Annotated in this window: 42 protein-coding genes and 1 tRNA gene (2 of these 43 cut by a window edge); 16 read left to right on the top strand and 27 right to left on the bottom strand. The window is 43.1% G+C overall.

The features are described from left to right. The 12 genes from IM792_RS01865 to IM792_RS01810 all read left to right on the top strand — a co-directional run. Window positions 1–1191 carry the final stretch of a DUF5686 and carboxypeptidase-like regulatory domain-containing protein gene (locus tag IM792_RS01865; RefSeq protein ID WP_194099976.1) on the top strand. The gene continues 1368 nt to the left of window position 1, outside the view, so the window shows 1191 of its 2559 coding nt (coding positions 1369–2559); its start codon lies off the left edge, out of view; it ends in the stop codon at window positions 1189–1191. 18 nt (window positions 1192–1209) lie between these two features. Next, window positions 1210–1944: a CDP-alcohol phosphatidyltransferase family protein gene (locus tag IM792_RS01860; RefSeq protein WP_194099975.1), complete on the top strand. Its 735-nt coding sequence runs from the start codon at window positions 1210–1212 to the stop codon at window positions 1942–1944. Between the two features lie 3 nt (window positions 1945–1947). Continuing rightward, on the top strand, window positions 1948–2514 hold the full coding sequence (locus tag IM792_RS01855; protein ID WP_194099974.1) for a DUF4833 domain-containing protein: 567 nt from the start codon (window positions 1948–1950) through the stop codon (window positions 2512–2514). Window positions 2515–2520: 6 nt separating this feature from the next. Beyond that, window positions 2521–3141 (top strand): sterol desaturase family protein, encoded by a 621-nt coding sequence (locus IM792_RS01850; protein ID WP_194099973.1) that lies wholly within the window; start codon window positions 2521–2523, stop codon window positions 3139–3141. A gap of 1 nt (window position 3142) precedes the next feature. Further along, window positions 3143–4081, top strand: a complete 939-nt coding sequence (locus IM792_RS01845) for a phosphatase PAP2 family protein (protein ID WP_194099972.1) — start codon at window positions 3143–3145, stop codon at window positions 4079–4081. Between the two features lie 126 nt (window positions 4082–4207). Further along, a complete protein-coding gene (locus IM792_RS01840) occupies window positions 4208–4939 on the top strand; it encodes a hypothetical protein (RefSeq protein ID WP_194099971.1) in 732 nt (243 codons plus the stop codon). Window positions 4940–4982: 43 nt separating this feature from the next. Next, window positions 4983–5540: a CAP domain-containing protein gene (locus IM792_RS01835; RefSeq protein WP_194099970.1), complete on the top strand. Its 558-nt coding sequence runs from the start codon at window positions 4983–4985 to the stop codon at window positions 5538–5540. 10 nt (window positions 5541–5550) lie between these two features. Next, window positions 5551–6075, top strand: a complete 525-nt coding sequence (gene hscB, locus IM792_RS01830) for a Fe-S protein assembly co-chaperone HscB (protein ID WP_194099969.1) — start codon at window positions 5551–5553, stop codon at window positions 6073–6075. 13 nt (window positions 6076–6088) lie between these two features. Next, window positions 6089–6172, top strand: a tRNA-Leu gene (locus tag IM792_RS01825). A gap of 292 nt (window positions 6173–6464) precedes the next feature. Then, a complete protein-coding gene (locus tag IM792_RS01820) occupies window positions 6465–7457 on the top strand; it encodes a DUF4011 domain-containing protein (RefSeq protein ID WP_194099968.1) in 993 nt (330 codons plus the stop codon). Next, window positions 7376–11146, top strand: a complete 3771-nt coding sequence (locus IM792_RS01815) for a DUF3320 domain-containing protein (RefSeq protein WP_194099967.1) — start codon at window positions 7376–7378, stop codon at window positions 11144–11146. Before IM792_RS01820 ends, IM792_RS01815 begins: the two co-directional genes overlap by 82 nt. A gap of 126 nt (window positions 11147–11272) precedes the next feature. After that, on the top strand, window positions 11273–11962 hold the full coding sequence (locus tag IM792_RS01810) for a hypothetical protein (RefSeq protein ID WP_194099966.1): 690 nt from the start codon (window positions 11273–11275) through the stop codon (window positions 11960–11962). 381 nt (window positions 11963–12343) lie between these two features. On the opposite strand, the gene IM792_RS01805 is transcribed toward IM792_RS01810, so the two are convergent. From IM792_RS01805 to IM792_RS01705, 21 genes are all read right to left on the bottom strand, one after another. Then, entirely contained in the window at window positions 12344–13321 is a 978-nt protein-coding gene (locus IM792_RS01805) for a metallophosphoesterase (RefSeq protein WP_194099965.1), read from the bottom strand. A gap of 89 nt (window positions 13322–13410) precedes the next feature. After that, complete coding sequence (locus IM792_RS01800; protein ID WP_194099964.1) at window positions 13411–15006, bottom strand: RagB/SusD family nutrient uptake outer membrane protein; 1596 nt, start codon at window positions 15004–15006, stop codon at window positions 13411–13413. A gap of 14 nt (window positions 15007–15020) precedes the next feature. Beyond that, the gene (locus tag IM792_RS01795; protein WP_194099963.1) at window positions 15021–18032 is read right to left on the bottom strand and encodes a SusC/RagA family TonB-linked outer membrane protein; all 3012 of its coding nucleotides are present in this window, start codon (window positions 18030–18032) and stop codon (window positions 15021–15023) included. Between the two features lie 29 nt (window positions 18033–18061). Next, complete coding sequence (locus IM792_RS01790) at window positions 18062–19120, bottom strand: FecR family protein (protein ID WP_194099962.1); 1059 nt, start codon at window positions 19118–19120, stop codon at window positions 18062–18064. 40 nt (window positions 19121–19160) lie between these two features. Beyond that, window positions 19161–19715: an RNA polymerase sigma-70 factor gene (locus IM792_RS01785; protein ID WP_194099961.1), complete on the bottom strand. Its 555-nt coding sequence runs from the start codon at window positions 19713–19715 to the stop codon at window positions 19161–19163. Window positions 19716–19908: 193 nt separating this feature from the next. Beyond that, entirely contained in the window at window positions 19909–21219 is a 1311-nt protein-coding gene (locus tag IM792_RS01780; protein ID WP_228084885.1) for an ectonucleotide pyrophosphatase/phosphodiesterase, read from the bottom strand. A gap of 182 nt (window positions 21220–21401) precedes the next feature. Continuing rightward, entirely contained in the window at window positions 21402–23021 is a 1620-nt protein-coding gene (locus IM792_RS01775) for a calcineurin-like phosphoesterase family protein (protein WP_194099959.1), read from the bottom strand. 11 nt (window positions 23022–23032) lie between these two features. Further along, the gene (locus tag IM792_RS01770; RefSeq protein WP_194099958.1) at window positions 23033–23785 is read right to left on the bottom strand and encodes a DUF3823 domain-containing protein; all 753 of its coding nucleotides are present in this window, start codon (window positions 23783–23785) and stop codon (window positions 23033–23035) included. Window positions 23786–23841: 56 nt separating this feature from the next. Continuing rightward, window positions 23842–25743: a RagB/SusD family nutrient uptake outer membrane protein gene (locus IM792_RS01765; RefSeq protein ID WP_194099957.1), complete on the bottom strand. Its 1902-nt coding sequence runs from the start codon at window positions 25741–25743 to the stop codon at window positions 23842–23844. A 9-nt stretch (window positions 25744–25752) separates the two neighbouring features. After that, window positions 25753–29067, bottom strand: coding sequence for a TonB-dependent receptor (locus IM792_RS01760; protein ID WP_194099956.1), 3315 nt, complete (start codon window positions 29065–29067; stop codon window positions 25753–25755). Between the two features lie 263 nt (window positions 29068–29330). Beyond that, window positions 29331–30458 (bottom strand): FecR family protein, encoded by a 1128-nt coding sequence (locus IM792_RS01755; RefSeq protein WP_194099955.1) that lies wholly within the window; start codon window positions 30456–30458, stop codon window positions 29331–29333. A 77-nt stretch (window positions 30459–30535) separates the two neighbouring features. Beyond that, the gene (locus IM792_RS01750; RefSeq protein ID WP_194099954.1) at window positions 30536–31114 is read right to left on the bottom strand and encodes an RNA polymerase sigma-70 factor; all 579 of its coding nucleotides are present in this window, start codon (window positions 31112–31114) and stop codon (window positions 30536–30538) included. A 141-nt stretch (window positions 31115–31255) separates the two neighbouring features. After that, window positions 31256–32269 (bottom strand): S41 family peptidase, encoded by a 1014-nt coding sequence (locus tag IM792_RS01745; protein ID WP_194099953.1) that lies wholly within the window; start codon window positions 32267–32269, stop codon window positions 31256–31258. After that, window positions 32266–32910, bottom strand: a complete 645-nt coding sequence (locus tag IM792_RS01740) for a hypothetical protein (RefSeq protein ID WP_194099952.1) — start codon at window positions 32908–32910, stop codon at window positions 32266–32268. The genes IM792_RS01745 and IM792_RS01740 overlap by 4 nt, the downstream gene beginning before the upstream one ends. Before the next feature lie 152 nt (window positions 32911–33062). Continuing rightward, a complete protein-coding gene (locus tag IM792_RS01735; RefSeq protein WP_194099951.1) occupies window positions 33063–34463 on the bottom strand; it encodes a hypothetical protein in 1401 nt (466 codons plus the stop codon). Between the two features lie 94 nt (window positions 34464–34557). Further along, window positions 34558–36042, bottom strand: a complete 1485-nt coding sequence (locus tag IM792_RS01730) for a T9SS C-terminal target domain-containing protein (protein ID WP_194099950.1) — start codon at window positions 36040–36042, stop codon at window positions 34558–34560. Window positions 36043–36217: 175 nt separating this feature from the next. Continuing rightward, window positions 36218–39475 carry a TonB-dependent receptor gene (locus tag IM792_RS01725; RefSeq protein ID WP_194099949.1) on the bottom strand — a complete coding sequence of 1086 codons (3258 nt, stop codon included), beginning with the start codon at window positions 39473–39475 and terminating at the stop codon, window positions 36218–36220. A 180-nt stretch (window positions 39476–39655) separates the two neighbouring features. Then, a complete protein-coding gene (locus tag IM792_RS01720) occupies window positions 39656–40633 on the bottom strand; it encodes a FecR family protein (protein WP_194099948.1) in 978 nt (325 codons plus the stop codon). Between the two features lie 105 nt (window positions 40634–40738). Beyond that, window positions 40739–41260 carry an RNA polymerase sigma-70 factor gene (locus tag IM792_RS01715; RefSeq protein WP_194099947.1) on the bottom strand — a complete coding sequence of 174 codons (522 nt, stop codon included), beginning with the start codon at window positions 41258–41260 and terminating at the stop codon, window positions 40739–40741. A 212-nt stretch (window positions 41261–41472) separates the two neighbouring features. Beyond that, on the bottom strand, window positions 41473–42729 hold the full coding sequence (locus IM792_RS01710; protein WP_228084884.1) for a hypothetical protein: 1257 nt from the start codon (window positions 42727–42729) through the stop codon (window positions 41473–41475). A 28-nt stretch (window positions 42730–42757) separates the two neighbouring features. After that, window positions 42758–45145, bottom strand: a complete 2388-nt coding sequence (locus IM792_RS01705; protein ID WP_194099946.1) for a TonB-dependent receptor plug domain-containing protein — start codon at window positions 45143–45145, stop codon at window positions 42758–42760. Window positions 45146–45260: 115 nt separating this feature from the next. On the opposite strand from IM792_RS01705, the gene IM792_RS01700 reads away from it, so the two are divergent. Then, window positions 45261–46253 (top strand): AraC family transcriptional regulator, encoded by a 993-nt coding sequence (locus IM792_RS01700; RefSeq protein ID WP_194099945.1) that lies wholly within the window; start codon window positions 45261–45263, stop codon window positions 46251–46253. Here the strand turns inward: IM792_RS01700 and IM792_RS01695 are convergent. Genes IM792_RS01695 through IM792_RS01675 form a run of 5 tightly spaced genes read right to left on the bottom strand, consistent with a single transcriptional unit; the run spans window position 46250 to window position 54666 of the window. Further along, a complete protein-coding gene (locus IM792_RS01695; protein WP_194099944.1) occupies window positions 46250–47800 on the bottom strand; it encodes an MFS transporter in 1551 nt (516 codons plus the stop codon). The two genes, IM792_RS01700 and IM792_RS01695, sit on opposite strands and share 4 nt — an antisense overlap. Window positions 47801–47852: 52 nt before the next feature. Continuing rightward, window positions 47853–49556 carry a beta-xylosidase gene (locus IM792_RS01690; protein WP_194099943.1) on the bottom strand — a complete coding sequence of 568 codons (1704 nt, stop codon included), beginning with the start codon at window positions 49554–49556 and terminating at the stop codon, window positions 47853–47855. Window positions 49557–49605: 49 nt separating this feature from the next. Then, entirely contained in the window at window positions 49606–50727 is a 1122-nt protein-coding gene (locus IM792_RS01685) for a Gfo/Idh/MocA family oxidoreductase (protein WP_194099942.1), read from the bottom strand. 12 nt (window positions 50728–50739) lie between these two features. Beyond that, complete coding sequence (locus IM792_RS01680; protein ID WP_194099941.1) at window positions 50740–51597, bottom strand: sugar phosphate isomerase/epimerase family protein; 858 nt, start codon at window positions 51595–51597, stop codon at window positions 50740–50742. 21 nt (window positions 51598–51618) lie between these two features. After that, window positions 51619–54666 carry a PVC-type heme-binding CxxCH protein gene (locus IM792_RS01675; RefSeq protein ID WP_194099940.1) on the bottom strand — a complete coding sequence of 1016 codons (3048 nt, stop codon included), beginning with the start codon at window positions 54664–54666 and terminating at the stop codon, window positions 51619–51621. A gap of 133 nt (window positions 54667–54799) precedes the next feature. On the opposite strand from IM792_RS01675, the gene IM792_RS01670 reads away from it, so the two are divergent. The 3 genes from IM792_RS01670 to IM792_RS01660 all read left to right on the top strand — a co-directional run bounded on the left by IM792_RS01670 (window position 54800) and on the right by IM792_RS01660 (window position 56851). Next, a complete protein-coding gene (locus IM792_RS01670; RefSeq protein WP_194099939.1) occupies window positions 54800–55690 on the top strand; it encodes an AraC family transcriptional regulator in 891 nt (296 codons plus the stop codon). A gap of 430 nt (window positions 55691–56120) precedes the next feature. Next, entirely contained in the window at window positions 56121–56489 is a 369-nt protein-coding gene (locus tag IM792_RS01665) for a hypothetical protein (protein ID WP_194099938.1), read from the top strand. A gap of 173 nt (window positions 56490–56662) precedes the next feature. Beyond that, window positions 56663–56851, top strand: coding sequence for a hypothetical protein (locus IM792_RS01660; RefSeq protein WP_194099937.1), 189 nt, complete (start codon window positions 56663–56665; stop codon window positions 56849–56851). 117 nt (window positions 56852–56968) lie between these two features. Here IM792_RS01660 and IM792_RS01655 read toward each other — a convergent pair whose 3' ends face one another. Further along, window positions 56969–57671, bottom strand: partial view of a hypothetical protein gene (locus IM792_RS01655; protein WP_194099936.1) — the 3' portion only. The gene runs 335 nt beyond the window's last position; the window shows 703 of its 1038 coding nt (coding positions 336–1038); its start codon lies beyond the right edge, outside the window; the stop codon is at window positions 56969–56971.

The following is a 57671-nucleotide window of genomic DNA, read 5'->3' as shown; positions in this document are numbered from 1 at the left end:
TACAAAGGTTTTGGCAAGTTTGAGGTTGGCCCGGCAAACTCATTTTACAGCTTTAACCCTGTTGAAGGTTTCAGGCTGAGGTTTGGAGGGCGTACCACTTACGATTTTAGTAACCGCATTTTCTTTGAAACATACGCCGCTTACGGTTTTAAGGATGAACGCTGGAAATACTTTTTGAGCAGTACCTACTCGCTCAACGCCAAATCTATCTACAAATTCCCGCAGCACTATGTAAGGGCCAGCTTTCAGCGCGATACCAAGATACCGGGGCTTAATCTTGATTTTGTGCGTGAGGATAACTTTTTGCTATCCTTTAAGCGTGGCAATAATGATAAGTATCTGTATAACGATTTTTATCGGTTTGATTATGTAAGGGAATTCGAGAACCATTTTTCGTACAAATTTAACTTTACCAAGTGGACGCAGGAGCCTGCGGGTTCGCTGTATTTTAACAGGCTTGTTAATGGCTCGCTCATCAGCGACCGTTATTTAACCACCAGCGAGTTATCACTCAACCTGCGTTACGCCCCTTACGAGCAGTTTTACCAGGGCAAAATGTTCCGTACACCTATCATCAGCAGGTACCCTATTTTTAACTTGTACTACACCAAAGGGGTAAAAGGTCTGTTTGGCGGACAGTACGGGTATGATAAATTGTTGGGCCGTGTAGATAAGCACTTCTACCTTTCGGTATTTGGCTACGCCGATGTATCGCTTGAGGCCGGGCATATATTTGGTAAGGTACCTTACCCACTGCTCAACATTCACAGGGCAAACCAAACCTATGCTTATGATGTTGACTCGTATAACCTGATGAACTTTTTGGAATTTGTGAGCGATGATTATCAAGCTATTAGCATCGATCAGCATTTTTATGGCTTCTTTTTTAACAAGCTGCCGTTATTCAAAAAACTGAAGTGGCGCGAGGTGGTATCGTTCAAGGCATTATACGGCGGTTTACGTAGTGAAAATGATCCGTCACGGCATCCTGATCTGTATCAATTCCCGGTTGATGAGTCCGGAAAACCCATCACTTATTCATTGGGAAGTAAACCTTACATTGAAGGGAGTGTTGGTATTGAAAATATTTTTAAATTTATACGCTTGGATTTAGTGAGGAGATTTAACTATCTCGATAACCCAAATGTATCCGAATGGGGCCTTAGAACAAGGATAACATTCGATTTTTAATTGACAGTAAAAAAGTAAATGGAACAAACCACTACCGCAACAACATCACCTAACCTGCGCACCAGTTTACAACTGGGCATATATAAAGTGATAGATCCTTTTGTAAAGGTGCTTATTAAACTTGGGCTTACCCCAAACGCGGTAACCTCAATAGGCTTTATACTTAACATTGGTGTGGCCGTAATATTTATTGCCGGCGCCGAAACCGGTGCACGCATCAACTTAAACTACGTAGGCTGGGCAGGCGGCCTCATATTATTCGCGGGCCTTTTTGATATGCTCGACGGGCAGGTAGCACGTCTGGGCAACATGAAATCAACCTTTGGTGCCCTGTACGATTCGGTGCTTGACCGCTATAGCGAGCTCATCATGTTTTTAGGTATATGCTATTATTTGGTAGCGCATCACTATTTTTTCAGTTCGATATTCGCCTTCATAGCCCTGATTGGCTCCATGATGGTAAGTTACGTACGCGCCCGTGCCGAAGGTTTGGGTGTTGAGTGCAAAGGCGGCCTGATGCAACGCCCGGAGCGTGTGGTAACCATTGGCCTGTGCGCTATTTTGTGCGGCGTAATGTCAAACTACATTGGCGGCGATTATAAATTGTATGTACCTGGCATTAAATATCATGTGTTTGAAACCATGTCGTTTTTTACATTGCCAATTACTATATTAGCTGTATTAACCAACATAACGGCTTTTAACAGGCTTCGCGAAGCCAAAAAGGCCCTTGAGGAAAAAGACCAGCAATAAAATATGCGTATACTGTTTACCTTGTTGCTTTTGGGGATGTATGTAATGCTTGCCAAAAGCAGCAAGGTAAACAAGCTTTGCACCACCACTGCCGATACGCTTAAGGTAGCCGAACTGCCTACCCCAACAGGCATTGAAATGCTGTTTTACCTACAGCGCGACCCCAATACCAATACCATAATTTACGAGCTTAACTGGAACAAGGACGGCACACTGGATACCGATGACCCTGTGCACCCCTATTGGAAGCTTTATGCCAAGCAGCAGCAATGTGTTGAACTGAGCATGATACAGCGTAAATTCGCATTTGGAGTAGACGCCAAACAGCTCGACGATGAAAAATATGATATCAGAATATTGTCATACAAAAAAATTCCGCTCACGCTGATGAAGGGAACTGACGGAAAATATCATATCTTCGTAACCATTTTAAACAAGCAGGCAATACTTAATCGCATTTTTGTTCGTATTGATGGAGGGGCCGTATGGTCGCCCAATGTAAAATACATGGAACTTAAAGGCACTGATATAGTTACCGGTAAAGTAATTGCAGAACGTTTAAAACCCTGAAAGGCCATGAAGAGGAACTTTATATCAAATTCACCGGAATCGGTAAGAATGTTCAAGAACGATATTCTGGAGAGCTTATCAAAAGTAAGCTTTTACGTACCTGTCATTATATTTTTGCCGGTTATAGGTGTTTGCACATATTACTCGTTATTTGTTGACGAACAACCATTTATCAACTTTTTCGGTTTATTTATAGGTGGTTTGTTTGTATGGACGTTTATTGAATACATTATGCACCGCTTTGTGTTCCATTTTGTACCAAAGGCTAAATGGGCGCTAAGGCTGCACTTTATATTTCATGGTGTGCATCACGATTACCCGAGCGATGCCAAGCGCCTGGTAATGCCGCCATCGGCAAGTATTCCATTGGCTACAGGTTTTTACTTTTTGTTTAAACTGGTTTTCCCTGCGCTGTATGTAAACGGATTGTTCTCCGGCTTTATATTGGGTTATTTGATGTACGATATTTCGCACTACGCCATACATCACTTTAACTTTAAAGGCAGTTTCTGGAAAAAAATAAAACAACACCACATGCTGCACCATTATCAGGACCCATCAAAGGGTTATGGTGTAAGTTCTCCGCTGTGGGACAAAATATTCCGTTCAGATTTTTTAAAGAAGTAACATGACCAAAGCTGCCGGCGCAGTTTTTCCGATCACCCCAAAATCGGTAATAACTGTTTCGCTGTTATCCATTGCGTATCTTATAATTTCGTGGCTGCTGTTGGGTTTTAAGAGCGATCAGTTAGTGCTGGTGTTCTTGTACAACCTGTTTTTTTATGCCACACCACTAAGCCGTAAGTTCATAGTAGGCTTTTCCATATTCATTGTATACTGGATAATTTACGATTACATGAAGGCTTTCCCGAACTATGCCTATACCAACGTTCATATCTCGGGACTGTACAAATTTGAAAAGAGTTTATTCGGTATACATTCAGGCGGTAAGATACTTACCCCTAACGAGTATCTGTGGATACATAACGTAACCTTTCTGAACATCATCTCAGGCATATTTTATTTGTGCTGGATACCGGTACCTATGGCTTTTGCCGTGTACCTGTTCTTTATCAACCGCAGGCAATTCATCAGCTTTTTGCTGACATTCTTTTTAGTGAACTTTCTTGGTTTTATAGTTTACTATACCTATCCTGCGGCACCGCCCTGGTATGTACACTTTTATGGGTTCAACTTTGTGCAAACCACCCCGGGTAATACGGCTGGCCTGGCTCGCTTTGACCAATACTTTGACGTAAACATATTTAAAACCATCTACGCCAAAGGATCGAACGTGTTTGCTGCCATGCCATCACTGCATTCGGCCTATCCGCTTATAGTGCTTTATTTTGGCCTTAAAAATAAACTGGGGCTTATCAATATATTCTTCGCTACGGTTATGGTGGGTATTTGGTTTGCCGCCGTTTACACCAGTCACCATTATGTGCTTGATGTTACCTTTGGCATTGTTACCGCCGCGTTGGGTATCAGTTTGTTTGAATGGTCGTTTTCGCGTATTGGTTTTCTTCGCCGGTTTTTAGACAGGTACGAGCAAACCATTAAGTAATTTAGCTACAAACTGTACCAAATAAGCTACTATCAATATTGATAGTAATGCCTGTTTTCGCCTGATAATACAGGTTTATACAAAAGGCACAGCATTTGAATAGCATTCAGCATACCGCGTTAGCTGATGAAAAAACTATTCACAATTTTTACCCTTGCTATTGTTTTTGCCTCGCAACTTGTTCATGCCGATGAACTTGATAGTTTGAGGAAACAACTTAAAAATACCACTATCGACTCGTTACGTGCACCACTCCATATAAAGCTGGTTAACTTTTATATGCGATATGATACCGTTAGCAATCCGTTAAAGAAATCGATGTATCAAAACGAGGCGCAGATCAACTGCTTCCAGGCATTGCATCTGTATTCTGGTATTGGCGACACCACCGGCATGCGCATTAGCTTTGATAAGCTTACCAATCTGTTTTACAAGCAAAAAAAATATAGCCAGGCCAAATGGTATGCCTTGCAATCAAACAATTTGTCGAGGATCAAAAATGATGTGCCGAACATTATCGCATCATTACAACAATTAGCAGCGATTAAAACCGACATCAAAGAATATAAACTTGCCGAAAAGGATTTGAAAGAGGCCTTGTATTGGTCTGAACAGGAGAAATCGACTACAGCTAAGACATCCATCAAAAAGGATTATGCTAAGCTTAATAAGAAGCTTAAACGTAAAGGCGCGCCTATGCTGGCATCTGCCAAAACTAAAAAGAGCAAACAACAGCGTGTAAAGCTTGCTACTACGCCGCTGATCGCTTCATCAGACAGTACTATCACACTGAGCCCTGCATCTACCGAAAACAAACCGGTTAAAGTTACCCCGGTTAAAAAATTAGCGGTTATATAACACGCTTAAACCTGTTTTGGCGTTTACGGTCATACTTAACGGTATGAAGATAATGATTTTGAAAGGCGCCGCATTAATGGCGCTCGGCCTGATGCTAACCAGAATGACCGGCACAACAGCCGACGATGATTTTAAAGAGGAGTTTTTAGAACGCATAAACGCTATACGCCGTAAGGGTTGTAATTGCGGCACCCAACGCATGGCCCCTGCCCCGCCCCTTGTTTGGAACGATCAGCTGGAGGATGCCGCCGAAGACCACGCCAAGGATATGGCCCGCAAGAAATACTTTAGTCACGAAAGCCGCGACGGGCGACATATTCAGGATAGGATAATGAATGCAGGTTATACTTACAAAGGCTACAGAAGCTTTGCCATTGCCGAGAATATTGCCTACGGCCAGCGCAGCATTGAAGAAGTGCAGAACGGTTGGTTTAAAAGCCCCGGCCACTGCAAAAACCTGATGAACCCCGATCTGAAAGAAGTTGGCGTTGCCGAAAAGAATATGTATTGGGTGCAGGATTTTGGCGGCCGAGAAAGTTTTACACCGCAACAACAGCAAATGATAAAGAAGGGTGCACGCATTATACAGAAAAGAGGGTAATTTTACAGCGATGAACTACTTTGAATTTTACAACATACCCGAATCGTTCCACCTGGATGAGGCTGCGCTGAAAAAGCAATTCTATCAGCTAAGCAAACAATATCATCCTGATTTTTATGCTACCGAGGATGATGAAAAACAGCAGGAAATATTGGAGCTATCAACCCTGAATAATAAGGCTTACCAAACCTTAGCTGACCCTGCAAAGCGCCTTGAATACGTTTTACGCAGCCATGATCTGCTCCAGGAAGGTGCAAAACCACAACTCCCGGGAGATTTTTTAATGGAGATGATGGATATTAACGAACGCCTGATGGAAGTTGACGATGCTGACCAGCTACGCGACATAACCGCCGAAGTACTTGCATTTGAGGGCGATATAAATGAGCAACTGAGCAAACTAACTACCGACTACCCTACCCTTGACGATACCGCGAAAGAAAGCAGACTGAACGAAATTCTAAATATTTACTATAAACAAAAATATCTGTTGCGTATTAAGGAGAGTTTAGATACATTTGCAGCCCGGTTCTGAAAGAACAATAGTTGCCCAGATGGCGGAATCGGTAGACGCGTTGGTCTCAAACACCAATGGCTGCAAGGCCGTGCCGGTTCGACCCCGGCTCTGGGTACAGCTCAAAATCACCCATTAAGGGTAAAGAGGGACTTTGAACACTTCAAAGTCCCTTGTTTTTTTATCAAAATCGTCGATTTAAGATACCCAAGTATTGTTCAAAACATTGCACCTATGGGTTATGGTTATGATGATATTGCATTAAGTAGCGAGGATTCCGACCTATACTGAAGATTACAAATACTGTAATTTATATTCCCTGAAAAGTTAAATTAACTCATTTGTTTTAATCCTGTTAATCGGTTAATTTGGCCGAACAGTCGACGGAACTATTTAACCTTGTTACAAAAATGCTTGAATCTATAAAAGCGAAGCTGGAAGCTTCACGTAAGGAATTACTGGATCTTGGTCTGAGAAACCCTTTGCTCAACTATAAAACCCCCAAAGGAAAAGGACTTAAAATAGTCCAGGAAAAATCTGAATTCATCTTCGATATTCTTGCCAGGCAGAATAAGGCCATGACTTTTTTGGGTATACCGGAAAAGAAAGGCAGCAAAATTAATCAAGAAGTTGTGGAAGATGACACCGAAGTGCCCGAGTTGGCTCAGCCAACGGAAGAATCTTATCAGGACACCAAATTACAAACGAGCGAAACAGAGCAGAAATTACAAACAAGACTACTAAATACCTATTATTTTGCGCGCACCAGCATTGAAGAGCAAGGTGTTAATATACTTTATCTGGCTCTCGGTATGCTCAAATGGTATGAGCAAGGCAATACAGAAACGTCGCGCTGTGCACCACTCCTGCTTATTCCGGTGGAGCTTGAACGTTCAAGCGCGCAAGAACGTTTCCGTTTAAAATATACAGGAAGCGAGATCGGTGCAAATTTATCATTGCAGGCCAAAATGAAGGCTGATTTTAATATATCAATTCCGGATATGCCAGATTCGGAGGAGATGAATGTTAACTCGTACTTTAGGTTGATAGAAGATCATATTGCCAAAGAAGAACTATGGTCTGTTGAGCATGATGAAATTGAACTCGGCTTTTTCTCTTTCGGTAAATTCATGATCTATAATGATCTTGATGTTGCTAAATGGCCAGATGCCCACCAGCCAGGATCACATGAAAACATATTAGCATTATTGAAACCGGGTTTCAATCAGACTATCAACCTGATGCTGAAGACAACAAAGACCTCGACGAAGAAACAAACGCAAATGCGTTATTTAAAGTTGTTGATGCTGATAGCTCACAGATGCAGGCCATCCTGGCAGTTAATGAAGGGCATGATCTGGTTATACAAGGCCCGCCAGGCACAGGGAAATCACAAACCATAACTAATATTATAGCTGATGCCATTGGCCAAGGTAAAAAGGTTTTGTTTGTTGCTGAGAAAATGGCGGCGCTGGAAGTTGTTAAGCGCAGATTGGACTCTGTTCAGCTTGGAGAAGCTTGTTTAGAGCTACATAGCCATAAAGCTAATAAACGTGACCTATTGGAGGAACTGAAACGGGTTATGGAACTTGGAAGACCCTCCGTTAACCAGTTAGAGCAAGAAGTTCAGCAACTGGCTGTTTCCCGCAATGAATTAAACAGTTATTGCAATGCAGTGAACACGGGTATCGCCGGTAGCGGTTTGAGTGCTAACCAAGTTATAGGATATTTACTACAAATTGATAAAGAGATCGGTCAGCAGCACTTACTAAAAATCCCCCTTCCTGATATTGACCATTGGAACGCTGATAAAACCCGCGAGGCATTAGCGATATGTGATCGTCTTCAAGCCAGGCTCAGAGATATAGGCACTCCTCAAAATCTATTATTTTGGGGAAGTGAAATTACCGTTTTATTACCGCACGAAAAAGGTCCGGTTCTGGAGCAAGTACGGCAGGCTGGTCAGGCGGTTACAGCTTTACGTGAATTATCAGAAAGAATACAAACATCTACCGGCCTTGGACTTGCCGACGACGGTAACTCATTGAACTTCTTAATTAGTGAATTAGAAGTAGCATCCAAAGCTCCTAACCTTGCGGGCCTTGATATTGTTAGTGATGTATGGTTACTAAAGAAACAGGATATTCGTGAGTTAATAGACGTAGGGCAAACACTTGACCTGCTCTACAAAGATTATAAAGACAAGCTTATGCCGGAGGCTTGGTCACAGGATATTCTTGACATCCGTCAGAATTTGGTAGCGCACGGTAACAAATGGTATAAGTTTCTGATAGGAAGTTATCGTAAGGCGAACCAGCGGCTGGCATCATTTTTAAAAGTTGGTCTGCCAGATGAAATTTCTGAAAGATTAAAGATAGTTGATACGATCTCTGAGGCCAGGCGTATGGAAAATGAGATGGCTGCATTAGAACCATTAGCGGCATCCCTATTTGGTAAACGTTGGTTAAAACAAAGATCGGAATGGACGTCGTTAAGTCGTGCGACTGAATATCTTGCCGACGTGCATCAGCAGTTTGCTGAAACCCGGGTTAGCCGTCAGTTATTTGAATTTTTAAAACACAATGATGCTGCCACCCTTGCTGCTGATTTTTTGAGTGAACTTAAGCAACATGAAAGCAATATAGGATCACAACGGCAAGCAACATTTGCCACGCTAAAAATCAATGAGTTGAGGGGCGTAAAGCAATCAGAAATAGCTGCAATGACATTCCGTGCACAGTCGGCATTCTGGTTAAAACGTGCCGAAAGATTTGCGGAGCTTCAATTGGTTATTGATTGGAATAATCTTGCTCAGGCAGCAAGCCATGCCGGGTTTGATTTTTTGGTTGATGTGTCAACCAGTTGGGAGTTTGCCCCGCAGTGGTTAAAAACCTCTTTATTGAAGACGTGGTATGAATATCTGATCGAGCAGGCTTTCAAACTGAACCCTGCGCTAACACAATTTGAACGAGTTAGCCATGAAAACGTTATCGATCAGTTTAAACGGCTTGACCAACTTAATTTAGTTTATAACCGCGCACGCGTTGCATTAAAACATTGGGAGAATATACCAAAACAACATGCCGGCGGCCAGGTAAACGTTTTGAGGACTGAATTTAACAAACGCGCCCGCCACATGGCTATACGAAAGTTGGTTGAAGAAGCAGGGGCTGCTATGCAGGCCATTAAGCCGGTGTGGATGATGAGCCCGATGTCAATCGCTAATTTTCTTCCGCCGGGAAATATACAGTTTGATCTTATCATTTTTGACGAGGCAAGCCAGGTGCGGCCTGTTGATGCGTTAGGTGCTATTATGCGCGGGAAGCAATTGGTGGTTGTTGGCGATACCAAACAACTACCGCCAACCAGCTTTTTTGACAAGCTGAATACTGACATGGAAGACGAAGACAATCAAACAGCTGACATGCAGAGCATTCTTGGCATGTGCGACGGGCAAGGCGCACCGAGCAGTATGTTGAAATGGCATTATCGCAGTCGCCATGAATCACTTATCACTTTATCAAACCATGAGTTTTATGAGAACAAATTAGTGATATTCCCAAGTCCGGGTTCACGCCAAAGCCTTGGATTACGTTTTCATCACCTTGCAGACTCCGTGTACGATCGTGGCAAAACACGTACTAACCCGGTAGAAGCAGAGAAAGTTGCTCAAGCGGTTATTGCCCATGCCAAGCAATTTCCTGAGCTAAGTTTAGGCGTTGTGGCATTCAGTACTTCGCAAATGCAGGCCATACAAGCAACATTAGAATTGCAACGCCGCCAGCATCCCGAAGTAGAAACATTTTTTAAAAGTCATCCACACGAGCCGTTCTTCATAAAAAATCTCGAGAACGTTCAGGGCGATGAGCGTGATGTGATTTATATAAGTATCGGCTACGGGCGAATAGACAACGGCACGGTACCCATGAGTTTTGGCCCTTTGAACAATGAGGGTGGCGAACGCCGTTTAAACGTACTGATAACGAGGGCAAAGATGCGTTGTGAGGTATTTACCAATATTACTTCGGCAGATATACGGGTTGCAGAAAATGCGAAATTTGGTATTCGCGCTTTAAAAAGTTTCTTGTATTTCGCGCAGTATGCAAAATTTGAGCAGAACAGCGAGCCGATAGTAACAGAAATAAGGCCTTTTGAAGATGAAGTAGCAAACCAGTTGGCGGCTTTGGGCTATATTGTGAGAAGTAAGATCGGATCAGCCGGCTTTTATCTTGACCTTGCTATTGTTGACGAACATAATCCCGGGCGTTATATTATTGGAATTGAATGTGACGGGCAGAATTACTCCAAAGCCCGATCAGCTACAGACCGTAACCGATTGCGGGAACAGGTGCTGGAAATGTTTGGCTGGAGCATCTATCGTGTTTGGAGTACGGATTGGTACAGAAATCCCGATCGTGAACTAAAACGCCTGATTGAAGCTATTGAACAAGCTAAAGCTGTAACGGCCAGCGTTGATCAGGAAACAAAAGTCTACGAAGAAGAACAACGTCTTTTAGAACGTGAACAGATTGAGGAAATAAGTACAAAGATTATTTACTATCAGCAAGCAACCCTGCCAGCTGCCATTGGCTATCAAGAAATGCATTTACACTCGTTCGGTAATTTAGCTGCGTGGATCACCGAAGTAGTGAAAGTTGAAAGTCCTGTGCATTTTGATGAAATGGCCCGGCGAATGGTTGAAGCGGCCGGTATATCAAAAGTAGGATCGCGTATAAAATATACACTCACACAAGCCTGCAATTTTAGCGAGCAGAATGGCTTGATCAAGATAAAAGGTGAGTTTCTTTGGCATAATGAAATGGAAGAACCTGTGGTTCGTGATCGCAGTCAACTACCGGCCTCTTCAAGAAGATTACAGATCATAGCACCTGAAGAGCTTCATTTGGCGATCAAGCAAGTTGTATCTGAGGCAATCGCCATTACCGACGAAGCTGCCGCAAATCTGGTTGCTAAACTGTTTGGGTTTAGCAGGGTGACAGAAGATATGAAACAACTGTTGCTTGAGCCTATACGAATTGCTGAGAACCATGGGATCATTAAAAGAGATAACGGTTACCTAAAATTAGCTTAATTAATTTTTGTTATAATATTGAACCTTAAAATTTTGGTAGTGATGCTGTCACAGCCATCCTGAATTTCCTTTTAATCAAACAAATACGGCTTTCCGGGAGTTGCTTATTAACTATTATTCTATGTTATGAGGAATTCTTTGAAAGCTTTTTTATTGTTATTAACTGCATCAGTATTAAACACCCGAGTGATGGCTCAGTACGATGGCTCAGCAAGCCTAAGCCTGGGTATGGGGCATGGATACACAGCGCTGAGCCAAAGCGTAATGAGTAATGCGTTTGCAGCAACCAAAGGCAATAAAACCTCGCCCAAGGCTAACAATGCAGATTATATATATCTTGGGTTTAGTCATTACCGTGGTTTTGAACAAAAAGTATTTAACCAGGTATTACAGAACGATAAAAATACCGACAAGGGAAAACTCAGAAGCTTTTTGACCAGTGCCCGTACAATGTACCATTTTGCTACACGTGCACAGGAGGTTGGTTTAAAGGATACTTATATATCAGATATTATGGCAATAGGTATAGCCTGGAATTGGGAAATGTATCATGAAAAAAAAGCCAGTAGGCAGAAGGTTGTAGCACTGCGCAACGCCATACGTGACAATATAGACAAATCATCCATCAAAGCCCAGCTTGCCAAACTATCTGATGAAGACAAGCGCGACTGGATATTGAGCTTTATGTACAACAATAGTATGCTTGCTCAAATCATTAAAAACACCGGCAAGGTTTCATCCCTTCAAAAACAACAGTTATTAAAAACAGCACAACAAGCCGGCGTGCCTGATATTGCATCCGTTACCTTAAATTAACCATTAGCTCTTTTAAACAGATCGCATTTCTTCATTCTGACGGCTAATATCATACTCTCCAATAAACTCTACCGGAGATTCACCTGTTATTCCTAATATCTTAATGTACAAGGCGCCCCGGCTCATGCCAAAATACTTACTCATATCCTCAACAGAAAACTTCGGGTTGTTGAGATTTTGTTCAATGTAGATGGCGATGTTCTTTAAAAATTTCTCGTCGCTTGAGGCTATTTCAACATCAGGAGAGGTAACCTTTATTTGCTTTGAATAGGTATTTTTAAACGTTGCATTCAGTAACAGCAGGTTTTTGATCTTTACGTTGAGTATATCAAAACTAAATGATTTGATGAGGTAATCAGATGCGCCTGATCCCCCAAAAGATTACTTAGTCAGTTGAGTTGAGTACAGCACTTTATCGGTAACGCTTACCGCTTTCACATTCAGCTTTTTTTCGTCTATTGAAAAATACATAAAACCGTTTTCTGAGGCCTGGAAACGGCTGTAATCGATACCCGCTGTAACATGAGTAAGTTCAGATCCTGCGCCGGATATAAATTGATGTGTATACCCTTTGGGTTTGAGATGCTGCATAGAATGTTCATGGCCCGATAGATACACATCAACTTTGTGTTTTTCTAAAATAGGGTTAAGTGCCTTGCGAATTGCCAATGTATCGTAGTTGCTAATACGGGGCCCTACGGTATATGATGGATGATGACCAACCACGATCTTCCATTTCACTTCGGCCGAAGCCTGTTTTAGTGTTTGATCTATCCAGGCGAGTTGTTTTTCAGGATGCTGATCCTCATAATTTTGAACGATGGCCTGACTGTCTATCATCACAAAAAGCACCTTGCCTTTACCCTCACCCAAAGATACCTCCTTGGTATAATATCTTGCCGGCATATGCCAGCGACGGCTTATTTTGCTATAACGGATCTGCGCATCAGGTTCAGCATAATAATCATGATTACCGAGGATAGCAAACCAATCGCCCTGTAAGGAATGTGCTGTATAAATGCTCTCGAACGAATAATGCCAAAGTGGATCGTGCTCACTTACCACGCCTTTGGGGTAAAAGTTGTCGCCAAGGGCCAAAACAAAATCGGTGGGGTTTACGCGTGCCCAGTCGCCCATCTGTTTAGCGGTTTCCAATTGGAGGCACTCCCCGTTACGCCCCCAATCTCCCATTGCTATAAAATTGATTGGGAAGCCATTGCTATCCGGACCTGCAACCGACGAAAGGTCATCACTTTCTAAATAGGTTACTGAAGGTTCAGCCATTGAAGCTATTGGTGCTACAATTGATGCACCCAACGCTGACAAAGCTGTATTCTTAACAAAATCTCTGCGTTTCATGTATATCTTGAAGTTTTAATCTGGATGAAAATAAATCTGTGCTAAAAGCGCTGCCCGGTTAAGCCGGGCAGCGCATAAAAATCAAAAGCCTAATAACCCGGGTTTTGTGTCAGGTTAGGGTTCAGCGCCTTTTCGCTGGTTGGCACAGGGTAAATACGCTTGTTTACATCGGTATTTGTTTTAAAGCCCCAGGCACCCTCAAACTTACCAAAGCGTATCAGGTCATTACGGCGCCAGCCTTCCCATGCAAACTCGCGGCCACGTTCGTCAAGCAATTGATCGAGCGTTATGCCGGTTACCAACGGCGCATGCGCGCGGGTACGTATCTTGTTCACTAAAACATCAGCGGTCTGCAATTCTCCGTTAACGGTAGTAGCGGTAGCGCCGCGCAAAATAGCTTCGGCTTTCATCATCATTACATCGGCCAGCCTTAACACCGGCATATCATTACCCTGGTAACGGGTGCTTGTATTTGCGTTCGGGTCAGGGTAAAACTTGATAGAACGTACACCACGGGCTTTGCCCAGCTCATCATTACCTACATCCATTGTAGCAGCTCTTACCAAAGGCATTTCGGGTGTAAAATCTAAATGATAATCAACCGCTGCCGAACCATCACTGCCGATATAGCTGGCATCAACACCTTTTTTGGTTGATTTGATAATCACCGGCGAGCCATTGTTTTCATACTGCTTACCGGCCAGCCAGGTTGTGTTACGCACATCGCCGGTCAGGTTAAATTTATCATAAAAATCTTTTATGGTGCTCAACGCTATACTCGGGCGAAAAGGGATATTGTATTTTGCCTGTAATGCCGTATGCAAGCCAAAACGTGTAAAGTGATTACCTTCGGCTACGTTAGGGTCATAAGGCACGGCAAAAATGGTTTCCTTTATTTGCGGACCATTGGTGGATGCAAACAAGGTCATGTAATCAGCATCTAAAGAGTATATGCTCTTGGCTCCGTTCAAAACACTATCAGCCATGGCAACGGTTTCGGTAAACTTAGCCTGACCGGTGTAGTATTGCGCGTTCAGGTACAATTTTTCTAACAAAGCAAACGCCATCCATTTAGTAGGGCGGCCGTAGGTAAATGTACCCGCGGCGGTATTCAGGTTTGGCAAGGCTTCTTTCAGATCCTTCTCAATAAAAGCGAATACATCTGCACGTGGCGCGGTGCCCGGAGGAGTGGTAACAGGGAAATTGGTTATCAGCGGAACATTACCATATAAGTCCATCATAAAATAATAGAACAAGGCACGCATGGCTTTCATTTCGGCTAACGAGCGGCGCTTATCATCACTATCAGGTGTTGCCTCAAACAGGCTGATGATACGGTTACAGGTGTTGATACCGCCAAAACCCCACTCCCAGTTTGAGCGCACGTTAGGGTGATCGGGTCCCCAGGTATGCAGGTGCAAAAAGCGGTACTGACCACCATCATCATAGTTACCATCGCGGGCAGGGATGATGGCCTCATCGGTTGAGAGCTCCTGCATACGCCAGTACTCAACCGCGTATATGGAGCGCAACTGGGTGTAAACAGGCCCGGTAGCGGCAATAAAGCTTTCAGGATTATTGGGGAAATTATCAGGTGTAAGCTGCGATTCAACATCGGTATCCAGCTTGGTACAACTTGTTATAGCACCGGCTAATAGCGCGGTAAATAAATATATCTTTTTCATGTTTGTTTTACTGATTAAAAGTTTACACTCATGCCTAACAGGAACGATCTGGTTTTAGGATAGAAGTTATTGTTATCGATACCCGGAGTTAAACCGCCCATGTTAATTTCAGGGTCGATGCCTCGGTAATTAGTGATCACGAACAGGTTATTACCTGTAGCGTAAAAACGCAGACTATTGATAGCCTTTGTTTTAAACTTAAGGGTGTAACCCAAAGTAGCATTATCCAAACGGAGGTACGAGCCGCTTTCCAGGTACCTGTCAGACAGGATGTAGGCATTATTGTCATTAGGCGATTCATCCAGCGTAAACTTCGGGATGTTAACATTCGTAGCGTCCGACGGGCTGTTCAGGTTAGCTAATGTGGCATTCAACACCTTGTTGCCGTATACTCCGCGTAAAAAGAAACTGAAATCAAAGTTTTTGTATATAAAGCTGTTGTTCCAACCATAGATCAGCTTAGGCTGCGCACTGCCGGCCACCGAAAAATCGGCCACTACCGGCGGCTGGTTACTGATGCTGCCATCGGCCTTGTAAAACTGCGATACACCGTTTTCATCCTTACCGGCATAGCGTGCCAGCAGGAATGAACCTATCGGGCTACCCTCCTGCACTATTTGTGATGGATTACTTGATTGACCTTTACCACCTAAATAAGCTGTTTGCAGGTATGGCAGGGTAAATACATCGTTTGATAGTGATACCAGCTCGTTTTTGTTATGCGAGAAATTCAGTGTAGTTGTCCACTTAAAAGCTTTACCGTTAAACGGTTTGGCCGATAACATTACCTCAATACCCTTGTTGCTTATTTTACCGGCATTGGCTGTAAGTGTGTTTACAAAATATTGCGTGGTTGATACATTGTAATTCCATATCAGATCCGAAGTGCGTTTGTCATACACATCAACCGAACCGGTAAGGATGTGATTAAATAAGGTAAAGTCAACACCAATATTGGTCATATCCGTACGCTCCCATTTTAAATCTGGGTTAGGGTTTTGTACCGGGCCAACAGCGTTGATAAAGTTGCCGTTATAATAAAACCTTGATGTGGTTGAGGTTTGATAAAGCAGTAAACGGGTAAAGGCGTTAAAACCCTGGGTATTGCCCGAGCTACCGTAACCTGCACGCAGTTTCAGATCATTAACAAACTTTACGTTTTCCATAAAGCTCTCTTTGCTGATGTTCCAGCCTGCTGAAACAGCCGGGAAATAACCCCAGCGATTATTTACACCAAAGGCTGATGAACCATCGCGGCGCAGAGATGCCTGTAACATGTATTTGTACTTATAGTTGTACTGCGCACGGCCGTAAAATGAGATCAGGCGCAAAGTAGATATCGGAGCAACCTGATCGTAAACAACTGTTGAGCCTGCCGGCGGATTGCCCAGGCCAAGGTTATTATAACCCAGTGCATCAGTAATAAAATTACGGTTTGATGTACTGAAGCCATCATTATTTCTATCTTCCTGCCATGAGTAGCCTGCCAGTAATTTCAGATCATGATCGCCAAAGGTTTTATCGTAATTAAAAAATGATTCGATTACCTTTTTGTTATTGGTATAGCTATTACGCAACCCATAACCATTATAACCCTGCGCTAAGCCCGATGCACGGTTGTAATAAGCATTGTTGTTATTCTGCTCATCCTGGTACGATACACTGAGGGTATACCTTAAGCCATCAAACAATTTAGCTTCGGCCAGCGCGTTGCCTAAAAAGGTTTTCGCCTTACCGTCAAGTATCGAGTTTTCAACTAACGATACCGGGTTCAGATAACCACGGGTACGGGTAAAGTTTTCACTAAAGCTGCCATCGGGCTGCCTTACATTAACGGTTGGCAAATAGGTAAGCATGTTCAGATAAACCTCATCAGGTATATCGCTGGTTGAGGTGATGCTGTTCACTGCCGAGATGTTTAACCGCAGGCGATCATTAAAATACTTTTGATCGAGATTGGCACGTAATATAAAACGCTCCATTTCTGAATCTTTAATGATACCCTGATTTTTAAGGTAGTTCATGCTCACGTTGTAAGCAGTTTTACCCGTATTGCCGCTTAACGACAGGTTATGGTTATGCGAGAAAGCGCTACGGGTAAGCTCCTTTTGCCAGTCGGTATTGGCTCCCTCGTTGTTATCAACCGGGTTCAGGCTGCGGTTATTGTCAGCCAAAAACTGGCGTAGTTGATCGCCTGTAAGCACATCTATCTGATTCGATACCTTTTCGAAACCGGCATAAGCACTGTAGCTTAAACGTGGCTCGCCGGGTTTGGCCTTGCGGGTGGTAACCATAATTACACCATTTGCCGCGCGCGACCCGTAAATAGCCGTTGATGATGCATCCTTCAACACATCCATCGTCATGATATCTTCGGGAGCAAGCAGCGCTATTGAAGCACCGGGTACGCCATCTATCACATAAAATGGCTCCTGAGCGCCATCGCGCAGGGTTGAGGGACCACGTAGTATAATAGCACCCTGATCATTAGGATTACCATTACGGGTAACGTTAAGCCCCGGTACCTTACCTTGCAGTAACTGTGCAGGTGAACTGATCACACCACGGTTAAAGTCTTCGGCCTGTACCGAGGTAATAGCGCCGGTTACCTCAGCTTTACTTGAGCGACCGTAGCCTGTTACCACTACCTGTGTTAAAGCGGTAGCTCCCTCCTTAAGTATCACAGCTAATGATATTTTGTTGCCCGCTGTAGCTGTATAGCCCGATAGTGTTTTGGTAATGTAACCTACATAGGTAAAAGTGAAAGTATAATTACCGCCTGTTTGCAGGTTATTGATGTTAAAAATACCATCCTTATCGGTAACGGCATTAATAGCGGTGCCGGTAGTGGTATTTTGCGCGTTAACGGTTACGCCGGGCAGGGCTACCCCGGTTGAATCCTTAACAATACCTGTTGCCGAGGGCGCGGTTTGAGCACGGGCACTTGTAAAGCTTAGCAGGACAACTAAAAACAGCATGGCTGCTTTCAAACTGACCGTGAAGCATAATTTGTAATTTTTGAGCATAGTGAGTGGGTTTTTCTTGTAATGAATGTTTACTTTTTCTTGTTGATCTTGATGGGTATGATGGTGTAAGTACTATCGGTTTTTATTACCTGTAGTTTGTTAAGTGTACCTATGGTTGAAAGCACTACGGGTAGTGAGTCGGTAGCTATGTTAAAGTCGCCGGTAAAACGGTACTTTTTCAGATCGGCTTTGATAGCTATGCTGTTGCCGTACAGTTGTTGCAGCTTGTTAAACACATCGGGCAGTGGTTGATTAACAAAGCGCAGGGTATCGCCGTTAAGTTTAACTGTGCCCGCTATAGCCGGTGCCGGTTTGGTAGCAGCGGCTTGTTCAGTAAAGCGGCGCAGGTTTACACTGCCGGTGGTTTTATTAAACACCAGCTCCTTGCCGGGCAGCAGGTACTGCGGCTCAAAACCATTTGCGGTATTGGTAACCCTAACCTTGCCTGAGTGCAGTTTAACACGTGTTATTTTTTCGGCAGGCCATGCGGTGATGGTAAAAACAGTACCCAGGGCAGTAGTGGCTACTTCGCCCGAAAATACGGTGAACGGACGGGCTTTATCTTTAGCCACCTTAAAGCGGGCAACACCGGTAAGGTATATATCGCGGGTTTTATTTTTAAAGGGAAGTTTGTATCGTACGGATGATCCGGGCGATAGAGCGACATCCGATCCATCATCCAGTTTAATATGCTGAACACGGTTGCCATGGTTAGTAGCATTTTGCCAGTTGATAACATGTGTTTTTGAAACTACATATGGTTGGCCCTGCGGCCGAGGACGTGTAAGCTGGAAAACCATCAGCCCGATAAAAACACATATTGTTGCCGCTATGCTTATGTATCGCCATAATTTAACCGGTTGTCTTTGTGGCTCAGCATCAATTTTTGACAGTATGGCGGCCAGCATATCGGCTGATTTTTTACCATCAGGATGTGTGCCGGTGGTAAAGGCACGCCATTCGTCGTAGCTCAAATAGCGCTCAACAACCTCCGGGTGCTGTATGAGGTAATGGTAAACCTGCTCAGCTTCTTCGGCTGTGCATTGCCTGTTAAAGTATCGTTTTATTTGATCGTCCGTTGGATGCATATACTCCCAATACGGGAGCCGGACGCTTAGCCCCTAACGCTTAACAATTATTTAATAAGGCATCCAGCAAAATAATAAATGAGGCACTGATAGCCGATCGGCGGAGTTGTTTTATAGCCAGGGTGATATGGTTTTCAACTGTTTTGGTTGATATGGAAAGCATCTCAGCAATTTCGGCATTGGTTAAATTATTGAAACGACTGAGCTTAAATACCATTTTTCGTGTCGGCGGAAGCAACTCGATGGCATCATTAACATTCTTAAGCGTTTCCTTATCAACCAAGGTATCAGTGTAAGGCTGATTCATGTCACGCTCTAACTGGTTGATGAGATTGTTGCGCACGGCATCCTTCCTCAATTCATCTATCATGGCATTACGCGCTATACGGAACAATTGCACATCAATATCATACTCGGTAGATAGCTGATGCCGCTTTTCCCATAGCTTGATAAAGGTTAATTGAGTTACCTCCTCAGCCAGGTAAGCTGACGACGTTTTATGCGCCACAAAAGCATACACCTTTTGATGGTATTGGTAGTAAACCATCTTATAAGTAGTTAAGCAATCCTGCTTAAGCGCATGCACGTTTTCCATAGCATGCAAAAGTTTAGCATAGTTATTACCTGCATGCTACCTGTTTGTTAGCTTATTATTAATAAATATTTTTATGTGGTTACCGAATTACTGTATAATATACCGGCATATATACCCATCTATCAATATATACAAAACGCCGCTCAAATCCTGAAATCTGAGCGGCGCTTATTAAAAGGTAATATACAATTTATTACTCCAGCAAACCTGCCGGTACTTTTCCATCAACTTTAGAGAATGGTATACCAAGTAATTTTATCATAATCGGTGTCATATCCTTCAAATCCATTTGCGCTATCACTGCACCCTTGCGTATACCGGGGCCGTGTACTATAAGGCCGGTACGTATGTTTTTTGTATCCGGAAAGTGTCCGTGTGTACCGCCTTTGCCGGGCTTAACTGCATTGCCTGTATTAGCCATATTAAATGAGGCATCGTGCTCGGCAGTAAGCGCGAAAGCAACATTAGGGTTATAACCACCCTTTTTCAGTTGCTCTTTAGTGATGATGCGGTAATATTGCTTAACGCTATCAGGCTGGGCCTCCAGTAAAGCTTTTACCTTATTGGCGGTTGCCTTATCGGCGGCATCTTTAAGATACAGGTAAGCTGAGCCACCCACGGTATTGAATTGTGCTTTCCAATCGCCTGCTTTCAGGTCGGTGATCAATCCGGCTTCTTTAAGCCATACGTTTGGCGCTATGCTCTTTTTTACATCATAAAAGCCATGGTCGCCGCCTATCATCAACACCGTATTCTCATATATGCCTGCATCTTTCAAAGCTTTTATAATAATGCCAACGGCTTCATCCGCGTCGGCAATTGCTTGCTGCACACGTGCTCCGCTGCGGCCAACTCCATGCTGGGCACCATCTACTGAAAATACGTGAATGGTCATTAACTCAGGCTTACTTTTCTTTATGATATAGGCTGCTATCTGGGCTATGTTCTGGTTTTTTCCGTTATCAATTTTATCGGCACCGCCAAATACCTCTTTCTTCACCTCATCATAAAATCCTTTGGGTAATGAATATTGTGCACGCACGCTATCACCCAAACCACCAATATCGGGTATGTTATAATCAACAGGCGCATCGGCTGATACCGGCCAGTAAAGTGAAGCAACGGTCATGCCCTTATCTTTAGCGGCTTTCCAGATAGTAGGCGCATGTATAGAGCTATCCTGCCAGTAAGGCATTTTAGCTTCTCCATCCAACGTAAATATATTATTGTAGTATACGCCATGCTTTACGGGCTGCACGCCTGTAACTATAGTGGTATGTGATGGATAGGTCATGGATGGGAATACACTGTTAACACCTTTGGCATAAGCTCCGTCTTTCATCAGCGCGCGCAGGTTGGGAGTTTGCCATTCGCTATCCAAATAAAAATCAGGGCGAAACCCATCAATGGTTAAAAAAATAACGTGTTTGGCTTTTTGAGCCATAAGCTGTGCCGATGTCATCACTAATGCAAGCAGCAGAACAATTGATAGTTGTTTTTTCATGATAAATACCATCCGTGTTAAAAAAGTTAAGGATGGGTCCGTAAATAAGAGGGGGTAAATTTGCCCGTTATTATGTTAACTTTTCATGATATTATAATAACGTAATGCGTGTAAAACCTTATTTTGTCATTCTAAAATTTTCAAAAAAGGCGGCTTCAAAGTAAATGACGCCGCCTTTTTAACTAATATACCTTTGGCAAAGACTTAGGGTTTTCAATATGGATGGAGCGCTTATCCATAAATGTGCGCCCAAACATATCAACAGCCTTGATCTCTAAAGCATGATCACCAACACTTAACTCGGTACTTATACTTCCGCGCCATAAGTGTGAGGATACCTGCGCCCTTGATGGCCGCCTGCCGAACATTAATGTATCAGTAGTACCCCAGCGCATATAGCTTTGATGGTAAGCCGGGTCAACAGCCTGTTCTTGTTTCATGGGCGTCCACTTGCCGCCGTCAATGCGGTATTGCATGTCGCTGTTTTCTGTCCCCATAAAAAAGTTAGCGTAAAACTCAACCGACTCATCTTTACGGTGGGCAATAACCTTGGGCAAAAACACACCCATTTGGTAAGTTGCCGGTTTTCCGGCAACTTTATAATCAATGGTGTAAGTATTTCCGCTTATGTTTAAAAAAGCGTAGCCTTTCTCGGTACCATCGCGCATGGTGGCATAAGGTACCTTATTGCTATCCAACTCTCCCGAGTACCAATCACCGGAGGTTGTGCCCGCATTATACTCATGCACGGTACCGGCATGCGGCCAGCCTTCTTCCTGGTTGTAAAAATTCTGGCGTTGCAAATGGGTATGTCCTGAAAGCATTAATACATGGCGATGATTTTTCAGGTGCTCAAAAAGCTTAACCCTATCGGCCGCCCGGAAAGCCCTGCCACCGTAATCCTTCATCGGGATATGGTAAGCGAATACGATCAGCTTAGATGTATCGGTATTAGCCAGATCATTCTTTATAAACTCCAGCTGATCGGGTCGTAAACCGGCCCAATAGCCGTCATTCTTTCGTGGATCGGGAACCAGTATATCATCTAATATGATGAAGTGGGCATTACCATACTCAAAGGCGTAATTTGCCGGGCCGAACTGAGCCTCATAACTTTCGTCGGACAGCGAATCAACTTTCAGATCGAAGTTCAGATCGTGGTTGCCTACCATGTTGTACCACGGAATATTAAGGGTAGCCATTACTCGTTTATAGTCTGTAAACAAATTCAGGTTATCCCCTACCAAATCGCCCAGACTTAAGCCAAAGGCTACACCCTTTATCTGCTTTGCTTCTTCCAGTATACCCTTTTTAAACCAATCAATATCCTGCTGCGAATACACCTGCGGATCGCCGAATATCAGGGTACGGAATTGCTTATCCTCCTTTTTACGTAACAGCGCAAAATTTACTTCAGCAGGTAAAGGGCCTGTTGGTTTTACCGCCGGGTAGCGTAACGCCGGTGAACCCTGGGGTTTGTGAATGTAATAGAATTGCGGCAGCATTGACGAGTCAACAGGCACACCGAAACCCGATGGCTTGATAACAAAAAGGATGTTATCATTACCCACCGGCAACTCGTACTTACCATTCTTATCTGTTTTTATAACGTTTACGCCATTACTTACCGATATGGATTGTATGCCTTTTTCGCCACGATCTTTTTTACCATTGCCATTGGCATCTAAAAAAACATAACCTTTGGCCATTTGGGCAAGCGCTGCCGTGCCGTTAAGCAATCCCAACATCAGCATACATGCTGATAGCCCCCGGTATCCGGGCAATTTGATATTGATCTTCATGCTTTCAGGGTTTACGGCATTACTAATTTTTTCACTTCGCTAAAGTTATAAGCCTGCGGTATTTCGCCATTCATAGCACTCCTTACCCCTACGCGCACGTAATAGGTGTAACCACTTTTTAGCTCAACCTTGTTGGTAGCTGTACCCGCGGTTACTGAGGTTATAGAGGCATTGTTATTTAAAAATGCCTCGGCAGTAGCGCCTGTTAATACCGGGGTTAAACGCTGATCGTAATTGTTTGAACCCACATACTCGGTAGTGCTGATGAAAAGCAGTACCTGGTTCAGGTTTTGCTGATACGAAGGATTATCAGTACCGCGTGTTACACGTACATTGGCCGTTACCGTTCCGTTATTATTGGGTACTAAAGCCTGCTCGCCCCACTCTACCACAAAAAATGGCTCAACGGTAAAATCAACCTTAGTATCGCCGGATACCTTAACATTTTGCTGACCCGCAACAGGCACAAACGGCCCCTGCGGTATCATGGTGTAGGTACTCGCAAAAATTTTGTTGTTAACGTACGTACCGTTAAGCGCAACGTTTAAGTAATACTCCATTGGGTTTGAGCTGTACCCATAGTCAAGCATTTTTATCCTTACCGAGCTATTGCCGGTGTTTGCGTATACGGGGCGGCCCTCTCTATCCACAATACGTCCGCTTATTTTTCCTTCGGGCTCAGTATAGTTATCTACCTTGGTGCAAGCGCTCATTAAAAATAAGCCTGCCAACAAAAAACTATAAGCCAATACTTTATATTTCATTGTATTTTTATTTTACGTTCGTTTATCAATCAGATAATACTTTAAATATCAAGGACTTAATAACCCGGATTTTGTATCAGTTTAGGGTTCTTGCTGATCTGGTCAACCGGAATTTGCAGGTAATACCATGTTTCAGGGAATACACGCTCGGCATTACCAAGTTCAACACCCTTTACATCAAAAAACCATTTGTTAATTGATGGTACGTAGAATGCCAGGGCACCTTTAAGCTTACGTCGTGGATTGTCAGGAAACAGATCCTTAAATGTGCGCCAGCGTACCTGATCCCAGTAGGCTTTGCTTTCAAAGGCAAGTTCTTTTCTGCGCTCCTTGCGTATAACTTCGCGGGTAAGCTGCCCGGTACCGGTCATCAGGTTTGCACCTGCACGGCGGCGGATCTGCTGTATAGCATCATAAGCCTCCTGTAAACTACCGGCTGTTTCACCCAATTGGTTAAGCTCGTATATGGCCTCGGCACGTATAAGCAACACTTCGGCGTAACGCATATCCACCCAGTCAGATTCTGAACGGTTGTTGTCCAGCTGATTGGCGGGTACGGTTGGGTCCATCAGCTTACGCAGCAAAAAGCCGGTTCTGGTACCCCTGTTCTCACTGTTAAAAGCGCCACTTAAACCGGCCGCACGCATTTGCTGGCCGTTGCTCAGCGTAAAATACTTTTGGTCGATGTTACTGATAGAGGTTAATATGTTGGTGTTTGATTGATAGAGGTTGAAGTTATCGTTGCTATCATACAACTTGCTTAAACCCTCGGCCGGATAGTTACCTGTGTATATACCACGATACACTTCAATTACTGAACCTTTGTAGTTATCGCCCGGTAAAATTACTGTTGCCCTCAGCCTTGGCTCGGCGTTTTGAAAGGGCTCCATGGTGTTGTTATACAGCACGTATTTGTTGTTCTGGTCAACAAAATCGCCAATACCATCATAATCGCGCACCAGATCATACGACGGGGTTAAACCGCCTGAAAGACCGCCGATAGCCAACTGCAACGGACCATATACGGCATCCCATGAGTGTGGCAGATCAGGAAAACGGAAGTAACGTACAAATATCGACTCGGTGTTAGGCAGCTTTTGGTGGATATTTTGGAAGTTAACATATTGTGATTCCAGGTTACCTTCGGCCCAATCATCCATGTATAATTTATAACCGCCCTCGTCTACAACTTTCGATGCATCGTAGGCCAGCTTGTAGTAATAAGCAGCACGTGCCTTTGGAATACCACAAACCTGTGCCCCGCCGTTTTTAGAATCGGCCAAGGTAATGGTACTGAAGTTAGCTATTGAAGCGGCATATAACATAGCCTGAGCTTTATATGCAGCGGCCGAGTATTTATTGAAACGACCAGCGGCAGAAGTAGCACGCATGTTATCAATGGCGTACTGGTAATCAGTAGCTATGTTTTCCCAAACCTCATCCTCTGAGTTACGAGGAAGCGCGGCGGCTTCAAAATCCTCAATAACATCGTTTACAATTGGCACACCACCGTAGCGTTTTGCCATGGTTGTATAGGCAAATGCACGGATCATGCGGGCCTCGCCAAGCCAGTGCTTTACATCTTCTTCGCTGTGATAGCCGGCATATTGCGCCAGGGTTTTAATAAACATATTTACATCGCGCAGCAGCGAGTAGCCTTCACCAAACCATTGTACGGCCGGTAACATTTGCGTATCGCGGCCAACAGCCTCGCCGGTAATACCACCTACGTTGTGGGTTACACGTTCGTTATTAAAGCCACGGTTATGCGAGTAGCGAAAATCCTCCAACGGTAATGATGAATACATTTTGGCGAAGTAAGCCGTAATGCCATTGGTGGTTCTGAATATATCGTCGTTAACCAAAAGATTGGCCGGCGGAATATCCATCTTATTACATGAGGTTGATATGAGCGTGATCGTTACCACGATCATCAATATGCGATATATTTTTTTCATGATGATTTCTTAGAATTTGCAGGAAAGACTAACATTGAATGTTTTGTTAAGCGGGTACATATAACCGCCCTGGTCTTCGGGATGCTCGGGGTCAACAAAACTTACTGGCGAGAAGGTTAACAGGTTGTAACCACCCACAGCCAGCCTTGCCTTGCGGATGCCCACCCATTTGCTGATAGATACCGGGAAGGTATAACCCAGCTCAACATTTTTTAAGCGGATGTAACGATTGTTGTACATAGCGAACTGAGATTCGCGACCGGGATCAGAACCACCCGGCATTGGGTATTTACCCGGAATGAACTGTGTTTTTTGGTCAAACGGTTCGGCTGATGGGTTTGCAGGCCTCCAGCGGTCAAGGAAACGCTCGAGCGTATTGTCATAACCTGAATGCAGCGGGTGACGCAGAATTTCGTTATAAAACACGTTCGACATTGAAGCGCCTTGCCATAGCATAAAGAAATCCCAGCCTTTATACATTACGCTGGCATTTATACCAAAGTTTAACAACGGCGCAGCGCCAAAACCCATTGGGTGCATGTCCATATCATCAATCACACCGTCGCCATTCCAATCCTTATGGTAGTAGTTACCCGGCAATTCGCCACGGCTGGTATATACCGGAAACTCGGCAATTTCCTGAAAGCTTTGGTATTGGCCGCCTGCTTCAAGTCCCCACCATATATTACTATAGCGGTTTTGTGTATTGTTTCTCCAGTTATGGTATGCACTGCGGTCGCCTGCACGCTGCACATCCATATTCATGATACGGGTTAACGATACGTTACCGCCAACAGTATAAGTTATATTACGGAATGACGCTTTATGGTTAATGGCCAACTCAAAACCCTCATTACGGTCAGAGTTCAAATTCTCCAGCGGGAATGCCGCACCAATAGTACCCGGGATAGATTGTGCACGACTGGCTAACAAACCGGTACGGTTTCTTCTGAAAACATCAAAAGTTACGCCCATTTTGCCGTTCCACAGTTCCATATCAAAACCGGCATCCAGCATTTTTGATTCGTACCAGGTAATGTTGTAGTTAGGTATACCGGTGCTTGCCGCGCCGTTAACATACTTACCATCAAAAATGGCCGCGCCCGATGGGTAGTTGAAACCGCTAACAAACTGGTATGCTATACCCGAGTCATCACCCATTACACCGTATGATGCCCTGATCTTCAAATCACTGATAACACCTTTTAGCGACTCTTTCCAGAAACCTTCTTCAGACACGCGATAACCTACTGATGTTGAAGGAAAAAAGCCCCAGCGCCCGTTTTTAGGGAAACGTGATGAACCATCCATCCTGAAGGCGCCCTCAAACAGGTACTTGCCTTTGTAGCTGTAGTTAACACGACCAACGTACGATTGGTTGGCGTACTCAAATCGCTGGGCTACATCCATGCTACCCACCTGTTTATCGGCATCACCAGCAAAAAGTTCATCAATATCAAGGCTTAGCTGCCTTGATGCATAAAATCCGTCGCCTTGCTGTTTACGACCCTCGTGCAATACCAAAGCGCTAACATTGTGCACGTTGTTAAACACATTGGCATACTTTAGCGAGAAACGGTAGATGCTTGAACTACGCTCGGCAAAATCTCTCCTGATAGTGCTTGGCGTTCTCATGGCAAAGGTGCTGTAAATACCCGCTGCCTCGTCATAACGGAACTGCTCGTAAGCACGCGAATAGTTTTTTACCTCATCAATATTATAGTCATAGCTGTAAAATGCCTCGGCGCTCAGGCCCTTAATGTATGGCAGCTTATAGTTTAGTGATGCTGATGACTGAAGCGTTTTTGTATGGTAACGAATATATCCTACATAATCCCTGTTTATCCACGCCACCGGGTTGTTTGATTCGGATATGGTGGTGTGATAATAATATGGCGAGGTATTGTTGGCATAAATAGGGTCGATAGCTATCTGGCGCCATGACGCGCGGATAATATCATTGCTTGAAAACTGCGTGCGGTTACGCTCATCTGTTATAGCGCTCGTTTTCAAATCAAATGTCAGGTTTTCGTTCAGCTTTGAGTTTAGGTTAGCGCGCAGGTTGAATTTATCGTAATCAAAACCTTTATCGCTGTTAAAAAAGCTTTCCTGCTTTTGGTAGCCTAAACTGGTAAAGAAACGTGTTTTATTATTTCCGTTTGAAATACTCAGGTTATGCTGGCTTTGCGGTGCCTGATCGCGCATTACTGCGCTGTTCCAATCGGTTGACTGTCGTTGCCCTGAAGCAAAGGCTTCGATCATCTCCTGCGAGTAGCGCCAGGTTCCGGCACCGTCAACACGGTTCATATCAAGCTCATTGGCCAGGCGCATATAGTCAACCGCGCCTACAGTGCGTGGCAAGCCTGAAGGGCGCTGCCAAAGCATACTGCCATTATAATCAACATTAAAGGTTGAGTTTTCGGCACCGCTTTTAGTGGTTACCAATACAACACCGTTTGCCGCCTGTACACCATATACTGCTGCCGAAGCATCTTTTAGTACCGATATACTTTCAATATCATTCGGGTCAAGCTTGGCAATGTTATCACGCGGTACCCCATCAATAATTACCAGCGGGTTACCAAGTCCGCGAATATCCATTGAGCTACCGAACACACCCGGCTCACTATTTTGCTGCCTTACACGCAAGCCCGGTACCTGGCCGGTAAGGGCATTCATTACGTTCTCGTTCTTGGTACGTACAATGTCTTTATCCTGAATGGTGGCTACAGCGCCGGTTAGGGTAGCCCTTTTTTGGGTACCATAACCCACTACTACAACTTCAGTTAAGGCCTTTTCGTCGGTTTTAAGTACAACTGTTAACGGAGTGGCATCATTTACCTTAATTTCTTGTGTAATGAAACCGGCAAACGATATGATCAGCACATCGCCCTCGTCAATATTGCGGAGGGTAAACTCGCCTTTATTATCAGCAGCAACGGCAATGGTTTTGTCCTTTACCCTGATGGTTGCTCCGGGCAGTATAGCGCCGTTCTCATCAGTTACCTTACCCGAAATATTGATAAGGCGCAAGGCATTGTTCTCGATCAATATTACCGGAAGCTCGTTTCTGGTTACGATGATCGACCGGTCATCAACACTGTATTTTAAGGGTTGATCTTTAAAAATTTGCTGAAGAACATCCTTAAGTTCAACATTTTTTACATCGATGCTTACCGGGGTGGTTTTTTGCATGGTTTTCCTGATGAACAGGAAATCATAGCCGGTTTGGCTGCTGATCTTATCAAAGATCTTCTCTAACGAGGTATTCGTTTCTGATAAAGTTACTTTTTGAGCAAGAGATGTTGCACTTACCTGTAGCATTGTTAAAACAATTAGCAAGGTTGTAAGCTTCATAATCAACAGACTTTGGCTTATACAGCGTCGTAGCTGTACTGATTTTTTAAAGTAAATTGCGTACATTCGTGGTCTGGGTTTGTGGCAGGCCGATCTGCGTTAAAGAGGAGGCCTTTCACGTTAATAATGTTAAATTGTTATTCAATTCCAGATTTTCATGGTCATCCCCGGTGGCACCCGGTGATGGCCTTTTTTATTTGGAATACAAGGGTATTGTTAGGTATTCCTCGCTATGGCATAACTTTTATTCTCCTTCCTTCAATTTTAAAGTGTGCACCATCGGTTTTTTCAAGCATATTAAGTACCTGGCTAATATTCCTGAAACGGGATATTTTGCCAGTAAATAGTTCATCAGATGGTTTGCCGATATATTCTACCTCATCCACATCATACCAGCGCGACAGCTTGCGCATTATGCTGCCTATCTTTTCATCCTTAAACCTGAAATAGCCGTTCTTCCAGGCAATAGCTTCGTCAAGGTTGGCCATGCGTACTGTGAACTGGCTGGCCGATAGCAGCGATTGCTCACCCGGCTTAAGTATTGAGGTTTGCCCCGAGTGGTTTGAGCTTACCTTTACACTGCCCTGCACCAGGGTGGTAACAACGGCAGGCTCATCATCGTACGAGTTTACGTTGAATTGCGTACCCAGCACCTGCACCTGCTGGTTCAGGGTTTTAACAATAAATGGTTTTGAGGCATTATGGGCAACTTCAAAATAGGCTTCTCCGGTTAGTTCAACAACACGATCTTTCCCGGCAAACCTAACCGGGAATTTCAGGGATGACGATGCATTTAGCCATACCGTGGTACCATCAGCCAGATGCACCTGGTACTGGCCGCCTTTAGGGGTTTCGGCAATGTTATAACCAACCGGCCCATCGCTCTGCTCATTTCCATAAACTGAATAGATCAGTTGCCCGTCATCCGATTTTACAATGCTTACACCGGCCTGCTTGGCCAATTCTTCGCGGGTACTATCAGTTAATGCTATTTTTTTACCGTTAGATAATGTTAGCGTGGCAACATTGCCACCCGGGGCTATATCGTGTAGTTTTTGAGCTATTTGAACAGGTTGCTCATCCTTACGCTGCATATACAATGCAACCGTTACCGAAATGCATAGCAGCACAATAGCGGCTGCGGCATATTGCCAGTAAGGCTTAATTCGTTTAACACGGTGTTTAGGCAGCTTTTGATATATAGAAGCTTTCAATGCCTCCTGATCTATATACTCAGGGTCAGCAGTTTTTTTACTGAGAACCTTGTCATACAGGCTTTCCAGCAATAGCTTTTCTTCTTCTGTACAGGTACCTTCGGCATATTTGGCCAGCAGTTCCTCTACTTGTTTTGGGGTCATTATATAAACAGTTTAAAGTCCGTTTATATTAATGACCCCTAACCCCGGCGTTGGTATACATCCGGATTAAAATTTTTTTATTTTATCAGGAAGATAAGTAATGAAAGCAATGGCGACAGCTTTGCACGTAAGGAATTTAATGTACGGTGCATGGTGGTTTTTACACTATTTTCGGCAATACCCATTTCTTCTGCAATTTGCTTATGGGTAAGCCCTTCTTCGCGACTTTTAATATATACCTGTTGCATTTTTGGCGGGAGCGCCATCACCTCAACTTCCAGGCATCGTAATAACTCTTTAAGATCAACGCTTTCATCTATCGCGTTAATGCCTTCATTAAAGGCCAGGGCAAGTTCGTTGGCAAAAGCTTCTCTCCTGCCGCCTTTAGCTATCAGTTTTAAACACCTGTTTCTAACGGCAGTGTATAGGTATGCAGCAAGCGAACTCTCCAACTGCCATTCATCCGTACGGCACCACAGAGCTGTAAAAACATCCTGAAGCACGTCGGCCGCGTCGGCCTCATCGTTAAGAATTTTATAGGCATGAATAAACTGAGCCCGCCAATACCTATCGTAAATTTCGGTAAATGCCGCATGATCCTTTTTATTCAATAAGGAAACCAGTTCTGAATCTGTTATCTCACCGTAGTGCGGCATCTTAAGGGTGCTGAAATTACAGGCGCAATATTACTGGTTATATCGCTCGCCTACCGAGAGCACCCGATTATGCTTTTGTTAAATAATATTTAAGCACTATGTACAATGTGAACATAATTAATAACAGAGTATCAATACCCATTAATGAGATGATAAGCCATATTTTTTACATTCTTGAATAGCGTAATCCAAAATAGCATCTCTGCCCGCAACATCATCAGCCAGGGTGTTTACTACAACAGTATCAGGCTTTAAGCCACCTTCTATATTTTCGCCGGATGAGGTTAACGCTATTGATGCCGAATAAGTTAGTCGCCACCCGTTTGACAGTTCATAATTAAACGGTGTGCCCCCGCCTCCGCCTGTTTGATCGCCAATTATATGAACATTGGGTAGTAGCGACATATACAGCACAAAATCATTACACGAACTAAAACATCGGCGATTGGTTAGTACACAAACTACTGAATACGATATTGGGTTATCATCCGGATCAAGATACTTGGCAACGGGTGGAAAATAAGCTTCATTGTCAGATGCTTTGCGATAGATATCGTATTTTAACAACTGCCGCTGCGTTAAAAAAGCCCGTACCAATTTATCAACCAATATCGATTCGCCGCCGCTGTTATCACGCACATCAATAATTACTTTATTGAACTGACGCAGCCTTGCCAATATCCTGTCAATATCAGCTACGGAAAGTTCACTCTTAAACGTCGGTATATGGATATACAGAACACCATTAAACACATTCAATGTCGCTAAGCCAATTTTTTCAGTGTTGACGAAATATTTGCTTTCGAGAAGTTCAAAATTAAAATTATGGTCGTATGGCAAAAAATATCCGGTGTATGTATACGTTTGGCCTGTTGCTGAAAGCGCCATATGCCCATCGCGCAAACTATCAAGCATGGCCGAGCATATTTCAAAAAGTTCCTGATCGGTAGTGTTCACTGTAACTTTAGCACTATACTCATCCCGAATGTTTTTCCAGTTCACTTTTTTATAACTGAGCATAGCATACCGCTCGTTAATTACATTCCAAAGTTCATTAAATACCTTAACGGGATGATATGACGAATCCTTTAACTCCTGCTTTTGGCAAGCAGCAATTAATAAAGCTATCAACAGAAATACAATTCTTGATTTCATAACCCTACACTGTAGCTTATAAACAAGGTATTAGATGCCACGGTAACTTCTTGTTCATGTTTCATTTGATAATTACTCCGGGTATAACCAATGCCAATGGTGTGTTTAGGGTTTATATGTTTTTCTATAACCGTTTGCCAGTTAACGGCTGTATAGCCACCAAAGCTTGTTACATAAATATTGTTTACATAAGTACTGAACTGAGGTTGCTGAACAGTATTCTCATCGTTATTTACATAGCCTGAGCGTGTAATATTCGAAATAAAAGGGCTGGTCAGCCTTGTTTTAACAATTAGTGGATGTTGCCTTGATATACTGTAAGAAGCATCAATTGACAGGGCCATACTTCCGGCGAATTCAAAAAAATCCCGGTTATTAATAAATTGATTATGCTTACGGGTAGCCAAAAAAGTTTGCATTTCAAGTCCGCCATTAATTTTTACGCCTGCCAGACTGGCAATCGGTAGCATCACGGTGTAATTTGCACCTACAGTTTTTGAAGCTAATATTGATGTGTTAATATCATTGCTGAGATTACCTTGCTGATAGCTGATTGAAACCTGCTGAGATATAAATTTATTATGAAAATCGGCACCAAAAGTAAAACCCGGTAAAGATCCCTGATATACTAAGGCCGACATATCATTATCCCTTATTTTTGTATCAACAAGCTTTGCTTCAAAATAAAAATCACGGCTATTGCCCGACTGTGCAAAAGCAGTAAACGGGCATAGCCAACACACGCATGCTAATAACATACATTGCCAAACCGATATTTGCAGACTTAGCCGCACTAAAACCCGTAATTGGTTGTTACCGGATAAAAATTCGTCCAGCCATCCATCCAGTTGATTGTACCGAATGCACCTCGGTAGTTTACCTTATTAAAAAACACTTTATCAAAATCACTTCCGCTAAAATTTGCTCCTGTTAATGCGGCTGAACCTGCGCGTGGTAAAGTGTTCGGTAATTGAAAATTGAATGGATCTGCTAACGCAATATCATCGGGAGATTGATGGCGCGTATTGTTATGGCTTTCAGCATACTCAATAACCGCCGTAGTATCAACCGAATAAACATAGCTCATATCAACAGTGTAAGCATCGGTAAAATTATTACTGTGTGCCATGTTATAACTAAATTCGGTCGAGCCATCAAGCAAATGCATGGCTGCCATATCATCACTAAATTTAAGACCGCCTTTAGGCATGCCCATCAATATGGAATTTCGCAAAGCGATGTTGCTGTTGTAGTTCATATTAATGGCAGCATTCCACGGTTGCATATCATTATAACCCGGATTGTTATATGGCCCAATAACCGTTAAGTTTGAAATTACCGGTCGTGTATTTCTCTCTATCGGGTTGTTAACTATATCATTTAAAACTAAAATGCCATCGCAGGTATAAATAAAGCTACCCGGCGCTGCAAAGTAAGGATGCTTGTAGCTAAGCAAAAACTGTTGGTTACCATTGTAACCATTGGTATATAAAAAACCGGCTCCACGTGTGTTAAATGCTATCAGGTTACGCGCGTTTACGGTGCCACCAAAAAAACCGAACCCCGATGTTTGCGTATAGCTTACCTGTACATTTTCAATTACGGTGCCGCTGCCTACTCCCACACATGTTAAACCATATGAATCAACAGATGATATCCCCGCGAATTCGATCCGCACATACTTTAAAACGCCTGAATTATCGGCGGGGTCTTCTCCTCCGCCCGGAGGCACATTAGCTCCACGGGGGGCAATAGTAAGGGATGGCATGCCCGTGTTTTCATCATAAGCGCTTACCGGTGCATTACCTGCTATGTACAGACCGCCCCAATCGCCATGCTGGCGCTGCGATGCCGGAGAGCCTGACGTAAAAACAATAGGTTGTTCCTTTGTACCCTCGGCAATTATTTTTGCGCCCCTGTCAATAATAAAAAAGTCTGAACGGCCTTCGCCACCTGCTGTGTTACGGCTTTTTATTACCGTACCGGGCGCAATGGTAAGCACGGCATTATTGGTAACCAATACCGATGTTTCAAAGGTATAAACCGAATCACTACTTAACGCGCGATCGGCACGTATTTCACCGGGTAACTTGGCTATAGGTTTATTACCGCTTAATTCGCCGTCATTTTTTTTGCAGGAGAACAAGCTTAAACACAAACACAGAGAGAAAAATGTGATGTATATATTTTTCATTTATTGAACTGTAAGATTTACTTAAAAACCTTTTTGGCGTTTCCGCCAAAAAGGTCAACATAATTAGTTTTTACACAGGTAGATGATAGTATGCTTAGAATTTAGTCCAGCCGGTTGAGCCTGAACGTACAGTAGCCCAGTTACCTGTGCCGGTACCGGTTGCACCGGTATGAGCGAACGCGCCACGGAATGCCACGGTCAGGAATGTTTTTGAACGGGCAACAGGGCTTGTTGATGATGCAAATGATGAGCTGGTAAAGTCGGCACCACTTGCAGCAGCAGCTGTTGATGAATTGATAAAGAACTGAGTTGAGTTAACGCTTGTTAAGTTAAACGGATTAACAAGGTTAGCAGCGCTTGCAGTAGCCAATTCAACGTTAGTGTTGGTTGCATTGGTAAGGAAGGTTTTAAGTGTAGCATCAGTGTATGATGTAGTACCTGTTGCTACCGCGAATGCTTTATTAGCCGCGTTGCTGTGTACAAAGTTCTTTCTAAACTCTGAAGTACCGGCGGTTAAGCTATCAGCAGTTACATTACCATCAATTAATAAACCAGCAGCCGGGAAGCCCAGGAATATTGAGTTACGAACTTTTAAACCAGTGTTTCTGCGGAAGTGTGCGCCAGCCTGGAACGAGCCATCAACACCTGTAGCAGAAGTTACCGGGAAATCAGGATTTGAGTCGGCAACACCGTTATTACCCAGTATGGTTAAGTTTGATATAACCGGACGGGTACGTGGTGTATTGGTAGCGATACCGGTATTATCGTTATCACACTCAATACCGTTTGATTTTGATTGATCATTGATCTCCGGATCTCTTAAAGCAAGTAAAAACTGTAATGAACCCTGGTAACCAAAGTCAAAATCAAAGTCATCATCAATAGCACGGTATGAGATCAGGTATTTAGGGTTAACAGTACCGCCAAAAAACTCAAACGAGTCGTCGCCACTGTAGCTAACCTGTACGTGATCAACCAATGTACCGGCACCAACACCGCCAAAAGTTAAACCATTAACCTCGTTATTGTTACCTATAGCACCTTGATAAACGCCACCGGCATACTCAACACGGGTATAAGTAATGTTACCGCTGTTATCGTTAGCGTTTGCGCCACCATATTGGGTATCGCTGCTTGCAGGTATACCTTCAATAGTTGTAGTGGTTGGTTTATTGGTTGGAGCACTGCCTAATACAATAATACCACCCCAATCGCCATTTGCCGGAGTAGCCTGGTTTGATGTAAATATAACCGGGTTGTTAACTGTACCATTTGAGTTTAATCGGCCGCCTCTGGCAACAAGCAATACACCTTTTTGACCAGCTGCGCCAAAACCTTTAAGTGTTGTACCGGCAGGTATGTTCAATACAGCACCGCTTTTTATGGTTACTATACCTTTTATAATGTAAGTTTTAGTAGCCACCAGGTTTACTGTACCGGTAACATTGTTTTTAAGCGTATCGATATTAGGGTTTGTGCCCGGTACTACATCGCGTACTAAACTGCTATCCTTTTTACATGCGGTGAAAGCCACAGCCGCGATAGCAGCAATTGATAATATTTTTGAAATTGTTTTCATGGTGAGTAGAAAAATTGTTAAGATTGTGTTAATTATTAAACTGCCAAGTTTTTAATTGCATTTTGAGTGGCCCCGGCCTTGCTGGGGTTACGCTCATGATGTTTTACTTTCGTTTTTTTCTCCTCCGCTTTTCAGGGTGTTTGTATTTATATAGGATTTATTAGTGCGTTGGTGTTTACTTTTTAAATGTATAGGTGAGCGTTAATGTATAGTTAGCGAATGATCTGCGCGAGTACACGGTAGCATCATAAACATTCCCTGAATATTTGCCATTCAGGTCAAAATCCTGGTAATTAATAAATGGGCTGTTCAATACATTTGCGGCATTAAACCTCACCTCAAATTGCTGTTTCATGAATTTTTGCCCGATTTGCAGATCGAGCTGATTGCGTGGATTTTCATAAATATCCGGATAGGTACTGATGTCTGAACGGTCTTCGGCGGTAGTACCTACTATCACTATGCGGCGGCCCGACCGGTTAAATGCAGCCGAAAAAGTAAACGTATTCTTTAGCGCGTTTACCAGTATACCGGCGTTGAGCAAGTATGGCGATTGCCCCATTAATGGCCTCTCTTTTAACTTCTGATCCACATCAGGACGATCTTCAAGCCCCTGCACATTACCCGTGATCTTGGAGTGGATACGCGAATAATTACCAAACACCACCAAATTTTTAAGCCATTCAGGCCCTGTACCGAAATACAGGTTTTTACGCATCTCAAACTCAAAGCCCCAGTTTGTGGCACCTTCAATATTGGTGTAAGTACGTATAAAGCCTGATGTTGAGGTGGTTGCCTGTGTGGTAGTTTCAACGGGATCTTTCAACCGTTTACGGAATAACGATGCCGAAAATATTTCACCCGCGCTTGGAAACCACTCAGCCCTGAAATCGAGGTTTTGAATTGTACCCCTGTTTAGGTCAGGATTACCACGGGTGATGTAACCGGTAACAAAATCAAAGTACTCATAAGGGCTTATCTCCCTAAACTCAGGCCTGGTAAGTGTTTTTGAATAAGCGCCCCGTATGTTTACCGTTTTTAACGGACTATATATTAAACTCGCTGAAGGCAATACATCAGTATTATAGCGTATATAATCAACCGGATTTTGATCAACACCACTGCCACCACTACCGGGCAAACGGGTTGAAAGCTCTTTGCTGGTGCTCAGGCTCATGGTATAAAATTCTATACGTGCGCCATATATCAGTTTAAGGTTATCCAAAACATTGCTTTCCATATTGGCAAATGCCGATGCCAGGTTGGCGCCGCCGGTATACTCATTGGCCGGCAATTCATAGTTAACCACTACCAGGCCGCCGGGTCTGAAATTTTCAGGACTAAGTATTTTATCTATCGGTTGGTTAAGGTTTATAGGAGTTGGCGAAGGGAAGCCCTGATCATTATCAGTATTAACACCACGGGCAGCATCAAAATAACCTAAATTACGGGTAAAGTACTCACGTTTTCTGAATTGTGTAAAGGCCCCCGCCTTAAATAACTGAGGCTGATCTTTTACCTTAAATGGTGTCGCGACTGCGAAATTTACATTATAGGCATCTTCCTTAAGGTCGGTAAACAACCTGCTGGATGACTGTATTGAACCGAACTCGGGCACAAAATAATTTTGATCCCGATAACGGGCTGTATCAATTGGGTACAAATTGACATAACCTAAGCGAGTTTGATTGGGTTCGTACTTTTTTACCTTGTTGTAAGCAATATTCCAGGTAAGCGTTACCGGTTCAGTAAGCCCCAATTTATGTTCGCCCTGTAATTGTGTGCCCAATAACGTTTTTTGGGTAGGATGCATGTCAGTGACCATAGTTGGCGCTATGTCGCTAAAATCATTACCCTGAGTACGTTCGCCTGTTCTGAGTGTGGTGATGGTTTCAAAATCACGATTGAACATGCTTTTTATTGAAACCTTATTTTTACCAAACTGATAAGCTACGTTAAGTAAAGCCCCCGCGTTAACCAGATAGCGATATCCTCTTTCATAAGGGAATGAACGCAGGTAGGCCAATGAATCGCCCGGCGCTGCTGTTCCGCTAAACCGGCGCAAGCGGGCAAGGTCATACCTTTCTACCTGATCAATGGTTTCATCGTGCCGGTAATTAGCCAGCGCAACTATGCCCAGTTTTGAATCGGTAAAATTGAAAGTTTTACCATAACCTAACTGCAATTGCTGAATTGGCCTCGCATTGCCAGCGCCTACAGGCGCCCAGCCTTTACTTAATGCATTACTGATCCTGAATCTTTCTTCGGGGTATAATTTATTGAATTCAGCATAGCTGCGGTTAAGCTCACGCGGTAGCGCCCGACCTCCATCATCATGGCCTAACCAGTCGCTGCCCCCGTTATGATCTTTAAAAAACGGCTTACCTGTTTGCCCCGCATACACCCCTGAACCCATGGCTACTGATATAAAATCCTGATCAGGAAAATCCTTAGTATTAACCTGCACTACCCCACCTGCAAATTCACCGGGCAGATCAGCCGTGGCTGTTTTGGTTACAATAACACTTTCAATGGCTTGTGCGGGTATAAGGTCGAGGCTGAAGGTTCTTCTGTCGGGCTCGGTGCTTGGTAACACACCTCCATTAAGCATGGTGTAGTTATATCTATCGGCCAAACCTCTAACAACAACATACTTACCCTCCAATATACTTACACCGGTAATTCGCTTAATAGCATCACCGGCATTGCGGTCGGGTGTTCGGCGTATCAAATCGGCTGATATACCATCGGTAATTGCCGTATTATTTCGTTGCAAGGCATATAATGATGATTGCGATTCGCGCCTGAAAGAACTGGTAACCGTAACCATTTGCAACTCATTGCTCGCGGCATTTAACGCGATGTTCAACAATGTCACATCGTTCTCTTTTACTTCTACTCCGGTTATCTTTTTGGCTTGGTAACCCATATACCTGAACTCAACGCTATAGGTACCCGGTTGTAAACTCAACGAATAGTTACCTTGCAGATCAGACGAGATACTTACATTGTTGCTGGCAAGTACTGTAACGCCGGGTAAAACCTCGCCCGTTTTCGCATCTGTTATTTTACCCGATATTCTGCCCGGAGCCGCGTTTTGATCGTGCTTACGGCCATCATAACCAATAGTAATATTATGGTTTACCACATGGTATGAATAGTCTGTGCCTTGCAGCAACTTATCCAGTATGGTGTTTAAGGGAGTATTTTTAAAGCTGTAATTTTTCACCCTGATATTCATCAGCAGATCTTTATTATAGGCAAAGTTCAACCCTGATCGTTTTTGCAACAGGTCAATACCATCAGCCAATAAATGTGAGTTGAAGTTTATGGTAAGCTTTACATTTTCGAGCCTTTGCGCTTTAACATTAGCCGCGTTCAACACACTGCAAGTACTCAAAATAATGGTTGTGAATAAGGTAGAAATTCTCATAAATTGCTTTATGCACGTGAAAGGTATAATCATATATTTGCTTATGGTTTTAGGTGAATAGAATAGCCTTGAACATAACAGCTCCATCTCCACTGCCAAACGGAATAAAAGCTGATTTAAACGGAAACTGTTAGCGCAGTTTCCGTTTTCTTTTTTATATGTAATAATGTTTAGTTAAGATCAGTACATAGTTATCGTTTTGGTTTTATTGTTTATTGAATAGGTAGTGTTGTTAATATTGCTTAGCATATCCATTACATCGGTTATGCGGTCATTTCGTTTAACCGTGGCCGTAAAATGCAGCTTAACAGTATTTGAATTTGTAGTTTGCAGTTTATAGCCATAGGTATTTTGCAAAACTGCTTGCAAACCGGTAAAATTTATTTGATCCATCATTATCTCACCATTCATCCATGCCTTGGCAACAGATGATTTGGTGCTGACTTTCGTCGAGCTATGTTTATTCAGATCGAAATTTATTTGCTGGTCAGGGATTAAAAACTCAAGTAGCTTTTTATTATATAATACGCCTACCTTACCCGTAGCTACTGAAACTTGAATTGATGATTGATAGCTGTACGCCTTTACATTAAATGAGGTACCTAACACTTGCGTTACCAAACCCTTGCTGTGAACTATAAAGGGCTTTTTATCATCGTGTTTTACATCAAAAAAGGCCTCCCCCTCTAATAGTTCAACTTCGCGCTCACTGGCATTAAAAACCGTTGGATATTTTAGCTTCGAGCCTGAATTGAGCCATATCTTACTGCCGTCAGCAAGAGCAACAGATTTCATTTGGCCTGGTTCAACAGTTACAGTGGTAAATGTAACCGAAGCCTTGCCGGTAAGAGTTGTTGTTTTGTAGATGTAAAAACCTAAAATCGCAGTTAATCCCGCTATCAATATGGAAGCGGCAATCCTCAACCACCAGCTATTCCCGTTTTTCTGTGCCGGGACATTTATATTGGTATGTATTTTTTTGAGAAGATGATCTGACTCAGAATCACTAATAAGTGAACCACCTAAAACTTCATCAGGGATTGGAGCCTGGTCAAAAGAATTGTACCACTCATCAAGCAAATTTTGCTCAGCATTTGTAAGCTGATCTGTTGCATGCTTTTCAATAAGGTACCGTATCTGTTCTTCTGATAAATTCACTGTTTCGCTTTTATACCTACCAATTCGGATAAAAACGATGAGAGTACCATACAGTACAGAACTTTAATAATCAGAAAACATTAGCTTAACACAATGGCGGGATACTCAGGAAGCATTATAATCATCCAAAGCAAGTTTAAGCTTTTTAAGTGCGAGCGATATTTGGTTTTTAACCGTTTGTGAGGATATGGACAGGCGCTCGGCTATTTTATCATTACTAAGGTACTCACGACGGCTTAATATGAAAACTTCGCGCATTTTCTCGGGCAAGCGTTCAATTTCATTGTTTAACAAAGTTTCCAGTTCCTTATTTAAAAATCGCTCGTTATCTGTATTGAACTTAGCTTCCAATTTATCATCGCACAAAATAACCGGTATAATATCACGATCCTTATTTTTATAAAAGAAATCGACTATTTTATTTTTCAGTGCTCTGAAAAGATATGGCCCGAGGGGTAATTCCTCATCAATGCTTGCCGCGTTGTGCCATAGCGATACAAATACTTCCTGTAATATGTCCTGCACATCCTCTTTGCTGCGTAAACGCTTATAAGCCATGGCATACATATCCTTACTATAACGTAAGTACAGCTCATTAAAAGCATGAACATTATGCTGCTTGAGCATAATAATCAATTTCTTTTCAGCAAAGGCTTTCACTTTTAATTATCGGTTAATGTTTAGGACAAGCAAAGCTATCAACTAAATATGGGTTGATAATTAAATAAATACTAATTAATTGTTACTGTGAGGTTACAGCATTACATACGTATACATAAAAAGGGGTTATACTACAATAGTAGCATAACCCCTTTTAGTTAAAATAATGAATAGTTTTATTATTCGGTAATGATATTAAAACCATTCAACCTGCCGCTCTCTTTCAGGTGGAATGTTTCTTTTACTTCGCCGGTAACCGGGTTGTATTGATTTACACCTGAGTAAGCTTCGCCGGTATTATTTGACAGGAAGTAGATTTCACCATTATGGAAAAACGGATTTTGCGTGCCGTAAAAACTATCCGCAGGTATGGCCAAACGTTTTGCTTTTTTAGTGGTCGCATCAATCTCGTTCCAGTACCAAACATCGTCACGGTATCTTACACCATGTTGCGCACCACCGTAGTATGATACCGCACGCGAAGGAATAGTGGTGTATATTTTGCTATCGTAAACAAACAAACGGTTAAATTCAGCAGGGAACTGATAGCTTTTAATGTCGATAGAGAAATCCTGATCAAACTCAGTAGAGCCACTTTTAATACGCAGTATTTTTGATGAATAGTCTGATGGTTGTCTTTTCATATCGCCAACAGCTACAAAATAAAGGTCCTTTGTTTTCTCATCAAGGCTCCAAAGCACGTGATCAATAAACACGCCTAAGTTGGTAGTACCTGCAAATTTGGTAACGTTAAGTATCTTTTTCTGAGTAAGATCATACACCGCGATAGCTACTTCTTTATTTTGCGGAGTTACCTGCCAGTCGCCGGTTAGTTTAGTGCCTAATAAAAGGTCAACGTACAGTTTATCGTCACGTTTAGCTAATATCAGCTGGCCTACCGATTCATTTGGCAAACCTTCAGATAATGAACTAAAATCGATCTCGCCTGTACGCTCCATTGTAGTTGGGTTAAACGTTTGTATTTTCAAACCACCTCTAACATCATCCCAATAATAACCTTCTGTTGAACTGGCCACCAGGTAATTAGTAATGTAAGCCGTTGATTGCGAAGCCAGGAATTTATCTTCCGCCACGCGTCCGTCAGCATTAAGGTTCAGTTTCAGGATACCTTGCGCATTAGTAGCGCTGTTAACTTTATAAAGGCTTTTGCCAAATGTACGACCGCCTAATGAACTGGTTACCTGGAAAAACGGAATATTTGCCAAGTTGATCTCACGGGCCTTATTATCTTTTAAAGCGTAGATACCGCCACTCCAGTTGGCCTGTGCATTGTAAATGATCCAAGTTTCGTTTGCCGGTAAATCCGTATCAGGCGTTGTTGGGGTTGGTTCAGTGCTGTCGCTTTTACTGCATGAACCTAAAAATGCCAGTGCCGAGAAGCCGATCATCATGGCACAAAACTGTTTACGTTTCATATTAGAATTGTTGTTATATATTAAGTGATTAAAAAAATTGATAAGTTAATTTGAGGTAATAGCCACGGCCGGGTTTCTGTACATTAAAATTATCGTACAGCCTTACGTTACCAATATTGCGGCATTCAGCGCCCATTGTAACGGCAGGTTTGGCAAAGCGGTAGTATACGCCCGTGTTGTTAGCGAACTGACCATATCGCCCGTCGCGTGGTATGATGAGCGAGGTTTGTATATCTTTTACCGGCTCAAACAATCCCGGTTCCTGGCTTTTAGGGATAGCGTATAAAAAGAAACGATGTACGTAATTGGCGTTCCAGTTCAATTCAAGCCTGTCGCCTTTTTTGGCGATGTTGTTGAAATAGGTATTTAGCCATATATTGCCAAAAAAGTATGGCACATTGGGCACACGTGCACCCTCCAGATACCTGAATATAGCCTCCTTAATATCTGTTTGCCTTATATCCTGATAGGTAACGTTAAAACCTGCATTAAGGCGCTTTTGATGAACATAATTAGCTTCCATCTCAATGCCCTTAACTTCTGATTGTTCGTAGTTGATGTAGCGATTAAACGGTATATCCAGTTGTAAAAAAATGCCATCCTTAACCTTACGATAAAACAAGCTGCCTGAAAGCGTTAAATTCCTGCCATTTTCACCTATACGATACTCACCGTTAAGGTTGATGTTGTGACTGCGTTCGGGTTGCAGGGCAAGGTTCTCTCTTACCAGGCGCGCATCGCCAAATACCTCATATTCGTCGGGCAAACGGGTAGCGTATTCATACGATAGCTTAACCAGGTAATTATTATGGCTCCAGCGCAAACCGCCCAGATAGCCAACGTTTTGCTTACTGCCCGAAGTTAAAAAGCCGGTTCCTGATTTATCGGTGGTATATCCGTTGGTATTAAAGTGATAGTATTTTAAGGCTACAATGCTTTCTAACTCTTTATCCAACCACTCCGACCGAAGGCCTAACGCCGTAATATCTTTACGATAAGTGGCAGGCACGGTGAGCACGTCTATGTTCTCGATAGCTGAAACAGCCCCCAGCGGATCAGTACCTTTACGGTTTTGCCGGTAGTACATCTCGCTCAAATCAAGCGTATGCCTGTCGCTTAGTTGATAAGACAGATTTAACCTCGAGAAAAAGAAACGGTAATCAATATTTTGGTTGTTACCCATATTGATCTCGCCCGGCCGGGCATTACGCGACTGGATTTGCCCATCCCAACCATATCTAACTGTTGCCGTATCAATAAATTTGGTTTTGAAATAGCTGTAAGTACTTACCGCGTTTAGTTTAAGCCGCTCGTTCAAAAAAGATTTTTTGTAGGTAAGTAAGCTTGTAAAGTTTTGCTCCCTGGAAAAAGCCTGACCGTACACCTTATCCATTTGCGCATCATTCTGTATCTCCTTATAAAAATTAGAGCTGATGAGGGTAAGGCGCAGGTCATCCGCCCAGGGCCTGTTCTTCACTCCAGCATACCCCTCGGCGTAATAGGTACGTGTAGCATCATGAAAGCGCTTGGTATCCTGATAAGTGATGCTACCGGTTTGCGGGTTATTAAAAGGCGCGTTTACGGTATAATTGTTATCAGAGTAATTGAAAGAGCTATTTGTACCTATATACCATTTTTTTGATGGGCTGCACCATAAGGCATTGGCCGTAACCCTATGCGTGTTAAATGAGCCTGCCTCGTATGATACTTCGCCATAGCTTTTATTATCCTGCCGGGTAACCAGGTTTACACCACCGCCAAGCGCATCAGCAGCCAGGTATAAGGGCATTACACCTTTATATACTTCTACCCTATCCAGCATGTTAACGGGTATCATACCCAAGCCAAAACCGTGGCCGAACAACTCCATCGGGATACCGTCCCTAAAAAGCCGTACAGCTTTTCCCTGCAAGCCACCAAGATTGATCTGTACCGGTGCGCCTATACCACCATCAGTACGTAATTTTACACCTGATGCACGGTTTAAAAACTCGCTTACATCACCACCTTTATCGTATGAACCACTTAAATTAATTGTTTGTACAGAGAAAGGGGATCTGTCAATAACCTGTTTATCGGTCAATGAGGTTACTGAAACTTCCTGCAAGGTCAGATCCTTGCTTACTGATAATTGCAGCTTTACATCGGTTACTTTATTGTCTTCGCAATCTACATTGATCGATCGATCAAGACTTTCAAAACCAACGTGATTGACTGTGATCGTATGGCTTCCTTCAGATGCGGAGAGTTCAAGCACGCCACTATCATTGGTGATGCCGGCTGGTTTGCCATCAAACCTGATCGATGCACCCGGTATCAGCTTACCGTCAGCCTCTGTTACGTGTATGCGAATAGGGCACCCTATCGCATAAAAACTTCCTAATAAGAAAAACAGTAATGTAAAATTAACCTTCAATATCTATATTTATTTATACTAATTATAAATTATATTTGCAGGCACAAAAATATTTCATCACCGGTGATCTGTTTTATGAGATTAGAAGTATTTTTTATGAAAATGGATTTTTGAAATGAGCTACAGAATTGACACTAATGATTTTCCGGATTTCTTAACTCATTTTGATAATGGACTTATGTCGCTTGGTGAGCTCAACCCGGGTAATAAGGATATTATCACCTTTAGTACACCTAAAGGCGACATGAGTTACCTGGAAGAAGTTGTGGCCGGTAATATTATTATTTTAAACGGCCATTATCAGTTTAAGGATGATATAGCTATATGTGGCAAGGGTGATGAGTCGTTACTGGAAATGCATTTCAATTTGTCGGACACGGGCATTGCTTACAATAATCCTATCAGAAACAATAAACCTGTTGCTCCGCTTTCGGGCAACATTACCTATTTAAACGCGAATGATAACCGCGCCGCGATAGGTTTTAGAGAAGGGCATGCTTACGAAACCTTCGATATACATTTGCCGCTTTCATTATTGAGTAATTTTGCAGGCGAGGGTGAAACCATTGATAATTTTCTCGATCAAATATCAAGGGAGAAAAGCAGCACGCTGCTGCAAAACGATATATTGTTAAACCCTAAATTAGAAGGGTTGATGCAGGATATTAAAACCTGCCCCTACCAGGGAATTACCCGCCGGGTTTACCTCGAAGCAAAAGTGTACGAACTTGTTTCTACCTGTTTACAGGGAGTGCAAGCGGATGAAAACCGGTCACAATTCTCTAACCGTGAGATAGAGCTCATTAAAGAAACAGCACAACTGATCAGGGCTAACCTTGATAGCCCGCTTACTATTATTGAACTGGCCCGGAAAGCCGGCATCAATCAAACAAAATTAAAATCAGGCTTTAAACATGTTTTTGGCGATACCATATTCAGCTATCTGCAAAAGATACGAATGAACAAAGCCAAAATGTACCTGTTAGATACCCAATTGACCATACAGGAAATAAGTCATCTATCGGGCTACCAAAGTATATCAAACTTTAGTATTGCCTTTAAACGCACATTTGGCTGTTCACCCAAAACATTTCGTGATAATACTTAAACATCCGTACGCTCTAACCGGCTGTCATCAATAACAACGGCCTTGTAGCCTCCCTGCGATTTAAAGTAAAGCCCGAGCAATAAGTAGCAAACAAGCATACCCACGGGAAACAGTGCCACGGTTTTCAAAGCGCCTTTCTTGGCATCGTCCTGAACATTTATTACGGTTTCTTTTTCTGCCTGTGGAGCCGCGGCAAGCTTTTCGCTATTTATAGCCTGGTAGTTGCCAAACATACTTGTTTTTGAAACTGTGGCATATGTGCTGTGCAATGCAGAGTTATTTTTGGCATCATAAGCACGCAGGTTGCTATCAATGGATTTATCCTGAACAAAACCCAGGATAACAGCGCCGATAACCCCCGCGCCGATCATGCCGACGCCACCTGCTATATTGAGGGTTAATGCTCCACCCTTAGGAAAACGCTCGGCAACCAAACCCAGCATAGTAGGCCAAAAAAAGCTTTTGCCCAATCCAAAAATGGTAGCGGCTACTAATATCATTACGCCATCAGCGGTAGATAAAAAGAACAAACCCAAAGCAGCTACTCCTGAACAAACGGCCAGCAGGCCTACCGGTGAGATACGATGAATGATGCTGCCCGCGCTAAATCTTAGTATCACCATAATGGCCGAAGTATAGATCAATATCCATCCGCCTTGCAAGCCTATTTTCTTCATTGCGGGGCCCATTAAATCGGCTACCCAGCTATCTGTACCCAGCTCGGTTACCGCGAGTGGTAACATGATAAGCAGCATAATGATAAATAAGGGTTGACCAAGACTGCGTACATATAATCCGAACAGCCCTGCAATAGCCAGTGTTACTATTACATTGATGGTGGTTGACCAGCCAAAAACAGATCCTAACTGAAATACAATAAGCCCGACGATTATCAATGCCCCGCCAACACCAACCTCCTTCAACATATCAATGTATGATACCCCTGCACTCACACGCTCGTTAACCGGGAACTTTCTACCCAGCATCAATAAACCGTAGCCTAAAGCCGGAATAAGCACCAGCATGATCTTTAGTTTCCAGTTAGTTTCGGGGCCCATCAGCAGTGCCATAACACCACCCAAAATAAGTCCGGTTGGCCAACCGGCGTGCAGGTAGTTAAGCCAGCGCGTTTTTTGTTTAGGAAACATGCTGGCTACCGCCGGGTTAGTAACCGCCTCAACCGTACCATTGCCCAGCGCCATAATGAACGTACCAATGTATAACATGGTAAACCCGGTTGCGAACCATGTGATAGCAGCAGAGGCAACGTGGCAAATAAACGCGAATATCATAGCGTTTTTATAGCCTACCTTATCGATTATCAAACTGAACAGTACAATACTTATGGCAAACGGCCACAACCCAACACCCGCAATTTCGCCTGTTTGCGTATTGGTCAGGTTAAAGTCGGCGCTCCATTGCGGCAACGTCATGGCTCTTAATATGAACCCGAATGAGGTGGTTACAATAGCTACAAAACAGGCGATAAACAACAGTTTATCAGAGGGTGCCGCCTTTGAGCCCGGATTAGTGATTGATGTACTCATAATATTTGGTTAGGTATAATTGGTTTGGTTTGATTGGAGGCAGATATTAACACTACCAGGAAAGCTGCAATAACGACACGCCCTGTCGCGGCAAGGGAAAATCCAACAGTAACTTCCCATCTTTAACATTTACCCATTCGGGTGATGTATAAAGCTGAAGCTGCCCTGCTGTTTCCAGTTTGGCAATCTGTTCCTTATCCGGATTTTTTGGCGAGCCCATACTTTTCCATACTTCGTATGAGTTACTAAACTGTTTATCTATCCGGTAATGGCGAAGCAGAACTTTTGTAACCGGTATTCCTCTCAGCTCAACAATAACCGGGGCATCAGGCACATTGGTATCATTCAGATCATGATAGTTCCATACCATTACAGATGCCGTATTTTTATCCTTAGTAGCTATGGCGTTCACGTCCGGTTCATTACGGCGTACGCTTGAATCACGAATACTCGCGAAATTATACTGAAGATCCTTATTTACTTCGGCACGGTTACCCTGCATCATGCCAAACATTCTGAAAACATTAAGCACTGGTTTATCTACGCCATTGGTAGCCAGATCACGAAATCCACGAAACCAGGGCTGATCCTCAAATTCAAAAGCCCAGGTAACCGCCCCCCGCAGATTAACTCCCCTTGCCATAGCCAGATCATACTTGCGGGCAAATGATGCCGCTGTATAACTTGAATACATGGTACCATTACGGTACGCATTCTGCGGACTAACATCTTCAGAACATGCGGCACATCCTTCGGGGTCTGACTCACCTATAATTATCGGCAGTTTTTTCAGGGTTGGGAATGATGCCACAATCTCGAACCCTTTATCAATATTGGTTAACTGGCGCCCCATATTCATTTGCACTACGCCGTTCACCAACGTAGGCGAACCTTTGGCATGAAAGGTTATAAAATCTATCGGAGATCCTGTTTTACCCGTTACATAATTTTTACCGCTTGTTACATGCGTAAGGAAAGTTTTTAAAAACGCAGCGGCTTTCGGGTTTGATGGATCGGTGGTTTCCGGCCCTCCTACCAGCGCAGCCGGGAAGGCACGCTTAACTGCATCAGCAGTATAATCATACAGTTTGATGTATTCTTCGGTAGTGCCTTTCCAGTAACTGATATCCGGTTCATTCCATAGCTCCCAATGCCACTTGCTTACCTCCTCTTTTCCGTACCGGGCAATTGAATGCTTTACCCATTGATAAACCAATTCGGCAAACTTGCTGTAATCCTTTGGCGGGTAAGCCCATCCGGTGTAAATGTCGTTGTAATCATCGCCCGGTTTCCAGTGGTGCTTGTAGGGAGTTGGTTTAACAGACATAGCCTCGGGCATAAAACCTATTTGCGCTATGGGATGCATACCGTTGCTGATGAAAGTATCAAAAATAGAATCAATTATTGTCCAGTTGTAAATGGGTTTGCCGTTGGCATCCTCGGTGTAGGCATTGGTTGATCCCCACTTTATGGCTGCTTTACCATCACCGGTTACCAGCAGGCTATGCACCCTTACATTTACAGGCACCTTGCTTAACATCGCTATCTCCTTAAGCAACTTCTTGCCATCCTTCATGGTGGTATAGTTGGGTTCATCGTAACCAAACCATGCCCAAATGGGTTGTATCGCGCCAAGGTCCTTAACTAAATCAACCTTGATAGCAACCGGTGAATTTGTTTGGGAGTATGCAGTGCCTGCAAACCAGAATAGCATTAGCGGCACCAACACAAACTTTAAAAGATTTCCAGTATTCATACTATTGACATTCAGCCGGTTTACGCGAAACAAGTTAACTTATTATTTATTAATCAGCGGTATTAAAAGTAAAATCGGGTAAATAGCGTTTTTCACCACCATTCATGGCCGATTCATGCGCCAGTATGCCTACGCATGTGATGTTGGCCGACTGTGCCGCATTAGGGTAAGGCTGCTTACCATTAACCAAAGCACTTATAAATTCATTAACCAAATGCGGGTGCGAACCGCCATGCCCCGAACCTTGTATAAATGATAAATGTGTTTCACCATCGTCACCATAAACACCCTTAGTGGTAAAGCTTTGAATCTCGGCAGGCAATAGGTGCGCATAGTCAGGAATTTTTACCCGCTCAGGTGTTTCGCCGGTATGTATCACGCTTTCTTCATGCTCAACTAAAGTCCATTCAAACGATTTTTTTGAACCGTACACATCAAAACTTTCGCGATACTGCCTCGCGGTATTGAACAGCGAGCGCGTTACCTCGGCAGACAGATCTGTGTCCTTTAACTTAATATGGCAGCTTTCGATAGCGAAAGGCGAACCATATTTAGGGATAAGTTCTTCACTTATGGTTCCCGAACCAAAGCACGACACATACTCCGCCTCCGCTTTTGGCAGGGCCAGTATCGGGCTAACGCAGTGGGTGGCATAATACATGGGCGGTAGTCCCTCCCAATAGCCCGGCCAGCCTGCCATTTCCTGCTGATGAGAGCCACGCAGAAACTGGATTTTCCCTAATTCGCCATTTTCGTAAAGCTCTTTTATAAAAAGAAATTCCCTGCTGTACACTACCGTTTCCATCATCATGTAGGTAAGCCCTGTTTCCTTCACGGCCTCAACAATCAAACGGCATTCATCAACCGTGGTGGCCATGGGTACGGTACAGGCCACGTGCTTTCCGGCTCGTAATGCAGCTATGGCTTGTTCGGCATGGCTTTGTATGGGTGTGTTGATGTGTACGGCATCTACTCCCGGATCTTTCAACAATTCTTCGTAGCTGCTGTAACGTTTCTGTATGCCAAAGGCCTCGCCTATTTCATTCAGCTTATCTTCATTACGCTGGCAAATAGCGTACATATTGGCATTGGGGTGCTTTTGATATATCGGGATAAACTCCGCGCCGAAACCCAGGCCCACGATGGCTACGTTGATCTTTTTTTCGCTCATATTTTTTGATTATTATTTGAAAAAACGTTTTAAGAATTGTAATCCCTTGCTTGCAAACTCATCCTGACTGGCAGCCAGGGGTTTCCATATGCAAACCGCACCGGCTAATTCCTTTACTTCGGGCGTAAAACTTTCAATGGAGATGATGCCTTCATAGCCAATTTGCTGCAAACCAGCCTTGTACGCAGCCCAATTGGTTTGCCCGCTGCCCGGCGTACCGCGATAGTTTTCAGATACTTGTAGATGTATCAGCTTATCGCCCGCGGCAACAATAGCGGCTTCAATATCAGGCTCCTCAATGTTCATGTGAAAACCATCTAAAGCGATGTTTGCAGCAGGGTGACCAATATCATTGATAAGCCGCAAAACATCATCGGTAGTGTTGATCATGTCTGATTCAAAACGGTTCAAGGGCTCAATGCCTAATTTTAAGCCTCTTGCTTCGGCCATTTTACAAACCTGGCTGAGGTTATTAACCGCTCTGTCCCACTCAATTTTACGTTGCCCGGGCGATGCTAAACGCGCCTTACCCACTGCCGAATACATTGGCCCGGCAAAGAAGGGCACATCAAGCTGGTTGCATATATCCAAACAGGCTTCTATGTAATTAAATGCCTTTTGATGATATGCTGTGTCGTCATTGGTCAGATCACGTTCAGGGCCGAAGGCACCGCATATCAGCGCCTCTAAATCATGCTCTTTTAAAGCCTCTTTTATTAACCGGGTATCAATAAGCTCTGTGTCTTCAACCGGTATCTCTACCACATCATATCCCATAGCTTTTATCTTACCGAACAGCGCGATGGTATCGCTGTTAAATGGCGATGCCCACAACCAGGTGCTAACACCAAATGTTACCTGTAAACTCATAATATATAAATTGTGGGCTTTTTACTTAGTTACTTTAAGTATACCATTCATGATACGCCAGTGCCCCGGAAAGGTGCATAGGTAAGGGTATGACCCTGGTTGTTCGGGCGCTGTAAATTCAATAGTTACCTTTTGCTGCGGATTAAGCAGCGCCGAAGCTTTCAGTACTTCAGGTATCTGAGGCACGTAATTCTTATCCGCTCCTTTCGGATCGCGGGCCAGTTCATCGGCAGCTGCGCCAACAATGCTGGTGGTACCCGCCTTTATCAATACCCAGTTATGCTGCATAAAATCGGGGTTCTCAAAATTGAGGATAACCTTTTGACCGGCCTTAACCGTGATGAGCTTTTTATCAAACTGCATAACATGCTCTACCACCTTTAAATTTATAGTGATCGCCGGCAAAGCTGATGTTGATTTCTTAGCGATGGCACTATTGCCGGATTTGCCGGTTTGCCGGATAGTATTATAAATGCTTTTATTAAGCGTGCCTGCCGATGCGCTCTTTTTAGTATACGCAGCTAAATAACCAGCCTTATGTTTTACGGCTGCTGCCTGCAAGGCTTTGCTTATCCATTCATCTTTAATATTACCTTCATCATTAGCAGCACCATATATCATACTACCAATCTCAGCGTTAGCGGCATGGTCGGCTAATACAAGTATGGAGGCGGCACGTACCCGGCCATCAGCATCACTTAATAAATTTGCTTTAACTATCTCTTGCAAAGCGGCATTTGATACAGGCAATACCTGCACTGCCGCTTTACGTACTGCCGCCGCCGGATGCTTTAGCGCGGCATAAACCGATGGCATAACCTGCGCGTTGTTATCATTAATGGCGCCAATGCCTTTCAACACCCATAAAGCGTGCACGGCTGCTCCGGATAAACCTAATTCATCCTGTTGTTTGCTGTTTATGGTATTAAGCAGACCGGGTATAGCTTCAGCATTATTGGCTTCAACCAATAAGCGCTGCGCTGTCATCCTCCAAAACATGTTATCGTTTTCGAGCGCCTTAAGCAAGCCGGGGATATCATTTTTAGATAATTTGATAGGTGTATAAGGTTTAGCATTTTTGTATACAATGCGGTAAATGCGTCCTTTATCATGATCTCGCAACGGATTGATATAGGCATTGCCCTTGCCGTTCTCAAAACCGCGAGGTGTTGGGTTGTGCTGAATAATAAAGTCATACCAATCGGCTACCCAAACGGCACCATCCGGACCAACCTCGGCCTGTACCGGGCCAACCCATTCGTCGGCGCTGGCTACAAAATTCCAGCCATCAGCTTCGGTAAAACCGGCTCCATCCTGTTTTAAGATTGCCTGATGCACAACCCGGCCGGTTGGCTCGCAAACAAAGGCTATACGGTTCCAGTAGTTTTTTGGATAATTACGTGCCGTGTACAGATTGTGCCCCGCCGCCGCGGTAAATCCGCCAAAAACATCAACCTGCCGCAGGTTAGGGAACACTACGTGCATATCATAATGCCCATCAAGCTTTTTAACTGATTGCTGATCTGTTTTTGTGCCGGTACTTTCAACCGCATAACGGGCAGGCAGCCCAAAGAAAGCACTATGCGTGTTGTTAGCTGTAGATATGAACACATCGTTCTCCTCCGAAAAACCCAGCCCCCATGTATTGTTGCTGGTTGCCCCTAAAAACTCCAGCTGTTTACCATCAGCAGTGAAATTGTAAACACCTTGCCCGAATTTCATTTGCTTGCCGCCTATAGCTCCACTAAAACCTGAATAACCAAGTACACCCCAAATTTTGTTATCAAAACCATATTTCAAGTTTGATGGACCGGCATGGGTATCACTTTTGCCCCAGCCGGTTATTATCTTTTCGCGTACATCAGCCTTATCATCCCCGTTAGTATCTTTAAGAAATATAAAATCAGGCGCCTGCGCAACAATCACTCCGCCGTTGGCAAATACAATACTGGTGGGTATATTCAGCTTATCAGCAAAAATGGTGAACTTATCCGCCTTGCCATCACCGTCGGTATCTTCACATATTTTTATGCGATCAACGCCGGTGCCGTCATCTGTTCTGATCTCGTTAGGATAATCAATAGTTTCTATCACCCATAAACGTCCCCTTTCATCCCATGCCATGGCTATGGGGTTGATTATGTCGGGCTCGGCGGCGAAAAGCTCGATCTTGAAATCAACCGGTACCTGTATGAGTTTTTGTGATTCTGCCGAAGAAAAAGGCGCCTGGAATTTTGGTGCCGGATCTCTCTTTTCATAATTAGGAATTTTGGCATCAGTATATGTGCCTTGCGGAACCTGCAACGCGTTTACCTGGCTGATAACCTTATCGCCCAAAGCCCAGAATATGCCATTTTTAACCAGTTTTAAAAATTCCTTATTGGTCCAGGTACTATCGTTATGGCCGTAGGCGGTATAAAATACACGTCCCGATCCCTGCTGGCGCACCCAGGTGTAAGGTTCATGATGATCTCCCTCTACCCTTTCGGTAAGCACCGTTTTGTCGGGATTTATTTTATCGTGCACATAGGTTTCATCCCAGGTTTCAAAGGCACTTATATCCTTCATTACCGGATGCTTGCTATCCACTATTACAGCAGGAAACTTACCGGTTGTATGCGTTTTAAACTGACCACCAACCGCTTTTACATACCAATCTGAATTACGGAAACAATACGAAGCACAATGCAATGGCACCAACCCTTTGCCCCCTTCAACAAACGCGCGAAGCGCGTTTTCTTCGGCTTTTCCAATAGTATCATAATTGGCGTAGATAACCAGGGCATCGTATTTTGCCAGATTTTCGGTATTCAGATCGCTCAGCTCATCGGTATAAGTTATATTGATGCCGCTCTTAAAAACCGCCGAAGCCAGCATGGGCGCGTATTTGTAGGAGTCGTGATGTTTGGAAGTGTTACCAAGAAACAGCACCTCGGCACGGCGGGGCACAATTTCTGATACCTGTTCAGCAACTTGCGCTACCTGCGGTTTTGAGGTAAGCACCTTTGTAGAGCAGCTGAACACAAATAATAATAAGGCTCCTGAAATGATCCGGACGATTGATCTCATAGTTGGTTATAATATTGGCATAACAATTATCTAAATTATTAATTAATCATCCTTACTCATTTTTACCCAAAATAGACTATATTATAACATTTTCTTGTATTCAACATTGTGTATATCTTCATATTTTAGATATATGAAAAGCATAATCAATAAGAGCCCGATACCGCAAAACAGATCATTTGTTATACAGCATCTGCAATCGCATTACTTTGATCCGCACATTCATGCTCACCCGGAGTACCAACTTTTTTATGTGGTTGAAGGCCGGGGAACGAGGTTTATTGGCGATAATATTAAATCATTTAACGAGGGCGATATCGTGTTTCTTGGCCCTAATGTTCCGCACCTTTGGCGCAGCGATAAAGAATACTTCGATGCCAGAACCTCACTACAAACCAGCGGCATAGTACTTTACATGAGTGAGCATTTTTTGACAGATACCATTGGGAATGAAGAATTTGAAAAGCTAAAAAACCTGTTCGATAAATCATTAATGGGAGTTGAGGTTACCGGACAAACAAATGCTGAAGTAAAGAATATGCTTATCCAGCTATTATCAATGAGCGGGCTTGACAGCATTATTCAGTTATTAAAAATCCTAAAACTGATCGCCGAATCAAATGACTGTACGCTATTATCACAAACTCCGTTTTCGACCATGCCGAACGACAAAGCGAACACACGGATGAATAATATTTACGAGTTTGTGATGCGTAATTTTCAGGCCAACATTACACTTGAATCCGCCGCCGATCTTGTGAATATGGCTCCTACATCATTCAGCAGATTTTTTAAATCGAGGGTAAATAAATCATTCTCTGAATTTGTGAAAGATGTTAGGATAGACCACGCCTGCAAGCTTTTGCTCGACGAGAATATACCCATTAGCCACATCGCCTTTAAGATCGGCTATCCTACCCTGTCTAACTTTAACAAACAGTTTAAGGCATTGAAAGGCGAAACTCCATTTGATTACCGAAAGAAATACAGGGAAATAAACAATGGGCTCGTTAGTATTGCTTAGGTTTCTCTGATTTTATTAAAGTACATTTTTAGTGTTCTTATACTCAGATGGCAGGCAGCCAAACTTTGCTTGAATACCAATTTTATTATTTAGGGGCAATTTGGTAACAACCCGCTTTCTCACTACATATTCAGCTGTTAACTTCATTACATTGTGCTATCAATTATTCCTAACATGTTTAAATACCTGGTTTTATTTATATCCCTTTCTTTATTATATACTTTACTAACGCTTTTATGAAATTCCGAATATCCCGTTGATCAGGTCTTATATAAATTGGCCGACATAATGCAAGCAAAGTTTACCCAACATCAATACCGTAAACAGAACGGGTGTTTGATTTACGGCTTATTAATTAATCGGCACAATTCAATTGTAACAAACTCGTTATAGACAATTTATCAAGCACATCTATTTTTACCTTGCAATAATGCCGATCCAGAAATTACAACGTTTAAAAGTTATTCTGCTTGTTGCGGGATACTTATGCATTGTAATAGGCCATGTGCAGTTTCTTACTCCTAAACGATTTTTCTATAAAGAAAAACAACCTATTAACGGAAAGCTGATCCCGAAAGGTTACGATAAATCAGGGTATGCAATAGTAGTTGTTCCTAAAATTTGTAAAACTGTTTTAAACAGATCTTTTTCAGACAAACATCCTATTGGCGCAACCCTTTTATATACCGATAGTTTGTTTAAACAATCGGTTATACTAATTTCAAGTCTAAAATTATCTGAGTCTTCAAATGCTATAATTTTCTTTTTTAAGGCATTTTCTCTTTATCTGCGAATTTGATAATACATTAAGTTATCCGTATAAATTTTATTAGATATGATGCGCGAGGCATTCATATTTCTTCATGGTCACTACAAGATAAACAGGACCATAAACTTTATATCAATCTTAATTACACACTTTGAACATACAGTTTAATAGTTCAATAAAAATCAACTTTTAAATTCCTTTTTATGAGCATCAAAGAAAAACTAATTGAAGGTCTGGAACTTAAATACATTGGCAAAGCTTTCGCCGGGTTTAATGAGGAAAATCCAGTTGTGGAGTTTTTAGGTTATGATTGCATTGGATTTATCAATATATGGGTAAAGTATAATGGCAAGCAAGTTTTCACATCGATATTTGACGTGGCCATACTGTAGCCTTCAAACTAAAAACCAAGCATTTACTATCAGGTAAACCTTAATTTTTTTACCTGATAGTAAATGTCACTCATAATTTCATATCATGCTTGTCATTGGATAACATCCGATCAAAGATCATCTCAAAATGATCTTACGGATAGTTTTAGCCTGATAATCTGAAAAGTACAAAGTGCCTTCATCCTTTGATAGCGCTAAGCAAGAGGCATGCACATCGGCCTGCCTGCCCTTGCCATCACGGTTATCATTAAACCCGTTTGGGCCTGCAATGGTGGTAATTTTCCCTTGATCTATGCGCCTGATGTAACCGGCATCGACGATATACATGGTGCGGCCATCTTTATTGATCACCATATTTCGCACATTGGTAAATCCTTCTACACCAAGCTGCTCCTTAAATATGCGTTGTGATACACCGCCCGGGGTGAATTTGTATAGATATTGTCCGTCCGAAAAATACTTTACCTTATTATAGCCTATACACATGGCCGAGAAAGAGGCATGTGCCCCGTGCTCTATATATATCGAGTCGGCATCAAAACCTATCGCATCAGTACCCACATATTCGTTATTGCTATTGGTTTTAAATTTTACCGCGCTGTAACCTCTGGTGCACCAAAAATCTTCAGCATATGGGTCTTTAACCAAATTACGATAGCTGGCATAGTAAGAGGTATACACAAATGCGGGTTGACCGGGCTTAAATATCCATGCCTCCGGGAAATCGCTATTCTGGTTACTATAGGTTATCACATTAATAGTTCCGTTTTTGGCAACACCAACATATGCCGCGCTCAACATTTGCTCGCCGCTTGGCGCA

Origin of the sequence: Mucilaginibacter sp. JRF (assembly GCF_015223065.1) — a bacterium.
Classification (GTDB): domain Bacteria; phylum Bacteroidota; class Bacteroidia; order Sphingobacteriales; family Sphingobacteriaceae; genus Mucilaginibacter.
This window is presented reverse-complemented; position numbering and strand designations above follow the sequence as displayed.

Excerpts from the sequence above, each read along its gene's own strand:
- IM792_RS01860 (WP_194099975.1), top strand. The coding sequence starts at position 1,210 with ATGGAACAAACCACTACCGCAACAACATCACCTAACCTGCGCACCAGT.
- IM792_RS01855 (WP_194099974.1), top strand. The coding sequence starts at position 1,948 with ATGCGTATACTGTTTACCTTGTTGCTTTTGGGGATGTATGTAATGCTT.
- IM792_RS01850 (WP_194099973.1), top strand. The coding sequence starts at position 2,521 with ATGAAGAGGAACTTTATATCAAATTCACCGGAATCGGTAAGAATGTTC.
- IM792_RS01845 (WP_194099972.1), top strand. The coding sequence starts at position 3,143 with ATGACCAAAGCTGCCGGCGCAGTTTTTCCGATCACCCCAAAATCGGTA.
- IM792_RS01840 (WP_194099971.1), top strand. The coding sequence starts at position 4,208 with ATGAAAAAACTATTCACAATTTTTACCCTTGCTATTGTTTTTGCCTCG.
- IM792_RS01835 (WP_194099970.1), top strand. The coding sequence starts at position 4,983 with ATGAAGATAATGATTTTGAAAGGCGCCGCATTAATGGCGCTCGGCCTG.
- hscB (WP_194099969.1), top strand. The coding sequence starts at position 5,551 with ATGAACTACTTTGAATTTTACAACATACCCGAATCGTTCCACCTGGAT.
- IM792_RS01820 (WP_194099968.1), top strand. The coding sequence starts at position 6,465 with ATGCTTGAATCTATAAAAGCGAAGCTGGAAGCTTCACGTAAGGAATTA.
- IM792_RS01815 (WP_194099967.1), top strand. The coding sequence starts at position 7,376 with ATGCAGGCCATCCTGGCAGTTAATGAAGGGCATGATCTGGTTATACAA.
- IM792_RS01810 (WP_194099966.1), top strand. The coding sequence starts at position 11,273 with ATGAGGAATTCTTTGAAAGCTTTTTTATTGTTATTAACTGCATCAGTA.
- IM792_RS01805 (WP_194099965.1), bottom strand. The coding sequence starts at position 13,321 with ATGAAACGCAGAGATTTTGTTAAGAATACAGCTTTGTCAGCGTTGGGT.
- IM792_RS01800 (WP_194099964.1), bottom strand. The coding sequence starts at position 15,006 with ATGAAAAAGATATATTTATTTACCGCGCTATTAGCCGGTGCTATAACA.
- IM792_RS01795 (WP_194099963.1), bottom strand. The coding sequence starts at position 18,032 with ATGCTCAAAAATTACAAATTATGCTTCACGGTCAGTTTGAAAGCAGCC.
- IM792_RS01790 (WP_194099962.1), bottom strand. The coding sequence starts at position 19,120 with ATGCATCCAACGGACGATCAAATAAAACGATACTTTAACAGGCAATGC.
- IM792_RS01785 (WP_194099961.1), bottom strand. The coding sequence starts at position 19,715 with ATGGAAAACGTGCATGCGCTTAAGCAGGATTGCTTAACTACTTATAAG.
- IM792_RS01780 (WP_228084885.1), bottom strand. The coding sequence starts at position 21,219 with ATGAAAAAACAACTATCAATTGTTCTGCTGCTTGCATTAGTGATGACA.
- IM792_RS01775 (WP_194099959.1), bottom strand. The coding sequence starts at position 23,021 with ATGAAGATCAATATCAAATTGCCCGGATACCGGGGGCTATCAGCATGT.
- IM792_RS01770 (WP_194099958.1), bottom strand. The coding sequence starts at position 23,785 with ATGAAATATAAAGTATTGGCTTATAGTTTTTTGTTGGCAGGCTTATTT.
- IM792_RS01765 (WP_194099957.1), bottom strand. The coding sequence starts at position 25,743 with ATGAAAAAAATATATCGCATATTGATGATCGTGGTAACGATCACGCTC.
- IM792_RS01760 (WP_194099956.1), bottom strand. The coding sequence starts at position 29,067 with ATGCTACAGGTAAGTGCAACATCTCTTGCTCAAAAAGTAACTTTATCA.
- IM792_RS01755 (WP_194099955.1), bottom strand. The coding sequence starts at position 30,458 with ATGACCCCAAAACAAGTAGAGGAACTGCTGGCCAAATATGCCGAAGGT.
- IM792_RS01750 (WP_194099954.1), bottom strand. The coding sequence starts at position 31,114 with ATGCCGCACTACGGTGAGATAACAGATTCAGAACTGGTTTCCTTATTG.
- IM792_RS01745 (WP_194099953.1), bottom strand. The coding sequence starts at position 32,269 with ATGAAATCAAGAATTGTATTTCTGTTGATAGCTTTATTAATTGCTGCT.
- IM792_RS01740 (WP_194099952.1), bottom strand. The coding sequence starts at position 32,910 with ATGTCGGCCTTAGTATATCAGGGATCTTTACCGGGTTTTACTTTTGGT.
- IM792_RS01735 (WP_194099951.1), bottom strand. The coding sequence starts at position 34,463 with ATGAAAAATATATACATCACATTTTTCTCTCTGTGTTTGTGTTTAAGC.
- IM792_RS01730 (WP_194099950.1), bottom strand. The coding sequence starts at position 36,042 with ATGAAAACAATTTCAAAAATATTATCAATTGCTGCTATCGCGGCTGTG.
- IM792_RS01725 (WP_194099949.1), bottom strand. The coding sequence starts at position 39,475 with ATGAGAATTTCTACCTTATTCACAACCATTATTTTGAGTACTTGCAGT.
- IM792_RS01715 (WP_194099947.1), bottom strand. The coding sequence starts at position 41,260 with ATGCTCAAGCAGCATAATGTTCATGCTTTTAATGAGCTGTACTTACGT.
- IM792_RS01710 (WP_228084884.1), bottom strand. The coding sequence starts at position 42,729 with ATGAAACGTAAACAGTTTTGTGCCATGATGATCGGCTTCTCGGCACTG.
- IM792_RS01700 (WP_194099945.1), top strand. The coding sequence starts at position 45,261 with ATGAGCTACAGAATTGACACTAATGATTTTCCGGATTTCTTAACTCAT.
- IM792_RS01695 (WP_194099944.1), bottom strand. The coding sequence starts at position 47,800 with ATGAGTACATCAATCACTAATCCGGGCTCAAAGGCGGCACCCTCTGAT.
- IM792_RS01690 (WP_194099943.1), bottom strand. The coding sequence starts at position 49,556 with ATGAATACTGGAAATCTTTTAAAGTTTGTGTTGGTGCCGCTAATGCTA.
- IM792_RS01685 (WP_194099942.1), bottom strand. The coding sequence starts at position 50,727 with ATGAGCGAAAAAAAGATCAACGTAGCCATCGTGGGCCTGGGTTTCGGC.
- IM792_RS01680 (WP_194099941.1), bottom strand. The coding sequence starts at position 51,597 with ATGAGTTTACAGGTAACATTTGGTGTTAGCACCTGGTTGTGGGCATCG.
- IM792_RS01675 (WP_194099940.1), bottom strand. The coding sequence starts at position 54,666 with ATGAGATCAATCGTCCGGATCATTTCAGGAGCCTTATTATTATTTGTG.
- IM792_RS01670 (WP_194099939.1), top strand. The coding sequence starts at position 54,800 with ATGAAAAGCATAATCAATAAGAGCCCGATACCGCAAAACAGATCATTT.
- IM792_RS01665 (WP_194099938.1), top strand. The coding sequence starts at position 56,121 with ATGCCGATCCAGAAATTACAACGTTTAAAAGTTATTCTGCTTGTTGCG.
- IM792_RS01660 (WP_194099937.1), top strand. The coding sequence starts at position 56,663 with ATGAGCATCAAAGAAAAACTAATTGAAGGTCTGGAACTTAAATACATT.